General features: G+C 53.1%; 47 protein-coding genes (1 of these 47 running past the window's edge). 16 read left to right on the top strand and 31 right to left on the bottom strand.

Annotated features, from left to right (window positions below):
* Positions 1-41 carry the 3' portion of an argininosuccinate synthase gene (locus EI42_RS20985; RefSeq protein ID WP_111324600.1) on the top strand. It extends 1,213 nt beyond the left edge of the window, so only the last 41 of its 1,254 coding nucleotides appear in the window; the start codon falls outside the window, past its left edge; the stop codon is at positions 39-41.
* Positions 42-201: 160 nt separating this feature from the next.
* On the opposite strand, the gene tyrS is transcribed toward EI42_RS20985, so the two are convergent.
* From tyrS to EI42_RS20965, 4 genes are all read right to left on the bottom strand, one after another.
* Positions 202-1,404: a tyrosine--tRNA ligase gene (gene tyrS / locus EI42_RS20980; protein WP_111324599.1), complete on the bottom strand. Its 1,203-nt coding sequence runs from the start codon at positions 1,402-1,404 to the stop codon at positions 202-204.
* A 318-nt stretch (positions 1,405-1,722) separates the two neighbouring features.
* Entirely contained in the window at positions 1,723-2,256 is a 534-nt protein-coding gene (locus EI42_RS20975) for an adenine phosphoribosyltransferase (protein WP_281278958.1), read from the bottom strand.
* A gap of 222 nt (positions 2,257-2,478) precedes the next feature.
* Positions 2,479-2,991, bottom strand: a complete 513-nt coding sequence (gene mscL, locus EI42_RS20970; protein ID WP_211326286.1) for a large conductance mechanosensitive channel protein MscL — start codon at positions 2,989-2,991, stop codon at positions 2,479-2,481.
* Positions 2,992-3,266: 275 nt separating this feature from the next.
* Positions 3,267-5,699, bottom strand: a complete 2,433-nt coding sequence (locus tag EI42_RS20965) for an endonuclease MutS2 (protein WP_111324597.1) — start codon at positions 5,697-5,699, stop codon at positions 3,267-3,269.
* Positions 5,700-6,451: 752 nt separating this feature from the next.
* Between EI42_RS20965 and EI42_RS20955 the strand changes: the two genes are divergently transcribed.
* Both EI42_RS20955 and EI42_RS20950 read left to right on the top strand, forming a co-directional pair.
* Positions 6,452-6,886: a hypothetical protein gene (locus tag EI42_RS20955; RefSeq protein ID WP_111324595.1), complete on the top strand. Its 435-nt coding sequence runs from the start codon at positions 6,452-6,454 to the stop codon at positions 6,884-6,886.
* 160 nt (positions 6,887-7,046) lie between these two features.
* A complete protein-coding gene (locus tag EI42_RS20950; protein ID WP_111324594.1) occupies positions 7,047-7,877 on the top strand; it encodes a zinc ribbon domain-containing protein in 831 nt (276 codons plus the stop codon).
* Between the two features lie 27 nt (positions 7,878-7,904).
* On the opposite strand, the gene lepB (EI42_RS20945) is transcribed toward EI42_RS20950, so the two are convergent.
* Both lepB (EI42_RS20945) and lepB (EI42_RS20940) read right to left on the bottom strand, forming a co-directional pair.
* Positions 7,905-8,645 carry a signal peptidase I gene (gene lepB, locus EI42_RS20945; RefSeq protein WP_246046352.1) on the bottom strand — a complete coding sequence of 247 codons (741 nt, stop codon included), beginning with the start codon at positions 8,643-8,645 and terminating at the stop codon, positions 7,905-7,907.
* 139 nt (positions 8,646-8,784) lie between these two features.
* Positions 8,785-9,408: a signal peptidase I gene (lepB, locus tag EI42_RS20940; RefSeq protein WP_111324593.1), complete on the bottom strand. Its 624-nt coding sequence runs from the start codon at positions 9,406-9,408 to the stop codon at positions 8,785-8,787.
* A 450-nt stretch (positions 9,409-9,858) separates the two neighbouring features.
* On the opposite strand from lepB (EI42_RS20940), the gene uvrA reads away from it, so the two are divergent.
* Positions 9,859-13,017 carry an excinuclease ABC subunit UvrA gene (gene uvrA, locus EI42_RS20935; protein ID WP_111324592.1) on the top strand — a complete coding sequence of 1,053 codons (3,159 nt, stop codon included), beginning with the start codon at positions 9,859-9,861 and terminating at the stop codon, positions 13,015-13,017.
* Between the two features lie 400 nt (positions 13,018-13,417).
* Positions 13,418-14,662, top strand: a complete 1,245-nt coding sequence (locus EI42_RS20930) for an MFS transporter (RefSeq protein ID WP_111324591.1) — start codon at positions 13,418-13,420, stop codon at positions 14,660-14,662.
* A gap of 35 nt (positions 14,663-14,697) precedes the next feature.
* On the opposite strand, the gene EI42_RS20925 is transcribed toward EI42_RS20930, so the two are convergent.
* The 6 genes from EI42_RS20925 to EI42_RS20900 all read right to left on the bottom strand — a co-directional run bounded on the left by EI42_RS20925 (position 14,698) and on the right by EI42_RS20900 (position 23,117).
* Entirely contained in the window at positions 14,698-15,936 is a 1,239-nt protein-coding gene (locus EI42_RS20925; protein ID WP_111324590.1) for an MraY family glycosyltransferase, read from the bottom strand.
* 196 nt (positions 15,937-16,132) lie between these two features.
* On the bottom strand, positions 16,133-16,996 hold the full coding sequence (gene prmC / locus EI42_RS20920) for a peptide chain release factor N(5)-glutamine methyltransferase (protein WP_111324589.1): 864 nt from the start codon (positions 16,994-16,996) through the stop codon (positions 16,133-16,135).
* Positions 16,997-17,020: 24 nt separating this feature from the next.
* Entirely contained in the window at positions 17,021-17,413 is a 393-nt protein-coding gene (locus EI42_RS20915; RefSeq protein ID WP_111324588.1) for a DUF2203 domain-containing protein, read from the bottom strand.
* A gap of 94 nt (positions 17,414-17,507) precedes the next feature.
* The gene (locus EI42_RS20910) at positions 17,508-19,544 is read right to left on the bottom strand and encodes a WD40 repeat domain-containing serine/threonine protein kinase (RefSeq protein WP_111324587.1); all 2,037 of its coding nucleotides are present in this window, start codon (positions 19,542-19,544) and stop codon (positions 17,508-17,510) included.
* A 246-nt stretch (positions 19,545-19,790) separates the two neighbouring features.
* On the bottom strand, positions 19,791-20,753 hold the full coding sequence (locus EI42_RS20905) for a hypothetical protein (protein ID WP_111324586.1): 963 nt from the start codon (positions 20,751-20,753) through the stop codon (positions 19,791-19,793).
* Positions 20,754-21,113: 360 nt separating this feature from the next.
* Positions 21,114-23,117, bottom strand: coding sequence for an acetoacetate--CoA ligase (locus EI42_RS20900; protein ID WP_111324585.1), 2,004 nt, complete (start codon positions 23,115-23,117; stop codon positions 21,114-21,116).
* A gap of 403 nt (positions 23,118-23,520) precedes the next feature.
* Here EI42_RS20900 and EI42_RS20895 point away from each other — a divergent pair, with 403 nt between their 5' ends.
* Positions 23,521-24,090 (top strand): hypothetical protein, encoded by a 570-nt coding sequence (locus tag EI42_RS20895; RefSeq protein WP_111324584.1) that lies wholly within the window; start codon positions 23,521-23,523, stop codon positions 24,088-24,090.
* Between the two features lie 90 nt (positions 24,091-24,180).
* On the opposite strand, the gene EI42_RS20890 is transcribed toward EI42_RS20895, so the two are convergent.
* The 3 genes from EI42_RS20890 to EI42_RS20880 form a co-directional block, all read right to left on the bottom strand.
* Complete coding sequence (locus tag EI42_RS20890; protein ID WP_111324583.1) at positions 24,181-25,347, bottom strand: hypothetical protein; 1,167 nt, start codon at positions 25,345-25,347, stop codon at positions 24,181-24,183.
* Positions 25,348-25,474: 127 nt separating this feature from the next.
* Positions 25,475-25,906, bottom strand: coding sequence for an SRPBCC family protein (locus EI42_RS20885; protein ID WP_111324582.1), 432 nt, complete (start codon positions 25,904-25,906; stop codon positions 25,475-25,477).
* A gap of 34 nt (positions 25,907-25,940) precedes the next feature.
* Positions 25,941-28,883 carry a winged helix-turn-helix domain-containing protein gene (locus EI42_RS20880; protein WP_111324581.1) on the bottom strand — a complete coding sequence of 981 codons (2,943 nt, stop codon included), beginning with the start codon at positions 28,881-28,883 and terminating at the stop codon, positions 25,941-25,943.
* Positions 28,884-29,259: 376 nt separating this feature from the next.
* On the opposite strand from EI42_RS20880, the gene EI42_RS20875 reads away from it, so the two are divergent.
* The gene (locus EI42_RS20875; protein WP_111324580.1) at positions 29,260-29,814 is read left to right on the top strand and encodes a DUF4352 domain-containing protein; all 555 of its coding nucleotides are present in this window, start codon (positions 29,260-29,262) and stop codon (positions 29,812-29,814) included.
* A 245-nt stretch (positions 29,815-30,059) separates the two neighbouring features.
* On the opposite strand, the gene EI42_RS20870 is transcribed toward EI42_RS20875, so the two are convergent.
* The gene (locus EI42_RS20870) at positions 30,060-30,401 is read right to left on the bottom strand and encodes a hypothetical protein (protein WP_111324579.1); all 342 of its coding nucleotides are present in this window, start codon (positions 30,399-30,401) and stop codon (positions 30,060-30,062) included.
* 190 nt (positions 30,402-30,591) lie between these two features.
* Here EI42_RS20870 and EI42_RS20865 point away from each other — a divergent pair, with 190 nt between their 5' ends.
* From EI42_RS20865 to EI42_RS20850, 4 genes are all read left to right on the top strand, one after another.
* On the top strand, positions 30,592-31,362 hold the full coding sequence (locus tag EI42_RS20865) for an IclR family transcriptional regulator (protein WP_111324578.1): 771 nt from the start codon (positions 30,592-30,594) through the stop codon (positions 31,360-31,362).
* Between the two features lie 44 nt (positions 31,363-31,406).
* Positions 31,407-32,789: an MmgE/PrpD family protein gene (locus EI42_RS20860; RefSeq protein WP_111324577.1), complete on the top strand. Its 1,383-nt coding sequence runs from the start codon at positions 31,407-31,409 to the stop codon at positions 32,787-32,789.
* Positions 32,782-33,603 carry a phosphosulfolactate synthase gene (locus tag EI42_RS20855; RefSeq protein WP_111324576.1) on the top strand — a complete coding sequence of 274 codons (822 nt, stop codon included), beginning with the start codon at positions 32,782-32,784 and terminating at the stop codon, positions 33,601-33,603. The genes EI42_RS20860 and EI42_RS20855 overlap by 8 nt, the downstream gene beginning before the upstream one ends.
* Before the next feature lie 231 nt (positions 33,604-33,834).
* Entirely contained in the window at positions 33,835-34,728 is an 894-nt protein-coding gene (locus tag EI42_RS20850; protein ID WP_111324575.1) for a SirB1 family protein, read from the top strand.
* Here EI42_RS20850 and EI42_RS20845 read toward each other — a convergent pair.
* Entirely contained in the window at positions 34,725-36,584 is a 1,860-nt protein-coding gene (locus EI42_RS20845; RefSeq protein WP_137686190.1) for a MutS family DNA mismatch repair protein, read from the bottom strand. The two genes, EI42_RS20850 and EI42_RS20845, sit on opposite strands and share 4 nt — an antisense overlap.
* A gap of 198 nt (positions 36,585-36,782) precedes the next feature.
* On the opposite strand from EI42_RS20845, the gene EI42_RS20840 reads away from it, so the two are divergent.
* On the top strand, positions 36,783-37,550 hold the full coding sequence (locus EI42_RS20840; RefSeq protein ID WP_111324573.1) for a 3-hydroxyacyl-CoA dehydrogenase: 768 nt from the start codon (positions 36,783-36,785) through the stop codon (positions 37,548-37,550).
* Positions 37,551-38,209: 659 nt separating this feature from the next.
* Here the strand turns inward: EI42_RS20840 and EI42_RS20835 are convergent.
* Positions 38,210-39,163, bottom strand: coding sequence for an N-acetylglucosamine kinase (locus EI42_RS20835; protein ID WP_111324572.1), 954 nt, complete (start codon positions 39,161-39,163; stop codon positions 38,210-38,212).
* Positions 39,164-39,711: 548 nt separating this feature from the next.
* Here EI42_RS20835 and EI42_RS20825 point away from each other — a divergent pair.
* Positions 39,712-41,094, top strand: coding sequence for a tetratricopeptide repeat protein (locus EI42_RS20825; RefSeq protein ID WP_211326284.1), 1,383 nt, complete (start codon positions 39,712-39,714; stop codon positions 41,092-41,094).
* Between the two features lie 279 nt (positions 41,095-41,373).
* The gene (gene ilvD, locus EI42_RS20820) at positions 41,374-43,068 is read left to right on the top strand and encodes a dihydroxy-acid dehydratase (RefSeq protein ID WP_111324569.1); all 1,695 of its coding nucleotides are present in this window, start codon (positions 41,374-41,376) and stop codon (positions 43,066-43,068) included.
* An 80-nt stretch (positions 43,069-43,148) separates the two neighbouring features.
* Here ilvD and EI42_RS20815 read toward each other — a convergent pair whose 3' ends face one another.
* From EI42_RS20815 to EI42_RS20805, 3 genes are all read right to left on the bottom strand, one after another.
* Positions 43,149-43,703 carry an SRPBCC family protein gene (locus EI42_RS20815; RefSeq protein WP_111324568.1) on the bottom strand — a complete coding sequence of 185 codons (555 nt, stop codon included), beginning with the start codon at positions 43,701-43,703 and terminating at the stop codon, positions 43,149-43,151.
* A 340-nt stretch (positions 43,704-44,043) separates the two neighbouring features.
* On the bottom strand, positions 44,044-44,262 hold the full coding sequence (locus EI42_RS20810) for a hypothetical protein (protein WP_111324567.1): 219 nt from the start codon (positions 44,260-44,262) through the stop codon (positions 44,044-44,046).
* Positions 44,263-44,453: 191 nt separating this feature from the next.
* A complete protein-coding gene (locus EI42_RS20805) occupies positions 44,454-44,945 on the bottom strand; it encodes a YfcE family phosphodiesterase (RefSeq protein WP_111324566.1) in 492 nt (163 codons plus the stop codon).
* A 211-nt stretch (positions 44,946-45,156) separates the two neighbouring features.
* On the opposite strand from EI42_RS20805, the gene EI42_RS20800 reads away from it, so the two are divergent.
* Both EI42_RS20800 and EI42_RS20795 read left to right on the top strand, forming a co-directional pair.
* Complete coding sequence (locus tag EI42_RS20800) at positions 45,157-46,233, top strand: serine/threonine-protein kinase (RefSeq protein ID WP_111324565.1); 1,077 nt, start codon at positions 45,157-45,159, stop codon at positions 46,231-46,233.
* On the top strand, positions 46,149-46,631 hold the full coding sequence (locus EI42_RS20795; RefSeq protein WP_111324564.1) for a hypothetical protein: 483 nt from the start codon (positions 46,149-46,151) through the stop codon (positions 46,629-46,631). The genes EI42_RS20800 and EI42_RS20795 overlap by 85 nt, the downstream gene beginning before the upstream one ends.
* Here the strand turns inward: EI42_RS20795 and EI42_RS20790 are convergent.
* The 10 genes from EI42_RS20790 to lysW all read right to left on the bottom strand — a co-directional run bounded on the left by EI42_RS20790 (position 46,628) and on the right by lysW (position 57,513).
* A complete protein-coding gene (locus EI42_RS20790) occupies positions 46,628-47,572 on the bottom strand; it encodes an MBL fold metallo-hydrolase (protein WP_211326283.1) in 945 nt (314 codons plus the stop codon). The two genes, EI42_RS20795 and EI42_RS20790, sit on opposite strands and share 4 nt — an antisense overlap.
* Positions 47,573-48,264: 692 nt before the next feature.
* Positions 48,265-49,344 carry an isocitrate/isopropylmalate family dehydrogenase gene (locus EI42_RS20780; RefSeq protein WP_111324561.1) on the bottom strand — a complete coding sequence of 360 codons (1,080 nt, stop codon included), beginning with the start codon at positions 49,342-49,344 and terminating at the stop codon, positions 48,265-48,267.
* On the bottom strand, positions 49,341-49,829 hold the full coding sequence (locus tag EI42_RS20775; RefSeq protein ID WP_111324560.1) for a 3-isopropylmalate dehydratase small subunit: 489 nt from the start codon (positions 49,827-49,829) through the stop codon (positions 49,341-49,343). The genes EI42_RS20780 and EI42_RS20775 overlap by 4 nt, the downstream gene beginning before the upstream one ends.
* Complete coding sequence (locus tag EI42_RS20770) at positions 49,826-51,103, bottom strand: 3-isopropylmalate dehydratase large subunit (RefSeq protein ID WP_111324559.1); 1,278 nt, start codon at positions 51,101-51,103, stop codon at positions 49,826-49,828. Before EI42_RS20770 ends, EI42_RS20775 begins: the two co-directional genes overlap by 4 nt.
* Complete coding sequence (locus EI42_RS20765; RefSeq protein ID WP_111324558.1) at positions 51,091-52,239, bottom strand: LeuA family protein; 1,149 nt, start codon at positions 52,237-52,239, stop codon at positions 51,091-51,093. The genes EI42_RS20770 and EI42_RS20765 overlap by 13 nt, the downstream gene beginning before the upstream one ends.
* On the bottom strand, positions 52,236-54,539 hold the full coding sequence (locus EI42_RS33400) for a [LysW]-lysine hydrolase (protein ID WP_111324557.1): 2,304 nt from the start codon (positions 54,537-54,539) through the stop codon (positions 52,236-52,238). The genes EI42_RS20765 and EI42_RS33400 overlap by 4 nt, the downstream gene beginning before the upstream one ends.
* Positions 54,536-55,366, bottom strand: coding sequence for a [LysW]-aminoadipate kinase (locus EI42_RS20755; protein ID WP_111324556.1), 831 nt, complete (start codon positions 55,364-55,366; stop codon positions 54,536-54,538). The genes EI42_RS33400 and EI42_RS20755 overlap by 4 nt, the downstream gene beginning before the upstream one ends.
* A 15-nt stretch (positions 55,367-55,381) precedes the next feature.
* Complete coding sequence (argC, locus tag EI42_RS20750; protein WP_111324555.1) at positions 55,382-56,449, bottom strand: N-acetyl-gamma-glutamyl-phosphate reductase; 1,068 nt, start codon at positions 56,447-56,449, stop codon at positions 55,382-55,384.
* A complete protein-coding gene (lysX, locus tag EI42_RS20745) occupies positions 56,446-57,309 on the bottom strand; it encodes a lysine biosynthesis protein LysX (protein ID WP_111324554.1) in 864 nt (287 codons plus the stop codon). Before lysX ends, argC begins: the two co-directional genes overlap by 4 nt.
* Positions 57,310-57,345: 36 nt before the next feature.
* Positions 57,346-57,513, bottom strand: a complete 168-nt coding sequence (gene lysW / locus EI42_RS20740; protein ID WP_111324553.1) for a lysine biosynthesis protein LysW — start codon at positions 57,511-57,513, stop codon at positions 57,346-57,348.
* Positions 57,514-57,671 lie beyond the last annotated feature (158 nt).

Genomic DNA, 57,671 nt, shown 5'->3' with positions numbered 1-57,671 from the left:
ACTTACTTGAAAGCGGCAGTAGTAAAGTGCAGGAGAGCTAAACGCCTGAAGCCCCGGGCAACGCATATCACTACTTGATCTCCTTGCTCTGATGCCGGTACTTTTAGCGCCCACACATGCGCAGCACCTCCTTTTCGATCTACGCTGCGCAGGTCACGAGGCCCGGACAACCCCGTCCGGGCTTCGCGGCTTTTTTGGCTCTTAGCACTCCTCGACCCGAAACCAGGTGCGTTTTCCCACGCGAAACACCGCCCCATTCAATGCGCTTACAGGCTGCTCAGGCACCCACAACGTCTCACCATTGAGCGAAACCGCGCCTTGCGTAAACAGCCGCCGCAGCTCTCGGTTACTCTTGCTGCCAGCAAAAAAGCGCTGCAATACGGCCAGTGCGTTATATTCGCCCGCTTCAATCGTCAGCACCGGCATCTCATCCGGTGTTCGACGTGTGGAAAACGTCTCAAGGAACCACTGCTGTTCCTGCTCGGCGACGGCTTCACCATGATAGCGACATACCAGCTCATACGCCAGCCGGAGCTTGCACCGCATTGGCTCTATGGCTACCTGCGCAGCGAGCTCCCGAAGCTCCTCCGTCGAAACATCGGTATAAACTTCCAGGTAGGGCAGGATCAACTCATCGGGAATGCTCATGGCACGTCCGAACTTGTCGCGCGGGCTATGGCCCAGACCGATATAGTTGCCCAGGCTCTTGCTTTGCTTGGCCTTCCCATCGATTCCTGGCGTGATTCGGGTTGTGATAATCACCTGCGGGCGCTGTCCTTGCCGCTCCTGATAAAAGCGTCCAAGCATTTCATTAAAGAGCTGGTCCGAACCAATAATTGTCAGGTCAGAGTGCAGCATAACAGAATCGTAGCCCTGCAAGACCGGGTAAATCAGCTCATGCATATGGATGTCCAGTCCCTGCCGTATACGCTCCTGAAACATATCGCGGCCAATCAGACGGGCATGGGTTACCTGAGCCAGCAGTTGTAGCAGCTCCTGAGCCGAGAGAGCATCATACCACTCCGAGTTGTAGCGAATCTCAAGCAAGCGTGGATCATCGAAGCGCAGCACCATCCGTGCCTGCTCAAGAAAACGCTGCATGTTGTCTGCAATCTCTTCCCGTGAGAGCACCGGGCGCAGCTTATTTCGTCCGGTCGGATCGCCAATGCGCGTGGTAAAGTCACCGATCAGGAAGACAGCCTTATGTCCCAGATCCTGAAGCTGGCGTATCATCCACAGGTTGACTGCATGCCCGATATGCAGAAATGGTGCTGTGACATCAACGCCATACTTGATCCGAAGCTGCCGTCCAGAACGCAACAGATCCTGAAACTCTTCCGATGAAACCATCGACTCTGTTGTCCTGGCAAAGCGCGCCAGGAGCGCCTGCTCATCCTGAGTCATCAAAAAACCTCCGACAAAAAAGAGCAATAAAAAAGCAGAGGTTATTGCTACCTCTGCCCTCTGTATGGTCTCAGTAGACCCATTTATGTGCACATGCAACATGCCGGTCCACCCACACAGAGGGCAGATCGGTAATAATAGCAGTAATTCTGTTGATGCATGTCAGCGCACACCTTCATTTGCATACGTTTCAGTATAAAGGGAATAGGAACAGAACGTCAAGCGGGATGCTTGAACGCCCTATGAAAAGCCAGTGCCCGCGCACACCTGCTACGGGCAACAGACAAAAAGTATATGCAACTACCAATACCAGGCGGCCTAGTATTTAATCAGGGCAAAGACATCGTGCCCCTTCAGGTGCTCGCGCCCCTTCAAGAAAGACAGCTCAACGAGGAACGCAATACCGGCAATATGGCCGCCGAGCTTCTCCACCAGCTCCATTGCCGCCGAAACAGTTCCACCAGTCGCAAGAAGATCATCAACAATCAGGACACGCTGGCCGGGTTTGATCGCGTCTTTATGCACTTCAACGATGTTGGTACCATATTCCAGCGCATACTCAACGCTGACCGTCTCGGATGGGAGCTTCCCGAATTTGCGTACAGGAACAAAACCGCAATTGAGCAGGTATGCCAGTGGCGCACCAAAAATAAAGCCGCGTGACTCTACGCCCACGACTACCTCAATACCGGCACCGGCATAATGAGCCGCCATACGATCCATAGCAGCCCGAAAAGCAGCAGCATCCTGTAACAAAGGAGTGATATCCTTGAAGAGAACGCCTTTCTGTGGGAAATCCTGAATATCTCTGATGCGGTCTTCCAGGCGGATCGGCTCAGATGGTGACGACATGAGTGAATTTCTCCTTTGCCTTCTATGAAAATCTCATGGATACAGGGGTCGTCAAGCCCAATATGGATACGAATGCAGATAATAACCTCTTGCTCTTCTTGACGTACCCCTGTCCAGTACAAGCTAACCTATAGGGAAGTTGGTAGAGCATAATTCCCTCAGGCAGTATACCTTTATTCACCCTGCCATGCAAGCAGTACAAAGAAGCTTCCCTGCCATGCCCTACCTGACTTCGGCTGGTGTCCCTTCTTCTGCGGGAGGAAGCTGAGCAGTACAATAGGCACAACGAGTTGCTTTCAACGGCACCTCGCTGAGACAGAAAGGACACTCCCGCTTCTCCGGTGCCTTGGGTTCCTCACGCGGCAAGAAACGATCCTGAAGCAAGGCAACCGGTCGCACCACAAAAAAGTATAACACAAAGGCAACAATCAAGAAGGAGATGAGCGCGTTCACAAAGTCACCAAAGGCGAAACGTTGCCCCTGATACTCCCAGAAAGCATTCTTAAAGTCCTGATTGAGGTGTAATGCTGATAAGGCCACGCCAATTAATGGCGAAATAAAATCTTTGACCAGACTGTCCACCACCCCGCTAAAGGCGGCCCCAATCACCACACCAACAGCCAGATCGACGACGTTTCCGCGTAGTATAAACTTCTTAAAGCCGCCCATTTCTCTGGTGCTGGCACTCCATCCTCGTTCCCCCCAGTTACGCAAGGTGCTAAAAGGCCGTTCCATGCTTGCTGCTTGCCTCCTTCTGGCTATGCTGCTGTTTGATTATGATACGAAGCAGAGAAAATTCGCGTGCCAAACTCTGCCTCCCTATACATTCGCATATAGCATAGCATAATCCAGAGCGGAATTCTATATATTATTGTTCAGCATTATAGCTTATTTGCAACATATGCAAGTGGATATTTTGAGCTTAACAAATAGGTTTTGAAGCAAACATGGAAGCATACAAAAAAAGAGCATCCTGCACACGAGGATGCTCTTTGTCTATTTGTCTCTCGTTACGCGCCCATCTTTACCACAGTCACACCGTCTCCACCTTCCGCCGGAGAACCGGGAGTATACGACTTGACCAGCGGATGATGCGAGAGATGCTGCCGCACGGCTGTCCGCAGCGCTCCGGTTCCTTTCCCATGAATAATACGCACAAAAGGCATACCGGCCATTACCGCATTATTCAGATAAGCATCGAGCTCTTCAAGGGCGTCCTCGACGCGCCAGCCGCGCATATCCAGTTCCATCGGCACCTGCGGCCGTTCCTCTACGCTCGGCAGCACGATACTCGGTGCAACGCGTTCTTCCTTTGCCTGCCGCTTGCTCAGCCGCTCGATGTTATTCACATCTACCCGGAAGCGCATCGCTCCCATCTGAACTTCTGCTGTACTGCGATCAGCCGAGAGACTCACCAGTTCAGCCAGTTGCCCGAAGCTGAGCACACGCACGGTATCGCCAACCTGCAACGGTCCATCGATTTTCCGCACGCCGTCGTCCTTCTTTTGCCTGATTGGCTCAGGAACAGGTGCCACCTTCTCTTCAAGTCGCTGAGCTGTATTGCGCACCTGATTCAAGCGCTCACGACTCAGAGTACCGCGCTCAAGGCTAACCTTGACTTTCGCCAGCTTCGCCTGTACCTCTTGCAGTTCGCGTCGGGCCTGCGCCCGAGCCTCGTTCAGAATGCGAACTCGCTCCTCTTCAAGGCGATGGCGTTCCTCTTCCAGTTGCTTGCGCTGATATTCCGCTTCAGCACGCTCCATACTAAGATGATAACGCTCATCGGAGACAGCCTTGCGCTCCTCCTGCAAGCCTTCAAGCAGGTTCTCCATATGGACCCCGGCGCTACCGAGGAACTCGCGTCCACGCTCAATAATGCTCTCATCCAGCCCGAGACGCCGGGCAATCGCCAGCGCGTTACTGCGTCCGGGGACCCCGATACTCAGCTTATAGGTTGGAGACAGCGTCTCAAGATTAAACTCAACGGAGGCATTGGTCACGCCCGGCTCCTCATGGGCAAAGGCCTTGAGCTCAGTATAGTGCGTGGTTGCCACCGTCGTGACATGGCGTTCCAGCAGATAAGACAGAATCGCCCGAGCCAACGCCGAACCTTCGCTCGGGTCGGTGCCAGCGCCAAGCTCGTCGAAGAGCACCAGCACCTGAGCAGGACGGCTGTTCTGCTTCAGCGTTTCGGCCAACCGCCCCTGAATATGAATCGTGTGCTTCTTCTGGATCTCATCAACGCGCCTCAGAATCTCAATGATACGACTCATATGAGAGGAGAAGGTGCTGAGACTCTGTTCAATACTCTGCTCATCTCCGATATCGGCTAACACATCTTCAAAGACGGCAATCTCAGAGTGCTCGTCAACCGGGATATGAAGCCCTGCCTGAGCCATAAGTGTGAGCAAGCCAACGGTTTTCAAGGCAACCGTTTTACCGCCCGTGTTCGGGCCAGTAATCACGACCATAAAGAAGTCTTGCCCGATATGGAAATTCGTTGGAACCACATTTCCGGTCAGTAACGGATGGCGGGCATTATGCAGATCAATGCGCCCTTCTTCGTTCAGCTTCGGCTCGCTGGAACGAGTCATCCGGCTATAGCGGGCCTTCGCCATATGCAGATCAAACTCGGCCAGGAGATCGACAACAACGCGCAACGCATCAACTTCTTTGCCAATCTCAGCAGAAAGCGCCCGGAGAATACGATCAACTTCCTGCCGCTCCTCAATCATCAGCTCTCTGACCTTGTTGTTCAGCTCAACAACCACCATTGGCTCAATGAAGACCGTGGCGCCGCTGGATGATTGATCGTGCACAATACCTCGCACATGGCCCTTGTTTTCTGCCTTAACCGGGATCACATAGCGATCATTCCGGATGGTGATAATCGGTTCCTGCAATACATTGCTATATTCGGAAACCAGATTCCGCAGTCGATCCTGCAAACGCTGATTGGCCCCACGAATATCAAAACGAATGCGACGCAGGGCCGGGCTGGCAGTATCCAGTACCTCGCCTTCCTCGCTGACAGTCATCTCGATACGCCGCACGATCTGTGGTCGCTGAGGGATCGCACTTCCCAGATCATGCAGCAGCGGGAACTGCTCTGGATCGAGCTTTTCAAGTGCGCGAGCCACATTGAGTGAGCTGCGCACGGTATTCAGTATGTCAACAAGCTCTTTTGGAAGCAGGACACCATCCCGAGCAGCACGCGCCAGATGCGGGCGAATATCACGGGCCCCTCCCACACCCACCTCAGGACGCAGGTCGATCAAGCGAACCGCCTCTGTCGTCGCAGCCAGACGGCGGCGAGCCTCCTCCAGATCAGTTGTTGGCTTTAGCTCCATCACCAGCTCTTTGCTGGCGGAAAAAGAAGCCTCTTTTGCTACCTTCTCTAAAATCTTGGGATATTCCAGTGTTACTAAACTCTTCTCGTGCATAAATGTGTGGATGTGTCCTTTACATGAATAAGCGCCCGGAGGAGGGCGCACTTGCACCAGTCATTCAAATACGAAAGCAACTTCATTCCACCCGGCAACAATACCGGAGGATTCTTCTTTCAACCACATGGCTGCTCGCCTGCCAATCCCCTGACAGCAAGGAGAGGCCATGTGTTCAGAAGCATTTCACAGGCATAGCTCGCAGATTTTCTACCTGCTCAACGATACCAACCCTGCTCTCTCTCCTTTTGCCGGGATATCCGAGTTCTGGTCACAATCTCATACCACGGCATGCCTACAAGGCTTCATTGAGGTGATCTACACGCAGAACATCTCTGGCTCGTCTCTGCTGTGTTAGGATACAGAAGGCCTTCCTTCCTGTCAAGAGGAGAATACAATCAAACGACTTTCTGTTTTTCTTATCGGCAAACACTGAAAGCAACTGTACCAGAAAGCGATAAAAAAAGAACGTTGCTCTTTCTCAACCCATTTGAGAAGCAATTGATGTCTCACCGGGTAGACGCAGCCACCCTCGTGCCCGCGTCCTTCTGCGGACAATCCTTTTCCCTCCGCAATGAAGGGCAGCAGCATTCTTTGTAAAGATACCATATCCAGCCAGACAGAGCAATATTACTCTGCTTCTCAGAAGAAAACGGGGAGATGGAACTTCCAGCCAGGCTCAATCGTATTAGAAGAAGCCGGGCTCTCTCGTATTGTCTGAGTCAGCGACAGAAGATTGGAGTTGCAGCATTATGATTCTCCATGTCGGAGAGCGTGTCTTCTGGGGGGCACCTGAAGTCATCTACCTGGAAGGCACCATTAAGGCAGTCAATGAAGATGAACAAACGGTGATCGTACATATTGAGCGAGCAACACCGCATTCAGCTCATCTCATTGATAGTGAGCTCCCGTTCGCCGCTAATGGCGTCAAGCCTCTCAAAGGGGACAGTCCCCCGGGCACGACAGCCCAGCGTAGTCTTGAAACGCCTCCTCCTTTGATAATGAGTGACGATGAAAAAGTGTTACGAGGGGCAGCCGTTGCCGTGCATGAACGGTATGGCTACAATCTCCCTGAAGTTCAGGAACGCGGCCTGATCAGACAAGTCGCTCAGATCATCAACGATGATCCGGCCATGCGTCAACAAATAATCACATCAATGGACGAGATACTGAAACGTCAACAGTAAGGGGCCAGCATCCTTTTGCTGGCACTTTTTATAACACATCCAACCGAATATCTATTCCCTATTTTGCGCTCGAATAAGCTGGACGAAAAGCGCACTTCATCATATACTTAAAAAAAGCCACTCTTTACGCCCTATAAAATCAGAAAATGGTGACAAAAGCATGAAATGTACACAATGTGGAGAATCGCTACAACCTGATGCCCGCTTCTGTCCGAAGTGTGGGGCCACCGTTCATATTCCGTCGTCCTATCCGTTTGTTGAGCATGACGCACCGACTCAGATGTACGAGCGGACAACGCAAGGACCGTGGAATACACCGCAACACAATCCAGCCTGGGCCAGTGAGCAAACCACACCGCATCCCGCCCCGGCACCAACCCTACAGACACCTGACGCGCAGCCACAACGCCCGGAGCAGCCTCATATACAACCCCGCCAGAAGAAGAAACCCAATCGGCTCGGGTGCACGCTCGGCTGCCTTACTATCCTGGTACTGATTATCGCCAGCCTGATCGCCGCATGGGTCTTCGCCATTCGTCCCTACGCGCACAACATGGCTTATGATCTGATGGATCAGGCACTCACCAGGGCAGAACAGAACATTCCATCGGGAGCAAACCTTCCACCAACCGGACTCGTGGAGATACCTCCTTTCCATGTTACCGAGAATACATTGAACAATATGATCGTTCTGAATATGCCTGCAAACAGTCCTATAGCAGCCCCAACCGCGAGCATTACCCCTTCAGGTGTTCGCCTGTCCTTTACGGCATTTGGCACTTCTAACGCGGTTAGCTGCGTTCCGATTATACAAAACGGCCATCTCAAGGCCAGTAACGTTACCGTGGAGGGACCATTCGGGCTCATCATGTCAGCAGATGAGATCACCTCGTTGATTAATAAGCACTTCCAGACAATCGAGAACCGTATCCAACGCCCCATTCAAAGCATTCAGCTCAAGCAAGGGGAAGTAGAACTGAAGATCCGCTAACCCCCAGAAAAGGGACGACGCCGGAGATTACCGGCGTCGTTTGCGTATAACAGTGACACATCCAGATAAAGCCAGAGCATACAGGACATCATGATTCATAGGCATATCGCCTGTATTCATTCCACCTGTATCCGATTGCGCCGTATTCCGCACGGGGCAAGTCATCCCTTTGCTCCCCGAGGGGGGCGCAGGAACATTATCAAAGACAGAGGAATAGTTCTTTATCAGCCCGTTGTTATCCTGCCCGAGCGGCCAGTACACCAGTGTCGCCAGACCAATCACGTTCCCTCTGGGTACACACCCCCAATCTCGCGAGTCAGAGCTTCCAGCCCGGTTATCTCCAAGTACAAAGTAGGTATCTGGAGGGATCAGCATATTCGTAATCGGCCTGGGATACGGATTTCCCTGTCGCTTTGGATCAACGTATGTCTCCTGCAAGGGCTTGCCGTTGACGATCACGGTTGTATCCTGAATGGTAATCACATCGCCCGGGACACCGATCACGCGCTTGATATAATCCTGTGTGGGATCGGGAGGAGCTTTGAAGACAATCACATCTCCACGGGCGGGCTGACGAAAGAGATAAGACCACTTGTTGACAAGGACTAGCTCCTTATTATGAAGGCCCGGTTCCATGCTCATCCCGTCAATGTTAAAGTTCTGGACTGCCAGACGAATAATCAGAAACATCAAAATGGTCAGGACAATCGTTTCGATGATCTCTCTGGCAAGTCTGAAGCGTTTTTCAAAATCGAGTTCTATTTCCACACTGTATCCTCAACTCATTGGGCTTTATTATGCATACTATATCAAATGGCATCACGCAGTATCAACGCATGAGACAATATTTTCCCCTATCTGGCTATACCAATCTAATTGTATACTGAATTATGCCATCATGAAAATACTAAGGGCTTCTATTTCCGGTATTAACAGGAAGAATATGGTTTTGAACGCCCGCAAAAACTGAAGAGACATCCTGTAAGAAGCCGCTGTTATCCTGGTTGATAGGCCAGTAGACCATCACTGCGCGTCCGATAAGATTCTTGCGCGGCACAAAGCCCCATGAGCGGGAATCATAGCTGTCGATTCGGTTGTCGCCCATTACAAAATAGCTATCCTTCGGTACTATCAGGCTATGGATCTGCTTATCACCCGGAGCCGCTCCCATGCGCCTCGGCTCCACATAAAACTCATGCAAACGGACGCCATTCACCGTCGCCCTGCCGTTCTCAATCGAGATTACATCGCCAGGAAGCCCGATAATGCGCTTCACATAGTTCATATTCGGCTGTGGAGGGGCAACAAACACGACCACATCTCCGCGCTGTGGTTCCCGGAAGAGGTAACTGATCTTATCAACTAACATGCTTTCATTATTATGGAGCTGTGGTTCCATGCTTGGTCCTATCACATCAAAGCGCTGCAACGCACAATTGAAAGCCAGCAGCAACAACAGGAGAACGAAGAGAAACTCAACACACCAACTGATGAGGCGAATACTTGTCTTCTTTCGTACTGTTGCTATCATGCTCTCACCCTTATTGAATAGCTAGACAACCTGATCTATTGCAAGCCTGCTTACAGAACTGATTTCATTGTAATTTGCTACAACAAATACCCTACCAGATTGATAAATCCATTTCTGCCTATCTATTACACTGGGAATATTCGCTGCTAGCTTCACTGTTTTCATAAGAGGTTATAAAAGGGTTTAGGAGAGCCAATCCTTTCACTTCTTTCGCTCTCAATGTATACAGGAGAGAAGATACTTCGGTTGCACCTCAATAGAAGCAGCAAAACAGGAACGCAGCTTCACGCAACAGTCATGAGCTACAAGTCCTCTCCTCTTGACTCGTAGCCGCCTGTAGTGTAGTGTTAAGTGGAACGTTTGTATCAAAACGAGGGCTTTCTTTTTTCGTTCACCAACTTGCTCACTCTAAAATGCCAATGATGTACAGGGATGGATGGTTAGAATGCTATGCCACAAGATAAAATTGTTATACGAGGCGCACGTGAACACAACCTCAAAAATATAGATGTGGTCATTCCTCGTGATAAGCTGGTCGTGATTACCGGTCTTTCCGGCTCTGGAAAGAGTAGTCTGGCCTTTGACACCATTTTTGCCGAGGGACAGCGCCGCTACGTCGAGTCGCTCTCTGCCTATGCCCGCCAGTTCCTGGACAAAATGGAAAAGCCCGACGTTGATCATATTGACGGTCTCTCTCCGGCCATCTCAATCGACCAGAAGGGAGCAACGCATAACCCGCGCTCAACGGTCGGCACGGTCACCGAGATTTATGACTATCTTCGTCTGCTCTATGCCCGTGTGGGCCATCAGCACTGCCCCAAATGCGGGCGGGAAGTCAGCCAGCAAACGCTACAGCAGATTGTTGACGCGGTACTCAGCCTGCCAGAAGGCTCACGCATCATGCTGCTTGCACCACTGGTACAGGGACGCAAGGGCGAATACAAGAATGTCTTTGAGGAGATGCGTCGCTCTGGCTATGTCCGTGTCCGCGTCGATGGCGAGATCCGTGACCTCAGTGAAGAGATTGAGCTTGATAAGCAGAAGAAACACACCATTGAGGTTGTCGTTGACCGCCTGATCATCCGCAAACAACCCAGACAGAACGAGCCAAACGGACAGAAAATGGTAGCCGAGCGTCCTGCCCTCTATGAGGTCAAAACGCAGCAGCCAGAGGTAACAGCGGAGCATGTGGACCCGGCCTTCCGGCAGCGCCTTTCGGACTCACTGGAAACGACGCTGAAGCTCGGCAATGGCGTTGTGCTGGTCTCGGTTATCGGTGGTGAAGAGATCCTCTTCTCCGAGAAGGCAGCCTGCGTCTATTGTGGTATCAGTCTGCCAGAAATCGCGCCCCGTACGTTCAGCTTTAATAGCCCACATGGCGCCTGTCCAACCTGTACCGGTCTGGGCACACAACTTGAGATTCACCCGGAATTGATCGTGACCCATCCAGAACTCAGCATTCTGGACGGCGCTATTGCTCCCTGGAGCAAAGTCATGAACGGCAGCCAGTGGTACAGTGCGATCATGGAAGCAATGGCCCAGCGCTATCACTTTGATCTGCATACACCCTGGCAGGAAATCGACTCCGCTATCCAGCAGAAGATACTCTATGGTGACAATGAGCCGCTGACCATCCGCTATACGCCTCAGCATGGCAACACCCGCAATTATACGGTCAATTTTGAAGGGGTCATTCCGCAACTCGATCGCCGCTACAAACAGACAGAGAGCGAGAGCGTCCGCGAAGAAATTGAGGGCTATATGGCAGCTCGCATCTGTCCCGATTGTCATGGTGCCCGCTTGAAACCGGAGGCCCTGGCTGTCACCGTTGGCGGCTACAATATTGTTCAGGTGACCAGCCTCTCGATCGTCCATGCTCAGCGCTACTTTCAGGAGCTAGAAGCCGAGACAGAGGCGGGCAGCAATGGGTACAATAGCCCACAACAGCTTCTGCAAAACTCGGTGGTCACCTCGGGCAAGAAGAAAAAGAATGGGAAGGCCAATGAAAGTCTGCTCGGCGATCCGCTGGCAAAAATCGATACTCGTGGGCCTCTGGTCAAGACCACATTGACGCTGCGCGAGCGCATGATTGCCCGCCAGGTGTTGAAAGAGATTCGCGCCCGGCTCCAATTCCTGATTGACGTCGGTCTCGACTATCTGACGCTCAACCGTGCAGCCGCCAGTCTCTCGGGAGGCGAGGCACAGCGCATTCGTCTTGCAACACAGATCGGCTCTGGGCTGATGGGCGTGCTCTATATCCTTGACGAGCCAAGTATTGGCCTGCATCAGCGAGACAACGAGCGCCTGATCAAAACGCTGGTTCGGCTACGCAATCTGGGCAATACCTTGCTGGTTGTTGAGCATGATGAGGATACCATGCGCACCGCCGACTATATCATTGATATTGGTCCTGGAGCGGGTGAGCATGGTGGGCATGTGGTCGCACAGGGAACCTATGATGAAATCGTCGCGAACCAGAACTCGTTAACCGGTGATTATCTCTCACGGCGCAAACGTATCGCGCTCCCAGAACAGCGTCGCCCGGGCAATGGGCACGCACTGGTGATCAAGGGCGCCCGCGAGAACAACCTGAAAAACATTGATGTTGAGATCCCGCTTGGCAAGTTCGTTGTGATTACCGGCGTCTCTGGCTCGGGCAAGAGTACGCTGATTACTGATATTCTGTATCGGAAACTGGCACATACCTTTCACAGAGCGCATGAGCGCCCGGGACAGCATGACGCCATTGAGGGGCTTGAGCACCTGGATAAGGTCATTGATATTGATCAGTCGCCGATTGGTCGGACACCGCGTTCCAATCCCGCCACCTATACAAACGCCTTTACCGGCATCCGCGAACTGTTCGCTCAGGTGCCAGAAGCGCGTATGCGAGGCTATACACCCGGTCGTTTCTCCTTTAACGTCAAGGGAGGACGCTGTGAAGCCTGTAAGGGTGAAGGTATTGTACGCATTGAAATGAACTTCCTGCCAGATGTCTATGTTCCCTGTGAGGTCTGTCATGGCAAGCGCTATAACCGTGAGGCGCTGGAGATCCACTACAAAGGGAAAAGCATCGCCGATGTGCTGGACATGACGATTGAAGAGGCAATGGAGTTCTTCTCGAACGTCCCATCCGTGCACAACAAGATGAAAACGCTCTACGATGTCGGTCTCGGCTATATGCGTCTGGGACAGCCGGCAACCACGCTTTCTGGCGGAGAAGCGCAGCGCGTCAAGCTGGCAACCGAGCTCTCAAGGCGGGCCACGGGCCGCACGCTATATATTCTGGATGAACCCACAACCGGGCTTCACTTCGCCGATGTGGACCGCTTGCTTCAGGTGCTGCAGCGTCTGGTCGATAACGGCAATACGATTGTTGTGATCGAACATAATCTAGACGTAATCAAAAGCGCCGACTGGATCATTGATCTGGGGCCAGAGGGCGGCGACAATGGCGGCGAAATCGTTGCAACGGGCACACCGGAGGACGTGATGCAGAATGAGCGTTCCTACACCGGCTACTTCCTGAAGCGTCATCTTGAGCAAGAAGGACAGTTTCACCAATCGGAAGAAGCGTTACCAGGAAGCGCTGGAAAGCCCCTGGCTTGAGCCTTAAGGATGCAAGGCGCATTTGTATTCTCGGAACGAGAGAACGCGAATCTCGCTTGACTGGATATCTCATCTGTATTATGCCCTTTTTCCTGAACTGATACCGTCGGGCAGACGGGAACCGACGATTTTCCCTCATCAAACGCTTCTGGACAGCATGCCTCTACGGGTCGTCGCGCTGCGGTGACTTGCAAGCATGCTGACTGAAGCCGTGAGGAGTGTCAATGCATCAGGCTGAAACATCTAAGAAAAGGCTACCTGGTTCTTCCTGGTGGCCTTTTTCTTTTCCCTCACGACGCTCAATCGAAAGAACTACAACATTCTATCCCCATCCAGCGTACAAGCAGTAAAGTCAGCAAGAGGCCCCACCATCATTCATCAGCCAAAGGAGAAGAAACGCATGTATACACATGAACCAGAGCAGCAAGCCGGTGTCACCCCAGAAGCGCCCCCCGGGCAAACCAATTCACAACGCACACTACACATTCTGATCCTGCTCACCGCCAGTATGACACTGCTTATGACCGGGCATGGAATCGTACTTCCTATTTTCGGGAAACGCCTCGGCGAAATGGGAGCAGGTGTCACCGAGCTTGGCATTATGACGATGGGCTTTTCGCTGGCTCAATTTCTCATCTCACCTCTTATGGGCAAGTGGGCCGATAGTCTGGGACGCCGTCCCTTGATCCTGCTCGGCCTGGCAGGCTTCGCCTTCTCGAATATCGCGTTCCTGCTGGCGCAATCGCCCCTTGCATTCATTATCATCCGCACCATTGAGGGGTTTATTTCCGCGGCACTGCTTCCCGCCTCTATGGGAGTGATTGCCGATATTGTTCCCGAACACCAGCGAGCCCGCTGGACAGGGCTCGTCATGGGGGGGTATACTGCTGGCTTCATACTCGGGCCTCTACTCGGGGGTGTTATCTTCGACCACTGGGGCTATGCAGCGCCCTTCGCCATTTCGGCTGGTCTGGCATTTCTGGCTACACTCACCGCCCTGATTCTGGTACCGGAGACTCGCCAGAACGAGAAACAAGTACCTATGCAGCGCAAGCAGGGATTTTTCGCTTCCCTGCCAAACCCGCTCTTTCTGTTCATTTGCATGCTGCTGATGGACTTTACGATTGTCTTCGGGTTCGCCTTTATTGAGCCACAGATGACCTTCTATCTATACGATCAGATGCATTTCTCATCAACCGAGTTCGGCGCAATCGTCGGCACCTATGGGCTGGCAATGCTGATCGGACAGATGGCACTCGGCTCAGTAAGCGATAAAATCGGGCGCAAATGGCCGGTCGTATTCGGACTACTGTTTGACTGCGTGCTTTATCTGGGGCTAATCCTGCTGCATAATGTCTACTTGATGTTTGCCGCGTCACTGATTGCGGGTTTGGGTGCCTCACTGGTCTCTCCCGCACTCAGCGCTGCCTACCTTGATATGGCCGACGAGGATCACCGCGCTCAGACAATGGGTGTACGTAGTTCAATCACCGCGCTTGGCGGAGTCCTCGGGCCCCTGCTCTCAACAATTCTGAGCAAAGTAGTTGGAGCACACGCCATCTTTGCCATTGCATGCGGGCTCACACTGTTTAACTCGCTGCTGGCGCTCCTGACCCTGCGGAATACACGTCCCTCACGCACCTGAAAAAAAGGCTCCCTGCTAGCAGGGAGCTTTTGATTTTAGGCTGAATGAGATTGCTCACGTTTTCGCTCAACCGCAGACGTACCGGCGATCTTCTCTTTCGGGCCTTGCTGCAAACGCTTTCGTTTTAAGCTCTCCAGCCAGAACACCAGCACCGTCATGGTAATACCGACCAGAATCAGGCCGCCGATTTTGAGCGGGCGTGGCAAGCTCAGGGCAAGCACTCCAAACATGATCGTCAGCCCGTAGAAGATGAAACAGATCTGCTTGGGATTGAGTCCGGTTGCCAGCAAGCGATAGTGAAGATGTGACGAGGTGTCATGCTGTGCAGCCGAAACACCCTTGCGCAAGCGCCCCACAATCACAATTGCGACATCCAGAATAGGGATACCAAGTACCATCAACGCCAGCGCGACCTTTGCTCCCCCCATAACCGAAAGCACTGCCAGCATAATGCCCAGAAACTGCGAGCCACTATCACCCATAAAAACCTTTGCCGGGTTCCAGTTGTGCGGCAAGAATCCCAGAACAGCCCCGGTAAAGATGGCAGATAGCGTACAGATCGTGTACTGCTTCAGTTGCCAGCAGATAATACAGATAAAAATGCCGGTGATCGCTACAACTCCTCCGGCCAATCCATCCAGACCATCGATGAAGTTGACGGTATTCATCATACCTGCGATCCAGAACCATGTAACCAGTACCGCCGGGATCGCCAACCACGTAATGTCGGGGGAGTGGATAAAAATAGAGATGATCGAATCACGATACCAGGGAAGATCCTGTCCGGGAGGCGGATTCACTACCCCGAAGGGGTTACTGAAACCAAAGAGAATAACCCCGTAAAAATGCCAGTTCCAGGGTCCCAGGATAATGATAACGGCCAGAGTTTGGAAAATCAGCTTTGTAAGCGGCTTCAAGCCACGCACATCATCATAGGCATGAACGGCGACTATCAATGTCGATGCAGCCAGTAAGAGCCAGAACCGTATTTTTTCTTCGGGCTGGACGCCAGGATAGGTCACGTAAAACAGCAGAGCAGCGATCACAAACGCAAGAAACATCGCCACACCACCCAGGCGAGGCGTCGGCGTTGTGTGTATTCTCGTTCTTTCAACTGTCGAGCGATCAAGCAGCCCAAACTTGCGGCAAAAAAAGATCACTCCGTATGTCAGAAGGTAGGATAAGACGCAGGCGGCGGCTGCTCCTCCCAGTACCAGAAACAAATTTGCCGGAAAACCTAACTCGGTTTGAGCTTGCACAATACTCAGGGTCATTAGAGACTCCTTTAAAAAACTCCACTCTCCCGACTGCGTGGCACATCATCTCCCCGGGCTCCTGAAGGCCCACAAAGACATGCAGCACGGGAATCACCAGACACTGACCACCCTCAGCTTCACCCTGCCCACGATTATACGGCCTCACATAAGGGAACGCAAATATACCGGCAAAACATGGTACTACCTGGCACATTTAAGGATGAGCGATTACAACGACTCGATCCCACCCGGCATAGTCCTGGCGCGTTGTTACTATCACCTCCGGGCAAAGCGACTGCACTATCTCGGTGACAGCGCTGGCCTGTTGATAGCCGATTTCCAGCACGACTACACCCCGAGGCCTGAGTTTCCCGCTCGTAAAGACTTCATGCAAAAAGCGCCGCTGCAAATCCAGCCCCCGAGGTCCACTGAACAAAGCCAGATGCGGTTCATAGTCATACACGTCGCGATCTAACTGCTCCTCGGTGCCTACATAGGGCAAATTTGCCGTAAGCACATCGACCGGTTGCGGCAGCGGCTCCGTCAGATCTCCCTGTAACCAGTGTACCTGTTGCTCAATATGATGTAGCTGCGCATTCTCTTGCGCCACCTGCAACGCTTCCGCCGATATATCAACAGCATACATGGAGCCAATGGCCGGTTCTTCCAGCAGCAGCGTAATGGGGATAATGCCGCTGCCAGTGCCAATATCAGCCACAATGGGAGCGATGCCCGTCTGTAGCTTCTGCCTGATTTGCTGCAATCCCTCATCAATCAGGATCTCAGTCTCTGGCCGCGGGATCAGTACCCGAGGATCGACCAGAAATGTACGCCCATAGAACTCCCGCCGCCCGATCAGATATGCGACAGGCTCCCCTTTCGCTCGCCGCTCAATCAGCGAAGAGAAGCGCTGCTCCTGTTCTGAGGTCACTTCCCGCTCTGGATATGCATACAGCACGGCACGCTCAACCCCCAGAACGTGACAGAGCAACACCTGCGCATCACGCCTTGCGCCTGTCTGTCCGGCCCGGCTTAGCGCCTGCGTTGCTCGTCGTAAGGTCTCCTGAATTGTTGCCATTTCTCGACTCACGCCATATGATAGTTATAGTGGTTGCCGTCCGGCGAATCCTGTATCGAGGTGGTGCCAGAATGCAATATGTTCTTCGCCCAGATGCCAGCAAAGGTAGACAGCCTGCCCATTGCGTAAGCTCAAAAAATCAACAAGGCCGAGCTCCGGATCTTTTAGCTCGCACCCAAAGGACTGAACTTTCTCGATCAGATCCCGTAAGGTATCAATGCTTTCACCCACCTCATCATGCAGCTCAGCGATTCGCGTGAGCAGTCCATGTCCGTTGCCCATCGCCTTGATTTGCAGTTGAGCAAGCTCTTCCTCAAAGGCTCGCACCTTCTTATACTGATCTCGAAGCTGGCTTAAAACGATTGTCAGTGCCGGGAGCAGGGCTTCAGCCTCTTCCCGTGTAAAGTAGCGGGGCATTTCTCACCTCTTATAGATACTCTATGCGCTGTTGTTCAGCTCACCAGACACTCACCTCTCCGACATTATAACAGTTTTCGACTCACCATAAAAACTAGCGTACACGCCAGATCCTCACGGTTTTATCCCACGAGGCCGAGATCACGCGGGAGCTATCGGGCAACCAGGCTACCGAACGCACAGCGTCACGATGGCCTTCCAGTGTTAACGTATCGCTACCTGGCTGTGCGCTCCATACCTGGATAGTCCTGTCATCACCTGCGGAGGCCAGCAAACGCCCGTCAGGAGACCAGGCAACCGTGTATACAAAATCGCTGTGCCCATAGTAGGTATAGGGATGATCGCCATTGCTGGCATCAAAGATCCACACAGTCTTATTGTCACAGGCAACCGCAAGCCGCTCCCCATCTGGAGACCAGGACAGCGAGCGCCCGAGCGTGTTAAACGGGCGAAACGTAGAGAGTAGCGCGCCAGTTAGCGGGTTCCAGATCTGCACGGTTCCATCCGCGCTCACCGAAGCGATACGCTTCCCATCGGGTGACCAGCGAAGATGAAAGATCAGGCCAGTATGGCGCTTGAAATGGGTTCGTACCTCGCGGGTTTTCGTGTCCCAGATCTGCACCGTGGTATCCGCACCACCCGAAGCAATATACTGACCATCAGGCGACCAGGCAAGCGACCAGACAAAGCCCTGATGCCCATGATAGTGCAGCGGATAATACCCCGTCAGTGCATCCCAAACCTGCACGGTTCCATCATAGCCACAGGAGGCAATTCGCTTCCCATCCGGGCTCCAGGATACAGCATACACACTATCACTGTGCCCATCATAGGCAATGAGCGGAGCCCCATCCCTGGTCTGCCAGACACGCACCAGGGCATCAGCACCACCCGAAGCACAATATTGTCCATCCGGCGAGCAATCGACAGTCCAGAGCCGGTCTGTATGCTGAGCAAAGGTCAACACGGTTGTAGAGCGCACATTCATGGTCGGGCTTGACGGCGGAACCGCGCTTCGATTCCGGGCATACAGAGTAAAGAGTCCTGCACCTCCAAGCACTACCAGACCAAGCGTCCCCACTCCAGCCAGAGCAGCCCGGCGCGTGATCCGTTTGGAAGACTCTCCTTGCACAGTCATCAGCTCGTCGGGCAGAGGAACCGTTTCGTCAGGAGTCGTCTCGGGCAGAACGCGGGGAAAGTGCGAAGCAGCCTCAAGCGATGGAGCGAGCACATGCACATCTCCCAATCCCCTTTTGCCTCTCAGGTAGGGTCTGGCTTTATGTCCCCCGAGCGACAAATACCCCGGGACCGCATCACAGGATGCCTGTTCCAGCGCCTCTGCAAATGCCAGCACAGAGGGGTAACGCTGGTGTGGATCCTTTGCCAGCGCTTTCATAATAACCGCCTCAACCACCTCTGGAATGGCGTGAACCTTCTCTCGTAAGGATGGAGGAGGCGTCAGGGTATGTTTGACCGCTACCTCGGTAAATGTTCCCTCAAATGGACGCGCTCCCCCAAGCCACTCATAGGCAACGACCGCCAGTGCATATTGATCGCTGGCCGGTATCGCCCGTGATTGCATCTGCTCCGGAGCCATATAAGCAATCGTTCCGGCCAGATCCTGAAATCCCTCTGTGCTCATATAGCGCGTCCCCTGTGAGACAAGCGCTATTCCAAAATCACTTAACAGAATCTCATTGTTGCGCCCTATGAGCATATTTTCCGGCTTGACATCACGATGAATAATATTACGCTCATGCGCATGCTGCAAAGCCTCCGCAACCTGCCTTACATAGGATGCAACAGTGTCCGGAGGCAGGACAGAGCCTTTCGGGTGCCGTTTGCGCAAGGTGCCACTCGGCGCGTAATCGATCACCAGAAACGGCGTTGCACCCTCAATGCCAAACTCCAGCACCCGAATAATATGCGGATGCGCCAGACGAGCAACGGTCCGTGCCTCAATACGAAACTTTTCGCGCTCTTCATCAGACAGTTGCGTATGCATCACTTTAATTGCAGCCAATGTATCCAGATAAATATGTTCTCCCAGATACACTTCTGCGAACCCTCCCTGCCCGATTAGACGGAGCAGGCGATAGTTCCCGAGCTGTGATCCGATGCGATCAGCCATGCCTCCCCTCCTTGCATCTTCCCATCTTTGGCATGAAGGGCGGGTAGCCAAACAAAAACAGGGATAGGAATAGTTTCATCAAATAATCCACAACCACACAAGAAAACGAAACACAGAAAATGCTCTTCACCCCGTGAAACGATCCCAGAGCGCTTCAGAAAATACATACGAGCAAGAAAAAAGAGCATCCTTCTAGATGAACGCCAGCATCGGTCTATTTTTCTTCTTCCATCTCAAACAGTCCGCCTAGAGCAACCAGACACGGGCATGCTTGAAGCTGGCGAGTGCCTCCTCATCCTTCCCATAGACAATCAGGCCAATCTGCCCGCTCTGCAACGTCTGATCTGTGACTACCGTTACCGGTTGCTCATTGACCAGCAGCTTGATCTCGTTTCGCAGCATCGCGACCGCAAGGCGATTCTCGCTCCCCATACGAAACGGGCTGGCTTTTCCAATGGCCAATATTTGCGCGGATTGACCCACACCGTTATAGAGCAATAGCGCAAAATTCCCTTCCCGATTGAGCAAAAAAGTATAATACCGTTCTCCGGTCTCGTCACCGCGAAAAGTCAGGCCCGCCGCCTCTCCCTTCACCAGAGAGAATGTGACTTCATAGGTACAATTGCTGAAGTTGGTCGCTGTAGCGGGGCAGGTTGTATAAAAACCTCCAGCAGCAGCGCTCACCAGATATGCCCCCTGCTCAAAGCGGCAATGCTCGTTACTGACCCATCCATTCCCCTGACTCGCATCCTGCAATGGATCATTCAGCTTTAAACTGGTGCTAAAAGGATAGGTTTCTAACGACACGACGGTTGCAGATACGTCCATCTGTTTTCTGCCACCAAGCCCCGGCAACATACCCCCAATGGGATCACTGAACAACAGAAAGCTTCCTCCAATAATCGCACTGAGCAATACCAGAACCAGCACGATCAGCAAAAGGAGAGCCCTCCGCCCCTCTTGCTGCTCTCTCGGTTTCACGATCACACCTGATCTTGCCTGCGTACCCGGTATGCTGACAGGAATATACTGTGATGACGGTATAGCGCTCATGGGAATCGACCGAGGTATGATGCCGGGACGACTGACAAACGACGGAACCTGGCTTTGCGGCATCGCACCGGGTAACTGACGCGGTCCTACACCAGATGGAGGCACAGGCCACGAGGACGGAGGCACCTGACACGGAGCTTCATAGATTGGCTGCATCGATATGCTCCCCCTGCTTCTTTGCGACAGAGGAGAAAAGGCCCGATGCCCTTGCATCCGTGGCCCTCGCGGAAACTGACTATCAGGGACATTGTTCATTGCTGAAAACACCTCCCACTTCTACCTATCCCAAACAACCCTCTTATGAACTGATCGCCCTGTCAAGAGGAGAAAGAAAGCATCCTCGTCGGAGGAGCACCTTCTAGCTCAACTATAGCATAGAATACCGGCAATGTCATTGAAAAAGGACACTTTTCTCAATTGCCGGTATCATCACTGCATGCAGATATAGTGCATTGCTATGTACACATACAAAAAGAAGAGCGGAGTAATCACTGCCACTCCGCTCCATCTTTCTCTTTAGCTGGCTTTTCCATCCCGCAAGCGCTGCACTTTCGGTGCAAACTCACTGAAAAACTGCATTGCTTGAGGATTGCTAAGTGCGTCCGCACTGACACACTTCTCCTGCGGTACTCCCATAAATAGCTTTTTGATCGGAACCTCGACCTTCTTCCCGCTCAAAGTGCGCGGCACCGCATCAACCTGGATGATTTCATCGGGGATATGATGCGGCGAAACATCACGGCGAAGCTGTGTCTTAATGCGCGCCTTCAGTTCCTCTGTCAGCGTTTCGCCTTCACGCAAGACCACAAAGAGCGGCAGATAGTATTTCCCTCCCGGAAGCTCAACCCCGACAATCAGGCTATCCAGCACCTCGGGCTGCCCTTCCACAACGCGGTATATTTCGCTGCTGCCGATGCGGATTCCCTGCCGATTTATCGTAGAATCTGAGCGGCCATAGATAATCGCGCTGCCACGGGGTGTGATTTTGATCCAATCGCCGTGTCGCCAGACGCCGGGGTACATCGCAAAATAGCTCTCATGATAGCGCTTCCTTGCGGGATCATTCCAGAAATAGAGCGGCATGGACGGCATAGGAACTGTAAGAACGAGCTCCCCCACCTCGTCAATCAGCGGCTTGCCTTCCTCATCATAGGCCTCGACTTTCGCGCCAAGCATCCGACACTGCAACTCTCCGGCATACACGGGCAGGAGAATAGAACCACCAACAAACGCCGAACACACATCGGTACCACCGCTGACCGAGGCAAGCCAAATATCCGGCTTGACCTGCTCATAGATCCAGCGGAAGCCCTCGGGCGGCAGGGGCGAACCGGTTGAGCCAAACCCCTTCAGATGGTGCAAATCATATTGTTTCCCGGGCTCGATACCGCTCTTCATACAGGCCGCGACATAGGCAGCGCTGGCTCCGAAGAGCGTCATGCTGGTGTCCTGAGCAAACTTCCAGAGCGCTCCCATGTCTGGATAGCCGGGACTGCCATCATACAGCAGCGTCACACACCCAACCAGCAGGCCACTGACCAGAAAGTTCCACATCATCCAGCCTGTGGTAGTAAACCAGAAAAAGCGATCTCCAGCTTTCAGATCCATATCCAGCGCCAGACTTTTGAGATGCTCAAGCAAAATACCGCCATGTCCCTGCACAATCGCTTTCGGTAGACCTGTTGTCCCGGAAGAGTAGAGTATCCAGAGCGGATGATCAAACGGGACCGGGGTAAAATGCAGCTCTCCTGGCTCCCGGACCATCTCATTCCAGGGAACCACATGCTCAAGCGCTGCCGGAAGAGGCTCATCTTCACCGAAAAGATAGGGCACCAGTACGGTGTGCTGAAGCGTCGGGAGCGCCTGCTGCAATTCGGCCAGAATGGCACGTCGATCGAAAGACTTGCCATTGTACTGATAGCCGTCGACCGCGATCAGCACTTTCGGCTCTATCTGTTTGAATCTGTCTATCACACTACTGGTGCCAAAATCAGGCGAGCAGCTTGACCAGATTGCGCCAATCGAGGCACAGGCCAGAAAGGCCATCACCGTTTGGGGGATGTTCGGCATATAGGCAACAACCCGGTCCCCCCGTTGAACTCCCATTGCCTGAAGCGCTCGGGCCAGCGCCCCAACAGTGCGAGTCAGTTCGTCCCAGGAGATTTCCTGCAATGCATGGCGTTCAGAGCGGAAAAGCAGGGCGGGACGGTCAGTAGTCGCATTGCGGAAGACATGTTCGGCATAGTTGAGCTCAGCGCCAGGAAACCAGACAGCGCCGGGCATCGTCCGTTCCTGCAAAACGGTTGTATAAGGATGAGCGGCCTGTATCTGAAAGAAATCCCAGACAGAGGCCCAGAAATCCTCAAGGTGATCGACGGACCAGCGCCAGAGCGCCTCTCGATCCTCAAACTGAAGTCCTCGAGTTTCGTTGAGCCAACGCATATAGCGTGTAACAGTGGCCTGTTGTTTGAGAGTCTCCGATGGCTCCCAGAGGGGCAGGTCAGTAAAAGAAGTTCCCATACGTTCTCACTGCCTTTCATCAAACAGTTGAAATACAGCTTGCGTCATTGCTTTGCGCTCAACAGTTGAGCAGAAGGGTGCAGGAGATGATAATACACACTGTTCGCTTCTGATTTTTCATTATACCATGTTCCATCTTCTGTGACAGCGCACTCTCTATCGCTTACCCCATTCCCCTTTTCAAGAGTCATAGAGGAGATACAACCATTCCATGTCTTCTCGCCTGCTTCAAAAATGTACATAAAATATTGTTGTGAAAGATCTTTTCACAATTGAGGCCAATATAATGACAAACACGCTATTTTAGTATATAATAATATTATCATCTTTCTCTATTATTCTTCTTATTCCGGAGTTCCTGACACCGTTGCCAGGACGAGTAATCAGAAGGAGGTCATACGTCATGACCAACAATCTGTTGTCTCGTATTACTGGAATCATTCTTGCTCTTGGAGCACTTTTAGCGCTTATCGCGTATGTTCTCCATCTCTTCTCGGTATCCGCCGGAACAACCACCGCGTACCTGCTCTTCATCGGGCTGGCTCTGATTCTGCTTGGTTTGCCCGGATTGTATGGCTATCACAATGAGCATGGCGGCTGGCTCGGCTACATTGGATACCTCGTTACCTTTGTCGGGCTGCTCTTCTCGACGAGCACAGCCAGCGTCGCGGTCTTTAACAATCAGGGAAGTGCATCGGAGCTTTTCCTGACAATTACCGGGATTCTGTGGTTTGTGGGGCTCGTTCTCTTCGGATGGGGCATCTGGCAGGCGGGAGCGCTCCGCTATGCTCGGTGGATCGGGCTGGCCTTCATTCTCGCCGCCATTCTTGTCGTCCTCAGCCTGTTCCCTCTGGGGACAGCCGCGCCTGTTCTGGGTGACATCGGGCGTGTTGTCTTCGCACTGGCAGTTGGGGCAAGTAGCTACACCCTGCTTCAGCGCGGTCCGGCAGCAGTGACAGCAGTAACCGCATAACGCACTCAGTCCCATCGATAGCGACACGCTCTCTCGTCGCATGTCGGGAAGCCGGTTACATCTTCCCCCGTAATCGGCTTCCCTTTCAAATTAGTGTTTCTCCGAAACTGCTTTCAACTGAATGTAAAATCCCGGCTGCCGGCGCAGCTCCTCCTGAAGCGAATGTGTCTGCACAGCGAACGGGAACTTAGCGTGCGGCAGCGCAGTGGAGGCGCGTTCCACAGGATGAGAGAGCGTCACGGAAACAGGCACCGCCTCATTCTTCGCCTCATCCATCAAGCTCTGAAGGGCTTCGGTCACCTCTTGTCCAAAGGCCAACGCTTCTCCACAGAGTGGACAATGGAGTCCCTGAAGTTGTGGTGCAAGCTGATTGGCAGCTATGTCTCCCTCACCAGACCGAAGAAACAGGAGATGGTCATGAGAAGGAAGCACCAGCGGACGATCTAGCTCATCGTGCGCAATGACTGGTGGCGTCTCCTCGGCCTCAATAGTCCATTCTTTCTCAGCCAGAAACGGGCACTCAGGTGGCGGAGTATGGGTTTCAGGATGCGAGGCCGGATGCACAACACGCACCAGCAATTTCACATCCTCGTCCTCCCATTCTTCACAGAGCTGCAGGACTAGCTTCGTAAAGGGGACAATATTGCTGAGCGAGATATCACAGTAGGGGCAGGCGATCTCATTCGCGATAATTTCCGGCTGTGTCAGCCACTCGCTGGCAGGCTTCCCGGCTGAATGAACTTCAAACCAGACATGATGCCCATGCCCATTGGTCCCGGTACCTCTGGTACGGCCCACCGTTTCATACTCGTTCATAACTTCCTCTTCAGATGGAGCCGGTTCCCGTACCGTTCTTCGCTCCGCCCGCTCTATTCGCTCTCGCAGCGCTTCGGAGATGTGTCCCCGGACCGCAGGATCAACTTTTTGGAGAGGATATAGAAGCGAAACACTCGGCACAATGGAAAGATAAGTCTTCTCAGGGTCAGCATGCAGCCAGGGTTGCAGGGAAAACCGAAACACTGCGCCATGCCACTCCCGACGAATGACCTCGTTTTCAGAGTGCTGTATCAGATCGGCCAGCTTCTCCCCTTGATAGATGATCCGCTCCTCTCCGGTCTGTTTATTTCTGATACGCCGCTGATAATACGGGTTCCCTTCAGAAAAAGGCGTGATCTTGAGCGTATATCGAGAAGGGAGAAGGCGGAAGAGCAAGGAATCTTCCTGCATGCGCTTACGGGAGTCATTTTCAAGTGGCATCAATACACTCCGTTTCGTGTTCGAAAAGTGCTTTCTTCTCTATTTACAAAACACAAAGTAGCTGTAAAACATGCGCACATTGTACCCGAAACGAAGCCTGTCCGCAAGTCTTACGCTGGTGAGCGGCTTATTCCTTTTCTTCCAGCAAGCGTTTTAAAACGTCCAGTTGCGTATCAATCTGCTTGCGAAGCACCAAGGTCAACAATGGTCCTGCAAGCTTGAAGAGCGGACCGGGCTCTCCCTCACCAATCATTGTCACCTGCGTTCCTTGTGGGATCGAGGTAAAAAGCATCTTCGTGGAAAGCGGGACCGGTCCGGCAATGGCTTTAAAGGCGAAGACCGAAGGCGGCTGATACTCAGTGACTTCGGTGGTCAGCTCCATCCGCCGATTAAAGAACTCACCCGCCTGCACATAGCGTTTGCCCACACACAACGGCCCTTTGTCCACCTGTCTGATCTCGGTTGCCGGAGTCCAGCGCGTAACGTTGCGCATATCGGTTACAAACGCATAAACCTCTTCCACTGGCCTTTGAATCACAATACACTTCTCTACGCGCATATCATGCCTCTCCTTCTGCGTTCCGCTTCAGACCTTATAACAGCCGTAATTCCTGCGCCCGTGCTATCGCCTGCGTACGACTATGGACGCCCAGTTTTGTGTAAATATTGTTAAGATGTGACTTCACCGTGCTCACCGTCAGAACAAAAGCCTGTGCGATCTCCTGGTTTGATTTTCCCGCAGCAATCAGCCGCAACACGTCTAGCTCGCGCTCACTCAACAGGCTTCCTTCATTCCGCTGCACCTCGCTAAACAGGGACAAGAGCTGCTGTACATAAGTGGGAGTCACACCTTGCAGAGCCACGCGCTGCAAGAGGGGAATGAGCTTTGCTCCTCTTTCTACAAATACGCGTTTATAGCCCTCGGGTTCCGCCGCCTGCAAGGCACGAGCAAGGGTTACTATTGCCTCTTCCCTCTGGCCTCGCGTCTGATACAACAAAGCGAGCAGCGTTCGCGCTTGAATAGCACTCCGCATATGCCCGGCAGGCTCTACTATCGCTAATAACCGCCGAAGCAGTTCCTCTGCCTGCTGATACGCGCTAATTGCCAGCAAGGCTTCAGCCTGAATTAGATAAGTGAGTTCATGTGTATAAACCAGCGCGTCATCAGGAGAGAAAGGCAGCGTACGAGCCCATTCGGCCACAGCGTCCAGCTTCTCCATGCGCAGATAGACTCGTACCTGATAGGCTTCCGTTAAGGTGACGAACGAGTGCAGATTACCAGCCCGAACCTCACTCAACACGCGTTGCAGCAGGGCAAGCGCTTCCTCAAAACGGCCCTCCGTCACTCGCAAAAAGGCCAGCGTCGAATATCCATAGCCTAACGCCCCCACATAGCCCCACTCGCTCCCCAGTTGGAGCCCTGCGCGCAGTACCTGCTCGGCTTCTTCGAGTCGATTCCACTCATAGAGGACATCGGCCAGCGTGAAATACTGCATGCTGAGTGAAGGGATACGATACTCAGAGATCAGCTTGCTTTCTTCAATCGCCGCACGACTCATCTCAGCCACTCTGCGCAATTGTCCCTGTGTCAGCAACAGAAAGCTCTGCGCTCCCCTGCTGGCAATCGAAGCATGCAGATTCTGCCCGGCAACGCCCCATCGAATCGCCTCCTCAAGAGCACTATAGGCACTTTCGGCATCTCCACTAAAGAGATACACGACTCCCAGACAGGCAGCTATCACGCTCCGAAGGTAGTCATTCAGCAAGGGATTCGCACGCGCTTGACTGACAAAATGATAAGCGCGTTCCACATCCCCCCGATAGGCGGCGAGAGCAGCCGCGCTGGTTGCATAGAGACCATCAAGCCAGAGTGCATCAGCCTCGGAGAGCGTCGCATCCTGTTTTCGGCGCTCAACCGCTTTTTCGGCAAGCTGAAAATAGCGCTCAGCCTGATCCATTTGCCCTACCGAAGAGAGCAGCCCGGAGTAAAAAAGCAGCAGGACAGGGAATTGCACAAAGACAGGAACCGAGAGCCTGCTGCACCAGTGTAAGAGCGTAACGACCTCCCCGCGCGCGATCACCTTGAGTACCTCGCGCTCAATCAGGGTGGCAGCGAGCTCCATATCCTGTGCAGCGAATGCGTGCTCGACAGCCTCGGATAGATAGCCATGCAGCTCGTACCAGTGGGCCGCCCGCCTGTGCAGATCAGGAACCTGCTCCGGGAAAGAATGGCATAATCTCTCATAGAGAAACTCAGCAAAGAGATGATGGTAGCGATACCACTCGCCGCGCTCATCAAGCGGCACCAGAAATAGGTTTTCCTGCTTCAGGTAGGCCAGCAACTCTGTCCCGCCCTGTTGCCCGGTAACTGCGTCACACAGCGCAGCAGTGAAGCGCTTCAGGATAGAGGTATACAGCAGAGCGGTACGAATCGGCTCAGGCTGCTGCTCCAATACCTCACCGGTGAAATACGCAAAAAGCGAACTTTTACTCCCGGCATCAGGGATCTGGCCTGTCTTCCCCTGCTGTCGCGCCGCCAGTTGGAGCGCGACGGCCCACCCTTCTGTCTGCTGATCCAGTGCCGCAACCTCTTCCGTTGAGAGCTCTATATGCAACAGACGCGTCCAAAATGCGGCAATCTCATCCCGGCTAAAACGCAGATCTGAAGCCGTGATTTCATTGAGCTGACCGCGGGCGCGGAACCGGAAGAGCGGCAAGGGGACCTCGCTTCGGCTGGCAATTATCAGATGCACCTGTGGCGGGAGATGCTCCAGCAGAAACCCGAAAGTCTCATGAATACCCTGTGACTTCACCAGATGATAATCATCAAGGATGAGAAAGACATCCTGCGACACTGTTGCCAGGCTATTCACAATGGTGGTTAACACTGACCGTGAGGGCCAGGGCGTCTGTTCCTGTAAAGCAGGACAGAGCCGTCGTAACGCGGCCTGCACATAAGTCCAGAAGAGAACCGGATCATTGTCCTCTGCATCCAGCGAGACCCAGGCAGAAAGGCCATCCCGATGCTCGCACCAGGAACTGAGCAATGTTGTTTTGCCGGATCCCGCAGGAGCCGTGATTAGCGTCAACGGATAGTGTTTCCCTCTATCCAGTTGCTCTAACAGTCGGGGACGCAGCACCAGTTCAGGACGCATCGGGGGGCGATAAAGCTTGGTTGCAAGCAATGGAGGCAGTTCTTCTCGCTCACGGACAGACGACCGATTCTGCGGAGATTGCAGTATTTGTGCAGCAAGCGACTGCGCAATCACTTCCAGATGCACTGCTCGCAACTCCTCTGTTTTGCCCAGATATGCCTTATACAACCGACCATGCGCCCGCCGATAGGCATACCAGTACCAGAGGCCATGTTTGCGTTCGCGTCGGGCTGTAAATGAACCCCTGGCACTACGAAAGCGGAAGGTCGAATGTGTCTCGTCTTCCAGCCAGCGCCACCACTCTACGCTCTCAAGCAGAATGGGAGTATCCGAATGGGTGATTAAGACGTGATTCAGCACCAGTGGAGTTGCATGCGCCATATGTTCCCCTCACAGTTCTGTCACAACTTCTGTGCAACACAGTAGCACGCAAAAGGGACTGAAAGCAAGCGCTCTTCGCTTCAACATTCAGAGTATCGGAAGCTTGCATTTATAATGGTACACAATTACATAATTTGAAACAACTCTTGTTGCTGCTCTGCAAGTAGCATACTCGCTATCGATTGAAAATCTAGCTTCTAATCTTTCTATTTTAAAGTATAAACTAAAATGCTCCATACTTATTTTCACTTTTTACCAAAGAAATTCCATAAAAACACTTGCAAAACAGGAAAAGAGCAGGTATAATAACTCCTGGCTCAGCTAATGAGCCAGCAACACTAAAGATCAGAATACACACTGGTTAGGGGGTTTTTCTATGAAACGTACTTTCGTTGCTCTATTTTCACTTCTCATCCTTGTGGGTGCTTTACTTGCCTGTGGCGCTTCTAACGAAAACACCGGTACCGCTGCTCCTCCCTCAAATGATAATAAAGAGACAGCAACCAAAGAGACAACCAAAAAAGACACTGAAACCACCGATACACATTTCAAAAAAGGTGAGCTCGTCAAGGTTGGCAACACCTGGGAAATCACGGTGAACAGCGTCGCGACCAACGAGGGCAGCGAGTACCTCAAGCCGAAAGACGGCAAAATATTTCTTGTTGTCAATGTTTCTATGCACAACATCTCTGATAAAGAACAGAACGTCTCCAGCATACTGAACTTCAACTTGAAAGACAGCAACGGCCAGAAGGCCAATCCTGGTCTGCTTGACTCAGCGAATCCTGCTCCTGATGGCAAAGTAGAGGCCAGCGGGAAACTCGCGGGCGATCTGGTCTACGAAGTCCCGGCGAGCGAGAAGAACTTCACGCTCTCCTTCCAAAGCGACCTTCTGAGCACAGGTCAGACTCTCTGGGATCTCAGCCTCTAAGACAGATGAGCGAGAGCAAAGGGACTGCAAAGTGCAGTGGCGGAATCTCCTGTCACTGCACTTTTTTTATAGTAGAATGATCCGGATAAAGAACCAAATAATAGAATTACTGGCGCAAGCCTGACCAGAGCAAACAGACAAACAGCAAAAAGAAAAACGTCGACACATGCCATTTTTTGCATAAAGAAACGTCAAGCGTCACAGATATGGAAGAAACAGCGAAACAGGGCTTAGAGGAAAAAATATTATGCCGCTAACGGAAGCATGAAGCGTGAGGAGAGTTCTTTTGCAGCCTCACGCCTTAAGATTTTGATCTCATGTTTATTGGAACGCATCAACATCAGCACAGAGAGAAAAGCAAAAGGGCTCAGTTTATAATCAACGACCGGGCGCAGACTTCCCATGCCGATCTTGCGCATCGCACGGGTTTCGATGACGCCCGATTCATCCTGGAATTGCTCACAGTTCTTGATATGTTCCTGGACCAATTCGTTAAATTGCTGCCACGTATACCCGATGCATTCCTGCACTTCCCGCCCCACAAAGTAAACGCCAGTTGCATCAACATGCTTCAAACTATCTAGCATAAACAAAACCTCCCCGATTCAGCAATGAACTATTTCACAGCAATACAATGGGAATAGACGTAGACAACTCTGCATTATCAAACGCAGGATCAGCACAATCCTCTTGACAGGCACTCACATTCTGCGTTATACTGAAGTTAGTTCCACTATTTGAAATACACTCCATTATTTGGAATTCCGAGTAACAGACATGGATGGGCAGCACGTCAAAGAAACAAAGGTCGGCGTCCTTGACAAAGCAATGGCTATTTTATTGAGCTTCACCAGTGGCAATGAAGCACTCTTACCGCAGGAACTTGCAGCCCGAACCGGGATGCCCTTGCCAACAATCTACCGGCTGGCACAGGCCCTTAGCGAGCATGGCATGCTGATGAAAGATGGTATCCGGTTTCGTCTGGGCATTACGCTGGCTCGTCTGGGCATGATGGCTATAGAGGGCGTCGACGTGCGGCAAAAGGCCCGGCCACATCTCGAATGGCTGACCGCACAGACAGAAGAGAACGCCGAGCTTCATATTCGCCATGAGTCGAGTCGTCTGGTCCTCGAAGTCGTCAGCAGTCCACATAACCTACGTCCCTTTACCGATGTTGGGACGCCGCTGCCGCTCCATCAAGGCGCGGCAGGTAAGGTGCTTCTGGCCTGGCTTCCCGAGAACGAGCGCACATCGTTAATTGCAGGAAGTAGGGCGCGTTTTCCAGAAGGAGCACCTTTCGACGAACAGCGTTATGAGGAAGAGCTGAGCCGGGTTCGGGATTACGGCTGGTCCTTCAGCGATGGCGAACGCTTTAGCGGAGTTTCCGCGCTTGCTGCCCCCATCTGGAACGCCGGGGGACACATAGCCGGAGCAATGACACTGGTTGCGCCGTCAGCACGCCTGACAGCAGAGAAGCGCAAGCGCTTTGTTCCGCTGGTTCAGGAAGCGGCACGCCGTACTTCTCATGATCTCGGCTCTGCACAGTAACCGCTTCTTTCCACTCTAACGTGACTTGTGAAGGAGGAACTTTTATGACACAGGTTGAGCAGCTCGCTCACTTTGTCGCCCGCGCCTCGTACGATGATCTATCGCTACAGGCGCGGCAAGAACTGAAAATTCGTGTGCTTGATAGCTTTGGTTGCGCACTAGGGGCCCTCGATGGGGAGCCTATCCAGAAGATACGCGAGCACCTTGCCGATTTTGGCGGACGACCGTTCGTCACGTTGATAGGAGGAGAGAAATCATCTCCAGATCGAGCAGCCTTCTATAACGCAGCCCTGGTACGCTATCTGGACTACAACGACAGCTTTCTTGCCCCGGGCGAAACCTGCCACCCAAGCGATAACCTGGGAGCCGTGCTGGCTGCCAGCGAGTACGCCAACGCCTCCGGGAAAGACCTGCTTACCGCGCTCGCTGTAGCCTATCAAGTACAGGGCCGCCTCTCTGAAGAAGCGCCTGTTCGCGCAAAAGGGTTCGATCATACCACACAGGGGGCCTACGCCGCTACAGCAGGCGCGGCGCGAGCACTTGGCCTCTCCCCTGAGCAAACGGCCCACGCCCTCGCAATCAGCGGGACCGCGAATAACGCACTTCGTGTTACCAGAACAGGCAAGCTCTCGAACTGGAAAGGCCTCGCCTCTCCCCATACCAGCTTTACCGCCACCCATGCGGCATTTCTGGCAATGCGAGGGATCACTGGTCCACTTGAGGTGTTTGAGGGGAACAAAGGCTTTATTGATACGATCAGCGGCCCCTTTACCATCAACTGGCACCAGGAAGACCTTGAGCTTGTCCGTCGCACCATTCTCAAGCGCTTCAACGCCGAAATCCATTCTCAATCAGCCCTTGAAGGACTCCTGGAACTCAAAGCTTCTGCAAACCTTCAGGCAGACCAGATAGAGCGCATCGAAGTCGCTATTTTCGATGTCTCGTACAACATCATCGGCGGTGGAGAGGAGGGAGACAAGCGCCTCGTTCAGACCAAAGAGGAGGCAGATCATAGCCTGCCTTATATGCTCGCGGTAGCGTTGCTGGACGGTAAAGTCACCCCGGAACAGTACACGCCAGAGCGCATTAACCGCCCTGATGTCCAGGCCCTGTTACGCCGCGTCTTCATCCGCCCGGATGCGACGCTGAGCGCTCGTTTCCCGCATGAAATGCCCTGTCGCATTCATGTCTATCGCAACGACGGCGAGATCTTCAGCATCGAGAAAACAGATTATCAGGGCTTCTATACCCGCCCGATGACCTGGCAACAGGCAAAAGAGAAATTTTTCTGGCTGGCCGCGGATCACGCTTCAGAACAGCTTCGAGAGGAGATCGCTGATGCTGTTCAAAACCTTGATATAATCAGCGTTCGCCAGCTTACTGATATCCTCGCACAGGTTAGAAAGGAAGGATCTCTTTATGAGTAACCGTGGTTTTGAATTTTTGCGTATCAATGAACGAGAAAGCAAGCCGCGCACCCGGGGCATCACCGAAATTCGTGGCCCGTATTATACACCAATGGGCCCACGCTACCTGGAAGACGTTCTTGAAACAATGGGCGATTACGTTGACTCACTGAAGTTCGCCGGTGGCTCCTTTACGCTGATGCCTCCCGAGGCGCTTCGTAGCATTATTGACGTTGCCCATAAGCACAACGTCATGGTATCAACAGGCGGCTTTATCGAGCATGTGCTGACCCAGGGACCAGAAGCCGTCAAGCGCTACATCGAGGAATGCCGTAATAGCGGCTTTGATATCCTTGAAATTTCCGGAGGTTTCATAAGTTTCCCTGGTGAGGATTGGTTGCGTTTAGTCGAGACTGTGCAGAAAGCGGGACTGAAAGCCAAACCAGAGGTCGGGATTCAGTTTGGCGCGGGCGGCGCGACCTCCGCGGAAGAACTGGCTTCTGAGGGTACACGGGATGTCGAATGGGCCATTGGACTGGCGAAACGCTTTCTTGATGCCGGGGCCTATATGATTATGATTGAGTCAGAAGGCATTACCGAAAACGTCAAAACGTGGCGCACAGATGCCGTCGCTAAAATCATCGATGCACTCGGCCTGGAGAAGGTCATGTTTGAGGCTGCGGACCCCGAGGTTTTCGCCTGGTATATCAAGAACTACGGGCCTGAAGTGAATCTATTCGTAGATCATTCACAAATTGTTCAGCTTGAATGCCTGCGTTCCGGTATCTGGGGCACAAAGAGCCTCTGGGGCCGCGTCCTTACCTACAAGGGGTAAAAAAGATGCTGTCGTCCGGGCTGACGACATTTCCGCGGACGGGAATGGCCGTTCTCGTCCGCGTTCTTTATTGTATCCCGTTGGAGCGCATGAAACAAGCAGACAGGTACTTTCTCGTCCCGCTCTATCCTCCCGAAGAAAAAAGCTTTCCCTTAGATCGTCATACAGGTTAGTACGGCCGTACCTCTTAGCTTGCTAAGGAATGGTGTGGTATGGTTAAATGCTCTGAGTATGACAAAAGGATTTGCAGAAGAGAGCCCAAAAGAACGCATCTATCGAGAATTCGAGGCAATGGTACGCAAAGCAGATGCCAGCATTGATCTGGCACTCGCCGCCCTTGTCGTCGCAACACTTGAGTTTCCAGAGCTCGATAGAACACAGTATCTCCAACAGCTCGATAGGCTGGCCCATCGAGTCAGGGAGCTTGTTGCGCTTCCCCCCATAGAAGAGCAGCCGACGCTCCCGCTGGATATGGACCCCGGCGAACTGATCATAGCGTTGAACAAAGTCTTCTTTGAAGAGGAGGGCTTTCACGGCAATACAGAGGATTACTTTAACCCGGAGAACAGCTATCTCAATAAAGTGCTGGAAGAACGAACCGGCATTCCCATCACGCTTTCACTACTCTATATCGAGATAGCCAGACGCGCGGGCTTATCCCTTGATGGTATTGGCCTGCCCTATCACTTTGTCGTACGCTGTCGTCTTCCTGAGGGGTTCATCTACATTGATCCCTTCCATAGTGGAAACCTGCTGACCGAGCAAGATTGTATTGCCCTGATACAGCGTTTTGCACGCACACGTGTGCGTCCCCAATCAAGCTGGTTCAAACCAGTCTCCCGCAAAATGCTACTCTTCCGCATGCTCAATAATCTCAAGCGCATTTATCTGGATAGCGACGACTTTGAGCGCACTTTGATGATGAGCAACCTGCTGATTATTCTACGCCCCGATGATGCCTCGGAGCGGCGCGACCGGGGAATGCTTCATCTCCAACTGAAACGCTATGGTCGCGCCTTACATGACCTTCAGGACTATCTGAAACTGGACCCGGAGGCAACAGATCGCGAAGAGATACAGAAGTACCTCCAGCTCATTCGCCAGACCATCGCCATGCTGAACTAGTCGGCTCCTTCGGCGGCCTGAAGTTCATCATCAACCGGGAGGCCTTCCATCTGCATAATCTTTAGCGCATTCGTGGTCGGACAGGGGCCCTGCCGCAGTTTATAATCAAAGACCATTTGCCCATTCACCACCTCTTCGCGGAAATGGTAATTCCTGACATCTGGAAGCTGTTCCGCCAGTTTGACCAGTTCCAGATCATGCGTTGAGATCATTCCGGCACACAAGCGCCCAGCAACGGCCCGTACAAAGGCCCGGCTCCCTCTCAGGCGTTCACGGTTATTGGTTCCTTTAAAGATCTCATCTATGAAGAAAATCAGCGGATACCCCTTCTGATCCAGCGCATCAAGCAACTGGCGCAGGCGACGCACCTCTGCATAAAAGTACGAGTAGCCGTCCGTCACCGAATCACTGACACGAATACAGGTAAAGAGTCGATACAGGCCGGTTCGCATGCGTGTCGCATTGACTGGAGCTCCCGCATAGGCCAGACAGAGATTGACACCAAGCGTGCGCAAAAACGTGCTCTTTCCCGCCATATTAGAGCCGGTCAGGATATCCACCTCCCCCATATGCGAGAACGTGAAGCTGTTCGTCACCTTCTTCCCATCCAGTAAGAGCGGGTGTCCGATGTGCTCTGCCTCAAGCAGTGGGCTCGTGGTCTCCACGACTTCGGGCAGTGTATATTCTGGATTGAGGTATGCAAAGGTTGCCAGCGAGTTAACCGCTTCCAACTCAAACCAGCTATCCAGCCATTGAGGCAAGTGCTGTGCAAGCTGCTCTTTATAACCACCAAGGCGATACGCGATGAACATATCCCAGGGCACAAAAGCATTAACGAGGAGCCAGAGCAACCCATTACTCTTCAAGGTCGCCATGTCAGCCAGCAGCCCGATCCCTTTCAGCAAAACAGATGGGCGTGCATTTTGCTGCTTGAAAAAGGGCTCACAGAGTTGCTTTAATTGGGGAGTGTTATCATAGCGATACTTCTCCAGGTATTCAAAGACAGCACGCAGAACCCCGAACGAGGTACTCATGTAACTGGCATCGTCAAAAATGTCACCGCGGAGATTGGCTGTCAGGAAAAACAGGATCAACGCAGCCAGCAGAGAAAGAGGCCACAGTTGCATCATCTCAGTAAACAGACCGACCACAAACAGCACAGGCGTCAGAATCTGGATTGCGAGCAAGATCCAGAAGACCGGGCGCAAGGCCGCGGGAGCGCGATTCTTCTTCAGCCATGCAAGTAGACGTTTCCCTTCAACCTGCTCTTTTGCTTTCCGGGTCGAGATCAGCGAGTTCAACAGTAACCGATCACGGAAACGGGATAAAGGACGCAATTCTCGCACCAGTGCCTGCCGCCTTTGTACCTCATCCAACCGAGGCGAAGTCGTTAGCAGCCAGCTTAACAGCCGCTCGCTTCCATCACGAGAGAAGGCCTGATTGAGCAGCCGATAGAGCGAATGCTTCCCGACAATATCCAGATCCAGAGCAAATGGGTGTTCAGCCTGTGACGGCGGACTATAGGTAGGCTCAGGAATCTGTTCCCAATCCAGACGCATTCTCGCAACATGGACCGTTTTAATACGCAACAGCCCTTCATGACGCGAGAGGCTGCTATCTACCTTCGCATGCAGATGCGCAGCCGCAAAAAACGCCACCAGGGTGACGACGCCAAGTGCAATGCCCCAGTACCAGGTAAGCAGCCCTATCGCGACACTAAGCAGACCTCCACCAAAAAAAATGAGCACACGCATCCAGGACAAGCGGTTACTCTTTTGCTCTAATCGCTCTATTCTTCTTTTCAGTCTATCTATCTGACGTTCAAGTAAACGGATTCGTTCTTGCTTTATGTTCACACCTGAAATTTCCTCTAATACTGGTATTCTTTATCCACTAAAAAAATCCATACTATCATCAGCAGTATACACAAGTTTCTATCCCCGTGCCACCTCTTGTGAAGAGCACAAAAGAAAAGATATGATAAAAGAAAAGCGGCTCAGATACCGGGCTCAAATATTATAATAGGACATTCAACGAAGAAAGGTAGCAGGACCATGCAACTCAAAGAGAAGAGTATCCTGGTTACTGGTGGCGCTTCTGGACTGGGTGCCGCCTGCGTGCGTTTGCTCACAGAGGCTGGAGCAAAAGCCGCGATTCTTGACCTCAACGAAGAGGCCGGAACAGCCCTTGCCCGAGAGCTAGGAGCATCTGCCCTCTTTATCAAAACAGATGTCACCTCAGAAAACGATATTCAGTCCGCAATCACCACCTCAATACATACATTCGGCGCGATTCACGTTTTGATTAACTGTGCCGGTATTGGAACCGCCGAGAAAGTGCTTGGCAAGCGCGGCATCCATAGTCTGGACAGTTTCATCAAAACCATCAACATCAATCTGATAGGCACTTTCAATGCCATTCGTCTGGCCGCCGCCGCAATGGCCGAAAACCAGCCCAACGAAGAGGGAGAGCGCGGAGTCATCATCAATACCGCTTCCGTCGCGGCCTTTGATGGACAGATCGGGCAGGCAGCGTACTCGGCCTCGAAAGGCGGCATTGTTGGCATGACGCTGCCTATCGCTCGCGAGCTGGCAAGCCTGGGAATTCGGGTAATGACAATCGCACCTGGCATCTTTGATACCCCATTGATGGCCGGTCTTCCCGAAGCTGCACGTATTTCGCTCGGGCAACAGGTCCCCTTCCCATCTCGACTCGGCCGCCCTTCAGAGTATGCTGCCCTCGCTCGCCACATCATCGAAAATGTTATGTTGAATGGCGAGGTTATCCGCCTTGATGGTGCGATTCGGATGGCCCCGAAATAAGCTTCAACATATCTGTGGAAGGCTACCGCAAGAAGTAGCCTTCCAATCCTCATACCCCCATCTCCTCACATTCACTGCATGACCTCTTTTTTCTCAAAGCAAAAGGGAATAGGGCTTAGATGCTTATGCTCTCCAGGGAAGAGTATCGCTTTTACACATATGCAGATATAAAAGAGGCGTAGCATGGGTTATCTCCACTATTATTTCTGACAAGCCCCTTTGTATGATGCAGAAAGCCAATTTCCTCTGTGGAGCAGAGACATAGCCCTTATCGTAGAGGAAACCCAACACCAGGGGACTGACATCCCTGAACAAAGACACACACATCGTTGAGCCCGACTATGTTCAATTGAATGGTGCAGGCAACGAGGAATACAAAACCTTCTATCTTGATCTCCGAGACTGTCTCGCTCCTCTGGCCCTCAATCCGAAGCTTGGCCCTTTTGTACAACAGGCCAGCAGTCATACATTGTGGTCGTTACAGCCCTGATCCAGTTCGGCAAATGTTTTCCCGAAGCCGAGATATTCAGTGATGGCAACGTTGCTTTCCCGGGAGGCGGGACCTCCACCCCTGTCAGCAGCCTTTCGGCGAAAATGCCGGGCGCATTTTGAGGCGGGAAGGGAAGCAGGGACGGTTACACAGCCTCTCTTCTGGCATACTATCTGCTTCCCTTCTCCTGAAGCAACGCTTTCCCTTTCGCTATAATGCCCTCAACAGGCTGAAGCTTTGCTGCATCAATAAATGCCGAAGGCGCATAGGCCATAATCTGAGCAGTCAGGGTGGAGCGCACCAGCGCCTCATTCTGTAAAATTCCACCTTGAAGCACAACAGGAAATCTTTCTCGGCGCATCTGAAGCGTATCGACCACCGCACGAACCGCCATAAAGAGCTCGTCGGCGGCCCGCCTGAGAATAGTCTTCGCGACCTCGTCGCCGGTTCGGGCCGCCTCTCCTACCACCCGGGACAAACCGGCTATTTTCGCAATCGTATAGGAATCGCTATAGACCCAATCGATCAGATCCGTCGGGTGGCGGAAATGCAGAGTCTCCAGCACAAGGGCGCTCAAGTGGGTCGTGGGCCCGCGACCATCAAACGCACGCAGCACCGACCGGATCGCTTCTTTTCCGATCCAGTACCCGCCTCCCTCGTCTCCAACGCGATGCCCCCAACCACCAGCCCGGGCGCTTTTTCCCTCGGTGTTCAAGCCAAAGACAATCGAGCCCGTTCCAGCAATTGCCAGTACACCAGCATGCCCCGCAGTCGCGCCCAGGAGAGCAGCAAAGCCGTCATTTTCAAGGAAGATTTCCTGAGCCTGTACCCCATTCCTACGCAACGCATTTTTGATCAGATCCTCTATAATGAGGCGATCATGTGTGGTATCAAGCCCGGCCATCCCAAACAGAGCAATATCAACCTCGGGCTCCTGAATACCAGCACCCTTGAGCGCCTCATGAATGGCAAGCGTCACATTCTGTTCAGCCTCCTCTGCGCCCACACTCTGATAATTGCCCGGCCCTGCATGTCCCTCGCCTCTCCATGAACCATCTTGTTCCGCACATACAACCAGGCACTTTGTCGCGCCACCATCAACAGCCAGAATAGGAATTCTCACCGTACCTTCTTTCCCCTTCCTCCAATGTTGCCTTCTTCAAGCAAAGGCACTATGTGTCTATGAGCGATAGTTGCTAAGCGTCTTTGCTCACAAGGTGGAGCCAAATGACAGCAACATATCATCCTCAGTATCAACAATAGCACCAAACGGCATATTCTGCATCACTATCAGGACCTGCGATCGCATACATAGGCGTATTCTCACATATCGGATGTGGCTGTATTCTCTACTTTCTCCGTTATCCTTATTTCTGCCATGTCTGCTCATACAGCCTGACACGCCTTCTCAAGGAAGAGGAGAAGATAGAATATGAAGAGAAAAAGCATTATCAAGTTGATAGAAATGATAAATCTATGTTAAAAGATTGATATTCCCTTCCAACCGGACCTCGCGTATGATGCATCTGGAGGAACCATCTGAGGAATATAGTTCGTCTTCCACTCGATCTTTTCTCCGGCTAACCAGTGAGGGATTTGCGGTAGTAGTCGTGCGATTTCAATTCGAGGTTTAGAATGCAAACCGATTCAAACTTTCTCCTACGCTTTGATTTGTTTCAGCAGCTTGTGATGTGGATGAGTAGTGGGCTGCACGGAGAGCGTTGCAGCCGCCAGTACCTTGAAAAGAACCGCAATCTGATAGAGGATGATACTGAAAAGGAGTTGGAACGCCTGATTTCCGCGCATGCAGAAGAAACGCCTGAGATGAAAGAGAAGATGGACAAACACCGGATGCTCCTTCAAGAAACCCGCAAACGAGGGGGGACTATTCAGGCAATCCGCGAAGCTTATGTGAATCTCTATGGGGGCTTCGCGCTTGATCTTCCTCCCTGGCTTGAATCGTTTCAGATCCAATGGGAAGGTCTACAACAGCTCCATCGCCCGGAACGAACGCGCAGACGTATCATCTCGATCTTGCGCGAAGCCCTCGCGCAGGCACAGCGCGAATGTCATACAGATCCGGCTATCATTGCAGAACTCCATAATCAACTGGGACAACTGCTTGTACAGGGCCCACAAATGGTGACGCAACTGGCGCAGATCAAGGCGCTGGAAGAGGCAATCCTGCATCATCAGCAGGCAAGCAACATCTATACAATGGCCCGTTACCCATTACAATATGCAAAGACGCAAATTTATCTGGGACAGGCATATCTACAATATGCCAACGGTGGCCCCTGCACTATCGGCCAACGTGCGATAGAGAGCTTTCAGGAGGCATTGAAAATCTATACATTTGATCTCTTCCCTGAACAGTGGCTACAAACCTATACCTATCTGGGCTCCGCCTATATTCTGACACAGGTTGGAGATCGGAACGATAATATTGAGACAGGCATCATGTACCAGAAGAAAGCGCTTGAGCATATCACTGAACAGACGCCACGCACGTTGCAAGCGATGATCTTTCTGCATCTGGGTGACGCCTATCGCGTTCGGACAATTGGTAAACGCAAGGAAAACCATTCTGCCGCGCGAAACTACTATTATGCCGCGTTACGGATCTTCACCAAAACGGAGCATCCCTATGAGTGGGGCCTGCTCCACTCGCGCCTTGCCGCCCTGAAAGAGGAATACCCGGAGCGAAACCATGAGAAGCGTGACAAGAATTTGCAATATGCGCTCGTCTGCTATGAAGAGGCACTCAGTGTGTATACACCAGATACTTATCTGGTCGAGCATGCAGCAGTGCTTCGCCATATAGCGGATATTCATTTTCTCCGCCCACGAGGAGACCGCATTTCCAATCTGGAACAGGCGGCGCTGCACTATCGCAGGGCACTCTCTGTCTTTACAAGCAATACTTTTCCGGCTGATTATCGACAAACACTACTCAAGCTTGCTGAGACCTCACGCATGAAGCAGAATCTAATCAAGCAGCAGGGTGAGGCGCAGGCTCTTTCCTCTTCGGAAATCAGCAAAGATTGTGGCTGATGATGCAGGCAGTCTTCGTTTGCAAAATAAGAAGATTGCTGTATAATGATGAGAAATCCCAGAAGGCGTGATATTGAGCCAGACAGCAAGAGAAAAATCCTGCTCATATCACGCCATAGCACTTTTTCATTCCGATTTTTTCAGGCTTAACCCAGTTAGTCACGTGTGCCTGTTTGCTTTCACGACCACACCGCATTCGGTGGCCGTCTTCTGCCAGTGTCGGCGGGCGAAAAACCCGGCACACACCCAACAACGCTTAGTGAAAGGAAGCGTGCCATCATGTCAGAACACGAGCACTCTACCCCGCTCAACAGCCGCAGCAGGGAAATCACAGAAGGCGCTGCCCGTGCCGCTAACCGAGCCATGCTTCGCGCCGTCGGCATGACCGATGAAGATTTCCAGAAACCACTCATCGGCATCGCCAGCACGTGGGCCGAGATCACACCCTGTAACTCCCATATCAATCGCCTTGCAGAAAAAGTCAAAGAAGGCGTCCGCGTTGGCGGAGGTGCTCCCCAGATCTTTGGCACCGTCACTGTCAGCGATGGTATTTCAATGGGAACCGAGGGTATGCACTTCTCACTCCCAAGCCGCGAGGTAATTGCCGACTCAATCGAGCTAGCCAGCAATGCGCAACGCTTTGATGGCGTTGTGGCGATTGGCGGCTGTGATAAAAACATGCCCGGTTGTCTTATGGCCCTTGCGCGCCTCGATATTCCCAGTATTTTCGTATATGGCGGAACCATTCTTCCGGGTACCTGCCGTGGACACGATGTCGATATTGTCAGCGTATTTGAGGCTGTTGGTCAGTACAGCGCTGGCAAGATCTCACGCGAGCAGTTGCATGAAATCGAGTGCAGCGCTATCCCTGGAGCAGGCTCCTGCGGCGGCATGTATACTGCAAACACGATGGCCTCGGCTATTGAAGCGCTCGGTATGAGCCTCCCTGGCAGTTCCTCAATGCCCGCTGTAACGGCACGCAAATCCAATGACTGCTATGAAGCCGGACAGGCTGTTATTCGGCTGATAGAGAAGCAGCTTACCCCGCGCAAGATCATGACAAAGGAGTCCTTTGAGAACGCCATTACCCTCGTTATGGCACTTGGTGGCTCCACAAACGCGGTTCTGCACCTGATCGCGATTGCCCGTCAGATGGATATTCCCCTGACCATTGATGATTTCACCCGTATCGGTCAGAAGGTGCCGCATCTGGCAGACCTCAAACCCGGTGGCCGCTATGTAATGGCTGATCTCGACCGCATCGGTGGCACACAGGCCGTTATGAAATTCCTGCTCAAAGCAGGCTTCCTGCACGGTGACACAATGACCGTGACCGGCAAGACGCTGGCTGAGAATCTGGAAAACGCCCCCGATATGGCCGAGGATCAGAATATTATTATGCCGCTTGACAAGCCGCTACATCCCAGCGGTCCCCTGGTCATCCTCAAAGGAAATCTGGCTCCTGAGGGTGCAGTCTGTAAGATTGCAGGCCTGAAGGTCACCAGCCATCGCGGCCCGGCAAAGGTCTTTAACTCAGAACAGGAGACCTTCGACGCAATTATGAACCATAAGATCACACATGGCGATGTTGTGGTCATTCGCTATGAGGGCCCGAAGGGTGGACCGGGTATGCGTGAAATGCTGGCAGTGACCGCAGCGCTGGTCGGTCAGGGCTACGGTGAGACAGTCGGCCTGATCACAGATGGCCGCTTCTCTGGCGGCACACATGGTATGGTGGTCGGTCACGTGGCCCCCGAAGCGCAGGTCGGCGGCCCGATTGCTATCGTTCAGGATGGCGACATGATCACGATCGATGCGGATAAAAATCTCCTCTCTATCGATTTGACCGATGAAGAGATTGCGGAGCGCCTGAGCCGGTGGAAGGCTCCTGAGCCGAAATACAAAGCAGGGACTGTTATTGCCAAATATGCCAAGCTGGTGACATCCGCTTCCGATGGCGCGATCACACAATAACGCGCCTTTTTCCACTCAGACCTCAAAAAAAGAAGGAGCTATACCGAAAACGGTATAGCTCCTTCTCGCTTTTGTCAGGATTACTTGCTTCGCTTCCGCAGCAGCGCAATGACAGCGATAGCAGCCACAGCCGCGATCGCCACACCGGTGTACATATTCTTGCGTGGCGGCACTGCACAGGTTGTTCCATCCTTCTGCACGACATACCCGAGCATATCGAGCATCTGGCCATAGACACGACGCAGCCCAAGCGGTGCGAATGTGCGTTCAAAGAAACCACCAACGCCTTCGCCTCCCTGCCACTCACTGGCAACACTCACCCGGGTCTGAGCACCCTCACCTTCCGGTGTCAGCGTCCATGTGGTGACAAACGAAGAGTTCGCGTCCTTTTCCTGCAACACTTTCCCTTTGACCACCTCATTGACGCTGATGTGATAGGATCGCTCCCGCTGAGCCGCATGGAACCGATAATCGACCACTGTTCCTTCACCCTTGCCGCCTTCTACTACCTTATAATCTTCATAGTTGGGAGGCAAAATCAGCGGTCGTTTTGTTTTGTAATCAGTCAATACTTCGTAGATGTCCTCGGGACGGGCATTATAGACACGTTCGCTGGAAACAATGATCTGGCTCATCACACATCATCCTTTACATTCTATCTACAATTGAGAATATGCAACATTTTCAATATCGTTCCGGGCAGTCTCAGCCATCTTCCACGACTGCCCGGTGCTCTCCTCATGCTGTATATCATAGCACTTTCATGGAGAGCGCTGGCAGGAAAATGGCGTACATCTACCGTCTTTCCTATTACGAACCTACGAGCGAGGAAGGTCACAGGTGGCACAAAGGGGAAGAAATTCAGAGCGCGGCCATAAAAAAAGGGCCTATCCGAAGTCTTGAAACTGCTTTGTTTCCCGACAACTAATAAGCTCATCATCTGCTTAACTGTGTTGGCATATACGAATATCCCGTTTAAGCTTCTTCTTTCTCCCACATATGCGCATAGACAATCAGGGATTTATCCAGTGGAATCTCTATCCAATTCACGCAATCAGATGCGGGCAATACATTTTCGTCATCTTTGCCCTGGACACTCCCCTCCACGCCTGGCATGAGAGCAGGTCGTGCTACCGTCTTATGGTCGGGGACAAAAATAAAGAAGTCTTCCTGCGGTAATACCTGGATACTCATACCGTTTCCTTCCTCCTTTGGGTGTAACAAATATGTTCACGTACTTTCCACTACTCATTATAGCCAGCCAATGTAAAGGGAATATGAAAAAGGGTTTAGAAATTCCTTAAAGAATTTTCGGCTATCCGCTTCTCCAAACCCGCACTGGCCGCTATCTTATTGGACAGGTCAATACAATCGGGCCCAACCCCTTACAACTCAAGGATCTCTGCTTGATTGGTCTCCGTATCGTAAATGGCACAGGTCGACCTGCCCTGAAGCCCGAGCACATCCCCCGGATTCAACCAGAGACACTCACCAATACGCTCCTCATGGAGCTGATGCGTATGTCCACAAAAGACGGCCTGATAATCGCCGGTACGGGCCAGCGCCTTTCCATAGAACGGATAATGCGTGACCGCGATTTTCGCTCCCGCAAATTCCAGTTCGGCATACTCACCGTGTAACTGAAGATTGGAAAAGCCTTCGTGCGCAAGTTGCAGCATGGTAAAGCGATCTCCATCGCCATTCCCGAACACACAATGAATCTCCAAACCCGAAGCGCCCATGATACGCGCCGGCACAGGAGAACAGAAATCACCACAGAAAATCAGCGTTGAAATACCGCGCTGCTGATACAGATCCAGCAGCTTCCGCAACTTATCGAGATTGTCATGCACGTCTGAAAAAACACCCAGTAGCATCTTTTCCCCCCTTTACCGCCCTCTATGCGGTGAATGATGCACTCGTCCTACTCGAAATAAGAGGTATCACTTCAGTTTTTAGAGAATATCGCTTTTCATACGTCTATATTGATAGAAACAGTGATAGAACACTGATCGAAACAGGAAAGCTTTATTCTCGCACGTTTCACATTTAAAGGAAGAATCGCTCCTCAACAGAGAGGATATCACTATGCTGGATAGCCACGAACTACTTAATACAACGCTAGGAAACTGTCGTTTGACTCGTATTCTTGGTCAGGGTGGCACGAGTACCGTGTATCTCGGCAGACAACAACATCCAAATCGCTTTGTTGCAGTGAAGGTTCTGTATCCCCGCTCCACCTGGGAAAGCTATGAGATCTTCCACGCCCGTTTCTGGCGAGAGGTGCACATCATTTCACGCCTCTCACACCGTCATATTATTCCGATCTACAGTTATGGGACGCAACCCTATCCATATCTGGTTATGCCCTATGCGCGAGAAGGTAGCTTGGAAGATATGCTTGCGCGTTCCGGTCCCCCTCCATTCTATCGCGCCATCCGCTATATCCTTGCAGCCTGCTCGGCGCTCGACTACGCGCACCAGAGGGATGTTATCCATCGCGATCTGAAGCCCGGGAACTTGCTTCTCCTCACTCCTGATACGCTGGTTCTGGCTGACTTTGGCATTGCTAGCCTGCAAAGCTCCTCACTCTGGGGAGAGCAGCCAACTCTGACCAGCAGCAATATCGTTCTGGGAACACCCGCCTACATGGCCCCTGAAATGTTCATGACACGTGACATCGATCATACCGTCGACATCTATGCGCTAGGCATCCTGCTCTATGAGCTGCTAGGTGGACAGATTCCCCGCAAGCAGCATCCTCCATTTCAGGCGGTAAACCCACAACCACTGCTTTCGCTCTCACAACAGCGACCAGAGCTCCCCGCCGCCATTGACATGATTATCTGGAAGGCAACCGCATATCAGCCACACAGGCGCTATCAATCAGCACGACATCTGGCACAGGACTTGCAAGCTCTTTTTGTGGCCCCTGACGATCAATACACAGTGTATCGTTCGCTGTATCATTATAAGCCTGCACACCGGAAGCCCGTTTCCTCCGCGCTACAGAACACATCGCGAAAACCTCCAGATCAGAAGAGGCGATCTGCTCCGCGCTCCACAGAGCCGGCCCCCCTATGCCGCCCCGTCGTCGCAAAAGACGACATACAGGCTTTCTCCTTCTCTGGCTACTCCTGCTCCTCGGTCTGTGTAGTGGTATAGCCTTCCTCTCGCTTATCGCTGCCGTCTCAGCAAAGACAACATCTCACCCCGCGCACGCCGTCATCGCTACATACTTTGACAGTCTTCAGCAACACAACTATCAGGCTGCCTATCACTGTCTCAGCCCTGTCTATCAGAAAGATCACCCGCTGGACGATTTCATACGCGGCTTTACCTCCACCCGCGACCAACATTATGAGATCAACAACACAAGCTACCAGTCACCGAGGCAAGTTACTATTGAAATTACACTGACGGCCACTGAAGTGCTCACAAATGGACGGACATATCGCGCGGTCTACATCTGGACTGGAACGCTTCAGTGCAATGCCCGCGACCAATGGGAGATTCTCGCTATACAGCAGCATCTCATTGCTCGCGCCGAGATCGCAGCTTAATCCGTTTGCTTCTTCTGCCCCATCAAATACTGTACCATCAAGCGAATGTTTCGCGTATGAGCCTCGTTGTAATAGCCATGCGATATCTGTTCACTCCCGCCAGCAATCGCCTCTTCATAAGGAAAGTGAACGGAGCGGACCGCATCTTCCAGAGTCTGTTCATCAACTTGCTGTTGTGCCAAAACCTGTTGACAGCGTCGCTCCAACTCCTGAAAATAGGCGAGATTGCGCGTAATCAGTGCCGGATCATTCTTCTCGCCATGACAGCAGAGCATATGAGCGGGCTGCAAAGCCTGTAAACGTTCTAGCGTGGCAAACATCACAGGTACACTCTCGGCATCCGCCAGCGAAGGGAACGGATCTTCCACGGCATCAAAGGCCAGCAGCAGGCGTATCTCTGGAATCCAGACCGCGATATGATCGGGCTGATGTCCCGGCGCGTGGAACAGTTCCAGCGTCATATCGTCACAGTTGATCGTCATACGATCGGAAAATGTCAGCGTCGGCGGGACAAGCTCTACGTTATGGAAACAAGCAAACTGCTGCTGATATTCCCGCAAAGCCTCCTGAGCTTCGGCAGAAAGCATACGCTCCCGACAGCGCTCGTGAGCGATAACCGGGGCAAGGAAAGTACCACGAAAATAACCATTGCCCCAGGTGTGATCCCAGTCCGCATGGCTGTTGATAATCAACAGGCGTCGTCCGCGCAAATACTCGCGCACCTGCTCAAGCTCCGTTTCCATGTCCTCAGGACCAAGCAAGGTATCACATATCACCACATAGCGCTCGGTCAACAATACAAAACCATAGACAAAGAGATTCTCCGTCTCTCCATCCTTGCTGAAAGATGAGCGAAAAACACGCACTCGATCATCATCTATCAGCCCGACAACAGGCACAAAGCCACGTTTCGCCAACATTGTATCATCCTCTTTAGACATAAACCCTCCACCCCCCATCTCTCTCTTTTGCAGCGTTTCTCATAGCGTGCTCACTCACTGAAGGCTGCGCTTCCACGCATCAGCCGCCGAAATCAGCTTTCAGCAAACGTCAATCACCTCCCGCGAAAGCAGGAGGCTTGTGTCTGAACTCCACTGCCACTCAGAGCACCGTTGCAGGCGTTCTGCATTGGCTTCCTTGTTCGACACATCAGGGACAAGTGACACGTACCCCGTTCTCGTCCGGTCCTGCCGGGCAGAAGCGTTCTCCGTTCGATGCGTGTATCAGTTCAATGCGCGACTGGATCTTGCTGCACGTAATTGATGGTACTATCCGAGAAAAAGCGTGTCAAGAATTTTGAAGAAAGTGTCATTTTTGAGAGGAAGCCTCTGCTGCTCTCTCTTTGACACGCTTCTACCTCCGTTGCAACAGACCCATTCCTCCCCGGCTTGAAAGCCGCGGACTTCCTGTGAATTCCCCGCTTTTAGATCCGCTCTCTATAACTCTCTATAAAAGAGAACGCAAAATTGTCAATTTCGTGACAGAGGTATTTCTGCTCCCACATGTAAAGGACAGCATACCCGTCAAGTCGCTTTCTCATTATCGTGTTTTTCGCGTCTCCGGTCAATATCTTATAAAAAAAGACGGTGCCACGTCTGAAACGCGACACCGTCCCTCCCGATACAAGGAAAAGCTAAACAGTGAGTTGTGCAAGCGCCAGTTGAACGGCTTCCACAAAATCTGTGGTACTGGCAGATCCTCCTTGATCGACGGTCAACACTCGGCCCTCCTGATAGATCTGCGCCAGCGCCGCTCGGAGCACTTCTGCCTGCCGAGCATAGCCATACCGCTCAAGCAACATTGCGCCTGAAAGCAGCATTGCCGTGGGATTGATCACATTCTTTCCAGCCAGATCAGGCGCAGACCCGTGGACCGGTTCAAAGTAGGCATAGGAATCACCATAACAGGCACTGGGAGCCAGCCCCAGTCCGCCGATTGTACCGCTTGCCGCATCTGCCAGAATGTCGCCATGTTCGTTGTTCAGCACGACAACGTCCAGCGTCTCCGGCACCGCAATCAGACGGCGTGCCAGATCATCAACCAGAAACTCCTGATACTGTAACTCGGGATACCGCGCCACTGTCTCCCGCACAATCTCACGGAAACGGCCATCCGTTTTCGGCAGGATCGAGTACTTTGCGCCGAGCGTAACCCGTCCGGGATAACCAGCCTCTTTCCGCTTGAGGGCGAGCTGGCAGGCAGCATCAGCGACCCGCTGTGACTGCTCATCAGTGCAAACACGCACGGCATAGGTTCCCTGCTGTCCCTCTACCGGTGGCTGCCACCAGCTTGAACTACTGGCAAGGGCAGACAATTCGGAAAGCGCCCCTTCACGTGGTGGATACATCCCTTCCAGATTTTCGCGCACAATCACATAATCAATGCGTTCTGGATGCGCCATCGGGCTCTGATAGCCGGGATACCAGCGCACCGGACGAATATTGACGGCGGTCTGCTTGCCCCAACGCAAATACCAGAGGACAGGGCGACTCGGGCCACCACTCGCGCCAAAGAGCGTGCAGTCAGCCGCATCAATGGCCTCACGGGTCTGGGCCGGGAACGGATCACCATGCAGCGCCTGGGCCTCACGCCCGCTGATCGCTTCCACAAAGCGAATATCAGGGGCCAGTGCCCGCAACACCTCAACCGTCGGACGCACCACTTCAGGCGCGGCATCATCACCCGGAATCACACAAACAGTCACAGGCTTCATCGCAGGGTGCCTTCCCTTTTAATGTAATTGATGATTCCACCGGCCTCAACAATTCGTGCGACAAAGGGGTCAAGCGGCTGCGCCTGGAATACCTGTCCCGTTGTCAGATTACGGATCTGACCAGTCTCCAGATCGACATCTATTTCCTGTCCGTCGTCGCTGGCAAGCACGGCCTCCTCACATACCAGTACCGGCAGACCAATATTTACAGCATTGCGATAGAAGATACGGGCAAAGCTTCGTGCGATTACCACCTTTACCCCGTTCGCCTGAATAGCAGCCGGAGCATGTTCGCGAGATGAGCCGCAGCCGAAGTTGTGTCCTGCCATCACGACATCACCCGGCTGTACCTCCTGCGCGAATTGAGGCAAGATCTCACAGAGGCAGTGTTTCGCCAATTGTGTTCGATCAGTCGTGACGTTGTAGCGTCCGGGAATAATCACATCAGTATTGATATTGTCTCCAAGCTTCCAGATACGGCTCATTCCTGTTCGTTCCTTTCTCGTACTGCACCAGCCAGAAATTCGCGGGGATCGGTGATATGTCCGGTCAGAGCGGTCGCGGCAACGGTTGCCGGGCTCCCCAGATAAATTTCAGCGGTCGGGTCACCCATGCGTCCGGTAAAGTTTCGATTCATCGTGGTCAGGGCACGCTCTCCGGGGCCAAGCACACCATAGTGACGCCCGATACAGGGACCGCAGCCCGGCGTGCCAACCGAAGCACCTGCCTGAACAAATGTCTCAAGATAGCCGAGGCGCATCGCCTCAAGATAGATCTCACGAGAGGCCGGGATGACCACCATACGAATATCAGGATGGATCCGCTTGCCACGCAGGATGCTGGCGGCGATCGCGAGATCGTCGAGGCGGCCATTGGTGCAGGTCCCCAGGAAGACCTGATCAATTTTGATATGCTCGACTTCCTGAACCGGAACCACGTTATTCACATCAGGCGGGCAGGCAATCAACGGAGACAGCGTCGAAGCATCGATCTCAACAACACGCTCATACTGCGGATTGTGGGGTGCAAGCATCGGGTACTCTTTATCAGTACGTCCGCGCAGCCATTCCACAGTCTTCTCATCCGGGGCAACCAGGCCGGCCTTTCCACCCATCTCGATCGCCATATTACAGAAGGTAAAGCGCTCACTGATTGAGAAGCGACGCACCAGATCACCGGTATACTCAACAGCACGATAGTTCGCGCCATCGACGCCAACACGGCGCACCATCTCTAATGTGACATCTTTCGCGTATACACCGAACGGGAGTTCACCGGTCAGATGAATGTTGATGGTAGAAGGAACCCGGAACCACGTTCGTCCCGTCGCGTAGGCCACACCGATGTCAGTAGACCCCATCCCTGTCGCAAACGCTCCAAGCGCTCCGTAGGTGCAGGTATGACTATCAGCGCCCACAATTACCGAACCGGGGGTTACAAAGCCCTTTTCCGGCATCACCTGATGACAGATGCCCTCTTGCAGGACCTCGATTTGCTGTTCACGAGCAAACGAGCGTACATCCCGTTGTAAGGTAGCTGCTGCGACCGTTGCAGCCGGAATGATATGGTCAAACACAATATGCGCGCGCTGAGCGTTAAACACCCGGCCATTCTCAGTCAGCTTGCGAAAAGCCTGAATGGCAAGCGGCGATGTAGTGTCATGGCTCATTACATGATCGACTTCAACAACCACAGTCTCACCCTGCGTTACAGGGCGCCCGAGCTTATAGCTAAAAATCTCTTCGGCTAGCGTTCCCATACGAGATTTCCTTTCTCTTGATACCAGTTGAGAATAAATGTATCGACTTCATCTTGACTCATTGCACCTGTATCCGCCCGCTCTTTCAGCGCCTGCGTCAAGTGCACAATTTCATCGGCGTTCAATTCAATGCCCAGAGCCGCAGCGCGATGCCCGACTGCATAGCGCCCGGTGTAACGAGACCCGACTTCCACGTTGCGGGCAAGGCCAAAATCCTGCGGGTCCAAAATCTCATAGGCACGCGGATTACGTAAGACGGCCTTTGTATGAATTCCAGCCCGATGAGTAAAGGCCCCGGGCGCTGTAATCGGATTGTTGAACGGGATCGAGAGATGCAGGCACTCCGCAACATAGCGATCCACTTCCGGCAGACGGGTCAGATCATAGGTTGCCAGCCGCTCAGGATAATGGATATACAACTGAGCAATCAGCCCGCTGAGCGAGGCAATCCCGTTGCGCTCGCCGATTCCCAGCACCGTCACATCGAGGCAGTCAGCGCCCCCTTCAAAGGCGGCAACCGTGTTTGCCACCGCACAGCCCGTATCGTTATGGCCATGAAACTCGATCCCGACGCCCGGATAGCGTTCCGCACAGAGACGCACCAGACTTTCCACCTGGCGCGGCGTGGCCACACCGACGGTATCAGGGAGACCAATCCGCTGTGCGCCCGCCTCCACAACCGCGTCAAAGGTAGTGAGCAGATCCACCAGATCGCTGCGAAACGCATCCTCGGCAGAGAAGCGCACGTAACGCCCCGCTGCTCGGATCTGACGGATCAACGGCACAGCATCCGAGATAATCTGCTCGATACGCTTCCCGTGACTGAACGAGCGCAGTTCCGGTGAGGTGCCATAGAAGAGATTTAGCCCATCAACACCGGTCTCTAAGGCGGCCTGTACATCGGCCTCAGCGCAACGCACATGCGCAACAACCCGCGCCCGAAGTTGGAGTCCACAAATCTCCTGCACAGCTCGGCGTGTCTCCGCCGACGCAATTGGTGAAGGCACTTCGATAAATGAAACTCCGACCGCATCCAGCAGGCGAGCAATCTGCACCCGTTGCTCCAGCGTAAAATAGGCGCCGGTTAATTGCTCACCCTCTCTCAATGTCGTATCCAGTACATGTAGCGTTCTCATCTCTCTGCTTCCCTTCCCCCTGCGATCTCTTGTAAGACCAGCTCAAGTACCCTGATAGCATGCTGATACTCTGCAATGCGAATATGCTCCTGTGGTGTATGATCGAGCCGAGAGTCCCCGGGCCCATATGCGACAATGTTCTGTCCCCAGACCGGGCCCACAACATTCATATCTGACGTGCCGGTTTTGTATTTAAACGACGGTGCTTGTCCGGTAGCTCGTAGCGCAGCAATAAAGGCTCGTGCAAGGGGTGTAGTGCGCGTGCTGCGGAAGGCAGCTTCCTCTCCCGAGAAGCTCAGGTGAATATCGGCCTCGCAGGCCCATTGCACCAGTTGGCGTCTCAAGCCTGTGATGTCAAATTCGGGCGGTAAACGGTACCCGATCATAAAGCGGGTGCGATCGATCAGGCCATCACTCTCGCTGCTGATACTGCGCAATGAGGGCATCAGCGCGGCAAAGGCAGAAGCTCCAGCGTGCTCGGCGTTCCAGGCTTCGGCATGCTGTCGAACTCGCTCCCAGAAAGCGGCCGCCCGCTCACTGCTGCTGCTCTGTGGTCCAGCACTATGGCTCAGATCACACTCTACACAGCAATCCAGCAGGAGACGCCCCTTATACCCGATCGTTACTGCTGCGCTACCGCTTGGCTCACCAATAATGCAGGCGGCAGGCTGATAGCGCTGTACCACTGCTCGCGCGCCTCGAGACGTCGCGGCCTCTTCCTCAACCGCTCCAATGACCACGACCGGGCGGGAGAGCTCACCACGCTGATGCGCTCTCGCAGTCGCAACTACAAACGCCGCCAGTGGTCCCTTCGCATCAACAGCACCTCGGCCATAGAGAACCCCATCTTCAAGCCGTACTGGGATATTGCCCGGTACTGTGTCCATATGCCCGAGCAGCACTACAGGCTGGATCTCACCAGGTTCAGCATGGGTACAGGCGACGAAGTTTCCAGCTTCATCAACCGAGGCATGTAATCCCATCACTCGTGCCTGCTCTGCCAGGAAATGCGCCAGACGTCCTTCTTGCCGGGAAAGACTGGGGATCATCAACATCTGTTGTAGCAATGCCACTTCCGGCGCTTCGGAGACAGGCTGTTCTGCCGGCTGTACCGGCTCTGTCGTAGCACCAAGCACCTCGGCCAGCACATCGATCACATGGTTCAATTGCGCTTCCTCGATAACCAGAGGAGGCAAGAGGCGGATGACGTTCGGGCCCGCAGGCAGCGCAAGGATGCCTCGCTCACAGAGCATCTCCAGATAGGGCTGAGCTTTGCGCGTCAACTCGATTCCGATCAGCAGACCACGCCCTCGCACCTGACGAATAAGCGGAGAGCGCAGAGAGCTCAGGCGGTCAACAGCATGAGCACCAAGCTGCTCGGCATGTTGCGGCAAGTGTTCACGTTCGAGAATGTCCAGTGTTGTGAGAGCAGCGGCACAGGCAAGAGGATTCCCCCCGAAGGTGCTTCCATGAACGCCCTTGCCAATACGTCCACTCTCGATCACGCGCGTTCCAAGTGCAATAACGCCCATTGGCACACCACCGCCAAGCGCTTTCGCCAGACACAGGATATCCGGCTGAAGGTCGTAGTGCTCACAGGCAAAGAGCCGTCCCGTTCGCCCGAACCCGGTCTGAATTTCATCGACGATCAGCAGTGCACCACGCTCGCGGCACAAACGCGCAACACCGGCGACATATTCAGGTGTCGCGATATGTACGCCTCCCTCACCCTGCACCAGCTCAAGAATAACGGCTGCCGTCTCCTCGGTAATCGCACGATCCATCGCCCCAAGATCGTTATACCGCACATGTGTAACTCCCGGCATCAATGGCGCAAATGGCTCACGGTAGTGGCGCTCCCAGGTTGCAGCCAGCGCTCCCATTGTGCGTCCGTGAAAGCCGCGCAGGGCCGCCACAAAACCAGTACGTCCGGTTGCCAGACGCGCGAATTTGAAGGCTCCTTCGACGGCCTCGGTTCCACTATTGCAGAGGAAAAAGCGCTCCAATCCAGCCGGAGTAATCCGGGCCAGCCGTTCAAGCAATTGTGCACGGACATCATTATAAAAGATCTCCGGGCAGGTGATCACCCGTTGCGCCTGTGCAGCCAGCGCAGCAGCGATCTCACTACGACCATGTCCGATGCTGGCAACGCCCATACCCGAAGCACAGTCGATATACTCGCGTCCGTCTGCGTCCCAGAGCAATGCACCACTGCCGCGCACAATCGCAACCTGACGTTTCCCATACACGCCGCTGGTAAACCGACTCTCACGCTCAATTATCTCGATATTTGGTGTCATAGCTGTGTTCCTCCTACTGCGACATGTATGTTTTCAATCATGGTTCCCGCTCCAAGCAACAGCGCACGTAACGAATCGTTGCCAATACAAACCCGGTTGACCCCGCGCTGCAAGGCCTCCTGAGCGCCCAACAATTTCTTACGCATCCGCCCACGAGCGTATTGCATATATGCATCCAACCGATCAGCCGGAATAGAACGGATCAACGACGCGTGATCCTCAGGATTCTCCAACAGCCCGGGAACATTGGTCATAATCGCCAGTGCATCCGCTTCCAGAGCCCCCGCGACCGCCGCCGCCGCTCTGTCGCCATCAACATTCAGACGTTCCCCCTCATAGCTCAAAGCCAGCGGCGCAATCACCGGAACGTAGCCCGCATCCAGCAGGGTACGCAGCAATGTGGCATTCACCTGTTCAATCTGTCCCGTGTAGTCATCGCGAATGATCTGCACACGTCCATCAGGGCGGAGCGAGCGAACCGCGCTCTTGCGCCGCGCCACTAACAGCCTCCCATCGACGCCGGCCAGTCCAAGCGCGTTGACTCCCTGCCGCTGTAGGGCCGCCACCAGATCCGTATTGATCTGACCGGCAACAGCCATCGAAAAGATGCGCAGGGTCTCGCTATCGGTATAGCGGCTGGTCATGCCTCCCGGTGTGGTAATCGTACGCACCTCATGACCAAGTTGCTGTGACAGCATATTGGTCAGGTCAGAGCCTCCATGCAGAAGGACCACGCGCTCACCCTCCGCGACCAGTTGCGCGATCTCACGAATGTAGTTTTCGGTTGCGACACCTGCCGCGCCGCCAATCTTCACAACGAGCGTCACTGTGCTCCTCCTTTCCTACACGGGATGCAGGCCGGGAAACAAAAGCCCCGCCGTCTCATCCAGACCAAACATACAATTCATTGCCTGTACAGCATTGCCTGCTGCGCCCTTCATCAGGTTATCCAGCGCGGCCATCACCACAACCCGACGCTGTGCCGCATCCAGTTCAAAACCAATATCACAGAAATTACTTCCGGCCAGAATCTTCGGCTCTGGATAGCGGTAGACGCCGCTCCGCTCCTTTACAATGCGGATGAACGGTTCGCGGCCATAGGCTTCACGGTAGACACGCCACAGCACCTTCTCATCAATCTGCTCATTCAGAAATACATGGGCCGTGACCAGAATACCGCGCACCAGTTCAACGGCCGTCGCTGAGAAGGCCACCGACTGGGTCAGACCGTCTGGCTGTCCGCGCAGCACACCTAGCTCCTGGATCAGCTCGGCGCTATGGCGATGGCCTGTCGGCTGAAATGAACGAACCGCTCCGCTTCGATCCGGGTGGTGGCTGCTGGCTCCGGGGGCCGCTCCCGCTGCCGAGGAGCCGATCTTTGCTTCTACAACCAGTGGCATCTGCTCATTGACCAGCCCCGCCCGATACAAGGGAGCCAGCCCCAGAATAGAAGCTGTTGCCATACAGCCGGTTCCGCTCACCAGCGTTGCCTCAGACAGCTCAGCGCGATGCAATTCGGGTAAGCCATAGACGGCCTCTCCAAGCAAATGCGTCGCCGGATGCTCCCCGCCATACCAGCGCTGGTAGAGGGTTGACGAGCGAAGCCGGAAATCCGCAGAGAGATCGATCACCCGAGGAGCCAGCGTTCTGTAATGCTCCATCATGCCAGCAGAAGCGCCATGTGGCAGACAAAGAAACAGAACATCACACGGCATCAGGTCTTCGGGGCGGCAGAAGCGAATCCCGGTCAGCTTACGCAGGTTGGGATGAACGCTGTGCAGAAACTGACCTGCTCGGCTTCCCGAAGCTACCTGTGTGATCTCTACCTCTGGATGGAAGAGCAGGAGGCGGGCCAGTTCGCCGCCAGTATAACCCGATCCACCAACAATTGCGGCTCGAATGCGACTCATCGAAGTACCTCCCCACGGACACGAGCGAAGATATAATCAATAATTTCGTCAGGAATGTTGACACCGGTCGGAACGATGCTATTCCGAAACTCCATCGTGGCATTAATCTCGTTGACCAGCAAACCACGCTCCTGGTCTTCAAAGAGGTCAACGGCCAGAATCCCACCACCAACGGCCTGCGCTGCCTGCATACAGAGCGCGTCGAGTTCTGGTGTTACCGGACAATTGGTGGTGACAGCGCCACGGGCCGTGTTCGTTACCCAGTGCTCACTGTTACGGTAAATCGCGCAGATCGTGCGCTCACCTACCACGAAGGCCCGAATGTCACGTTGTGGCTTGGCGACATGTTCTTGCATGTAGCGAATGTGGTGCTGATACCCGCCGAGGGTCTCCTGATGTTCAAGCACCGCTTCCGCCGCATCTCGATCATTTACCCGAGCGAGCAAACGCCCCCATGAACCTGTCACGGGCTTTAACACAACAGGATAACCGATCGTCTCGATTCCCTGTAGTGCGGTCTCTGCCTCGAAGGCGAGCATTGTTCGAGGCGTCGGCACTCCGGCACGTAGAAGAGCTAAGGTCGTTAGCAATTTATCATTGCAAGTCGTTGTGACAGCAGCGCTATTAAAGACGGGGATACCCCAACTTTCCAGTACATGGGCCACAGCCAGCCCGCGTGATTGGCTGACACTCCGACAAAAGACGGCATCAAAAGCGCGAAGCCGCTCATCAGGTCGGGCCAGGTCCAGCAACAGCGCTCCATCATCGATAATCTCAAAGTCAATCGAGCGCTTGCGCAGCGCTTCAATCAGCAACTTTTCTTCTACACGGATACGAGATGTCACAATCGCCAGCCGCATCGTTACCACTCCTTCCGAAAGGCGTCTCTGCGCCTCTTACTCCCCCCAGTCTTCCTCAACCTGGGGTGCAAGACCTACTTCGGGTTGCTCAACATTCAAAATCTCAAGTTCTGCATTGCAATCGGGGCAATAGATAATCTCGCCAACCATTGCATTGCTTTCCAGTGTGATATCTGCTGCGCATTCCGGGCATTGTGCCATGATAGTGAGTCCTCCTTCAAATCAAAACCTTGTGCAAGAGCAAATAAAAACGCCCTTCATCCTTCCTCAAGGAAGGACGAAGAGCGATTACTTTCTTTCAGTAAACGGCTCCCCGTGGTACCACCTTCTTTCGCTGTTGCCTCTCGGCAACAACCTCTGTG

Source organism: Thermosporothrix hazakensis, from assembly GCF_003253565.1.
GTDB classification, from domain to species: domain Bacteria; phylum Chloroflexota; class Ktedonobacteria; order Ktedonobacterales; family Ktedonobacteraceae; genus Thermosporothrix; species Thermosporothrix hazakensis.
The sequence above is the reverse complement of the archived record's forward strand: the minus strand, read 5'-3'. Positions and strand labels throughout refer to the sequence as shown.

Coding starts and splice junctions, on each gene's coding strand:
- tyrS (WP_111324599.1), bottom strand. CDS start 1,404: ATGACTCAGGATGAGCAGGCGCTCCTGGCGCGCTTTGCCAGGACAACA.
- EI42_RS20975 (WP_281278958.1), bottom strand. CDS start 2,256: ATGTCGTCACCATCTGAGCCGATCCGCCTGGAAGACCGCATCAGAGAT.
- mscL (WP_211326286.1), bottom strand. CDS start 2,991: ATGGAACGGCCTTTTAGCACCTTGCGTAACTGGGGGGAACGAGGATGG.
- EI42_RS20965 (WP_111324597.1), bottom strand. CDS start 5,699: ATGCACGAGAAGAGTTTAGTAACACTGGAATATCCCAAGATTTTAGAG.
- EI42_RS20955 (WP_111324595.1), top strand. CDS start 6,452: ATGATTCTCCATGTCGGAGAGCGTGTCTTCTGGGGGGCACCTGAAGTC.
- EI42_RS20950 (WP_111324594.1), top strand. CDS start 7,047: ATGAAATGTACACAATGTGGAGAATCGCTACAACCTGATGCCCGCTTC.
- lepB (WP_111324593.1), bottom strand. CDS start 9,408: ATGATAGCAACAGTACGAAAGAAGACAAGTATTCGCCTCATCAGTTGG.
- uvrA (WP_111324592.1), top strand. CDS start 9,859: ATGCCACAAGATAAAATTGTTATACGAGGCGCACGTGAACACAACCTC.
- EI42_RS20930 (WP_111324591.1), top strand. CDS start 13,418: ATGTATACACATGAACCAGAGCAGCAAGCCGGTGTCACCCCAGAAGCG.
- EI42_RS20925 (WP_111324590.1), bottom strand. CDS start 15,936: ATGACCCTGAGTATTGTGCAAGCTCAAACCGAGTTAGGTTTTCCGGCA.
- prmC (WP_111324589.1), bottom strand. CDS start 16,996: ATGGCAACAATTCAGGAGACCTTACGACGAGCAACGCAGGCGCTAAGC.
- EI42_RS20915 (WP_111324588.1), bottom strand. CDS start 17,413: ATGCCCCGCTACTTTACACGGGAAGAGGCTGAAGCCCTGCTCCCGGCA.
- EI42_RS20910 (WP_111324587.1), bottom strand. CDS start 19,544: ATGGCTGATCGCATCGGATCACAGCTCGGGAACTATCGCCTGCTCCGT.
- EI42_RS20905 (WP_111324586.1), bottom strand. CDS start 20,753: ATGCAGCCAATCTATGAAGCTCCGTGTCAGGTGCCTCCGTCCTCGTGG.
- EI42_RS20900 (WP_111324585.1), bottom strand. CDS start 23,117: ATGGGAACTTCTTTTACTGACCTGCCCCTCTGGGAGCCATCGGAGACT.
- EI42_RS20895 (WP_111324584.1), top strand. CDS start 23,521: ATGACCAACAATCTGTTGTCTCGTATTACTGGAATCATTCTTGCTCTT.
- EI42_RS20890 (WP_111324583.1), bottom strand. CDS start 25,347: ATGCCACTTGAAAATGACTCCCGTAAGCGCATGCAGGAAGATTCCTTG.
- EI42_RS20885 (WP_111324582.1), bottom strand. CDS start 25,906: ATGCGCGTAGAGAAGTGTATTGTGATTCAAAGGCCAGTGGAAGAGGTT.
- EI42_RS20880 (WP_111324581.1), bottom strand. CDS start 28,883: ATGGCGCATGCAACTCCACTGGTGCTGAATCACGTCTTAATCACCCAT.
- EI42_RS20875 (WP_111324580.1), top strand. CDS start 29,260: ATGAAACGTACTTTCGTTGCTCTATTTTCACTTCTCATCCTTGTGGGT.
- EI42_RS20870 (WP_111324579.1), bottom strand. CDS start 30,401: ATGCTAGATAGTTTGAAGCATGTTGATGCAACTGGCGTTTACTTTGTG.
- EI42_RS20865 (WP_111324578.1), top strand. CDS start 30,592: ATGGATGGGCAGCACGTCAAAGAAACAAAGGTCGGCGTCCTTGACAAA.
- EI42_RS20860 (WP_111324577.1), top strand. CDS start 31,407: ATGACACAGGTTGAGCAGCTCGCTCACTTTGTCGCCCGCGCCTCGTAC.
- EI42_RS20855 (WP_111324576.1), top strand. CDS start 32,782: ATGAGTAACCGTGGTTTTGAATTTTTGCGTATCAATGAACGAGAAAGC.
- EI42_RS20850 (WP_111324575.1), top strand. CDS start 33,835: ATGACAAAAGGATTTGCAGAAGAGAGCCCAAAAGAACGCATCTATCGA.
- EI42_RS20840 (WP_111324573.1), top strand. CDS start 36,783: ATGCAACTCAAAGAGAAGAGTATCCTGGTTACTGGTGGCGCTTCTGGA.
- ilvD (WP_111324569.1), top strand. CDS start 41,374: ATGTCAGAACACGAGCACTCTACCCCGCTCAACAGCCGCAGCAGGGAA.
- EI42_RS20815 (WP_111324568.1), bottom strand. CDS start 43,703: ATGAGCCAGATCATTGTTTCCAGCGAACGTGTCTATAATGCCCGTCCC.
- EI42_RS20810 (WP_111324567.1), bottom strand. CDS start 44,262: ATGAGTATCCAGGTATTACCGCAGGAAGACTTCTTTATTTTTGTCCCC.
- EI42_RS20805 (WP_111324566.1), bottom strand. CDS start 44,945: ATGCTACTGGGTGTTTTTTCAGACGTGCATGACAATCTCGATAAGTTG.
- EI42_RS20800 (WP_111324565.1), top strand. CDS start 45,157: ATGCTGGATAGCCACGAACTACTTAATACAACGCTAGGAAACTGTCGT.
- EI42_RS20795 (WP_111324564.1), top strand. CDS start 46,149: ATGCCGCCCCGTCGTCGCAAAAGACGACATACAGGCTTTCTCCTTCTC.
- EI42_RS20790 (WP_211326283.1), bottom strand. CDS start 47,572: ATGTCTAAAGAGGATGATACAATGTTGGCGAAACGTGGCTTTGTGCCT.
- EI42_RS20780 (WP_111324561.1), bottom strand. CDS start 49,344: ATGAAGCCTGTGACTGTTTGTGTGATTCCGGGTGATGATGCCGCGCCT.
- EI42_RS20775 (WP_111324560.1), bottom strand. CDS start 49,829: ATGAGCCGTATCTGGAAGCTTGGAGACAATATCAATACTGATGTGATT.
- EI42_RS20770 (WP_111324559.1), bottom strand. CDS start 51,103: ATGGGAACGCTAGCCGAAGAGATTTTTAGCTATAAGCTCGGGCGCCCT.
- EI42_RS20765 (WP_111324558.1), bottom strand. CDS start 52,239: ATGAGAACGCTACATGTACTGGATACGACATTGAGAGAGGGTGAGCAA.
- EI42_RS33400 (WP_111324557.1), bottom strand. CDS start 54,539: ATGACACCAAATATCGAGATAATTGAGCGTGAGAGTCGGTTTACCAGC.
- argC (WP_111324555.1), bottom strand. CDS start 56,449: ATGAGTCGCATTCGAGCCGCAATTGTTGGTGGATCGGGTTATACTGGC.
- lysX (WP_111324554.1), bottom strand. CDS start 57,309: ATGCGGCTGGCGATTGTGACATCTCGTATCCGTGTAGAAGAAAAGTTG.